The sequence below is a fragment of the Aeromonas sp. 604282 genome (assembly GCF_049170575.1).
Lineage (GTDB): Bacteria > Pseudomonadota > Gammaproteobacteria > Enterobacterales > Aeromonadaceae > Aeromonas > Aeromonas veronii_A.
The window spans coordinates 1-56145 of the sequence record NZ_JAAKMV010000010.1 but is presented as its reverse complement, the minus strand read 5'-3'; the positions used below and the strand labels follow the sequence as shown (position 1 = coordinate 56145).

Sequence of the window (56145 nt, the reverse complement as noted above, 5' to 3'; positions counted from 1 at the left end):
TGAGCTGGTCAAGAAGCTGTCCGAGCGCAACATCAATGTAATGGCGATGGATATGGTGCCGCGGATCTCCCGTGCCCAGTCCCTCGATGCCCTCTCCTCCATGGCCAACATCGGTGGCTATCGCGCCGTGGTTGAAGCTGCGCACCAGTTCGGTCGCTTCTTCACCGGTCAAATCACCGCAGCCGGTAAAGTGCCGCCTGCCAAGGTGCTGGTGATCGGTGCCGGTGTAGCCGGTCTGGCCGCCATCGGTACGGCCGGTTCCCTCGGTGCCATCGTGCGTGCGTTCGATACCCGTCTGGAAGTGGCCGAGCAGATCGAATCCATGGGTGGGGAATTCCTCAAGCTGGACTTCGGTGGCGAAGACGGCGCATCCAGCGATGGTTACGCCAAAGTCATGTCCGATGAGTTCATCAAGGCCGAGATGGAGCTGTTCGCCCAGCAGGCCAAAGAGGTGGATATCATCATCACCACCGCCCTGATCCCGGGCAAGCCGGCTCCCAAGCTGATCACCAAAGAGATGGTCGACAGCATGAAGCCGGGCTCCGTCATCGTGGACATGGCCGCTCAGGCTGGCGGCAACTGTGAATACACAGTGCCGGGTGAACTGCATGTCACCGCCAACGGCGTCAAGGTGATTGGTTACACCGATCTGCCGGGCCGTCTGCCTGCCCAATCCTCCCAGCTCTACGGTACCAACCTGGTCAACCTGATGAAGCTGATGTGCAAGGAGAAGGACGGCAACGTTGCCATCGACTTCGAGGACGTGGTTCAGCGCAACATGACGGTGATCCAGGCCGGTGAAGTGACCTTCCCGCCGCCCGCCATCTCCGTCTCTGCCGCCCCGCAGAAACCGGCCGCCGCCAAACCGACCGCCAAGAAGGAAGAGGCCAAGCCCTCCAACAAGAAGTTCGTGTTCGGTGCTCTCGGCATCGCCGCCTTCGGCTGGATTGCGTCCGTTGCCCCGGCAGCCTTCCTCTCCCACTTCACCGTATTTATCCTGGCCTGTGTGGTCGGTTATTACGTGGTGTGGAACGTCTCTCACGCCCTGCACACGCCGCTGATGTCGGTCACCAATGCCATCTCCGGCATTATCGTGGTCGGTGCCCTGCTGCAGATCGGGCAAGGGTCGACCCTGGTCACCGCGCTGGCGTTCATCGCCGTGCTGATTGCCAGTATCAACATCTTCGGCGGTTTCACCGTCACTCAGCGCATGCTGAAGATGTTCCGTAAGGATTAAGGGGGTTTAACGTGTCTCAAGGACTGGTAACAGCATCCTATATCGTTGCCGCCGTGCTCTTCATCCTCAGTCTCGCGGGACTGTCGAAGCAAGAAACGGCCAAGCATGGCAACCTGTTCGGTATCGCGGGTATGGCTATCGCCCTGCTCGCCACCGTATTCAACCCGGAGACCAGTGGTGTTCACTGGATCATTCTGGCCATGGTGATCGGCGGTGCCATCGGCGTGCGTCTGGCACTCAAGGTCGAAATGACCGAGATGCCCGAGCTGGTGGCCGTGCTGCACAGCTTCGTGGGTATGGCAGCGGTGCTGGTGGGCTTCAACAGCTTCATCGATCTGCACCCCTCTGCACCTGCTGAGGTGGTCGTCTCCGTCGGTTCCAACCTGGATGCCACTCTGGCAGCCGCCCGTGCGGCGTTCGAGCAGGCCAACAGCGTTGCCCAGGTCGAGCACCTGACCGGCGCCATGCTGAACATCCATCTGGTCGAGATCTTCCTGGGCGTCTTCATCGGTGCCGTAACCTTTACCGGTTCCGTGGTTGCCTTCGGCAAACTGCGCGGTCTGATCTCCTCCAAGCCACTGATGCTGCCGCACCGCCACAAGCTGAACCTGCTGGCCGTGGTCGCTTCTCTGGCGCTGATGGTCTACTTCGTCAACGCGGGCGGCTCTACCTTCGCCCTGCTGGTGATGACCCTGATCGCCTTCGCCTTCGGCTGGCATCTGGTTGCCTCCATCGGTGGCGCAGACATGCCGGTGGTAGTCTCCATGCTGAACTCCTACTCCGGTTGGGCGGCGGCGGCGGCGGGCTTCATGCTCTCCAACGACCTGCTGATCGTCACCGGTGCCCTGGTGGGTTCCTCCGGTGCGATCCTCTCTTACATCATGTGCAAGGCGATGAACCGCTCCTTCATCTCCGTGATCGCCGGTGGCTTCGGCTCCGATGGCGTGGCCTCCACGGCTGATCAGGAGATGGGCGAATACCGCGAAACCAGCGCCGAGGAAGTGGCTGACCTGCTGAAAAACTCCAGCTCCGTCATCATCACCCCGGGCTACGGTATGGCGGTGGCGCAGGCACAGTATCCGGTGGCTGAAATCACCCAGAAGCTGCGTGATCGTGGCGTCAAGGTGCGCTTCGGTATCCACCCGGTTGCCGGTCGTCTGCCTGGCCACATGAACGTGCTGCTGGCGGAAGCGAAAGTCCCGTATGACATCGTTCTGGAAATGGACGAGATCAACGACGACTTCGCCGATACCGACACCGTGCTGGTGATTGGTGCCAACGACACCGTCAACCCGGCCGCGATGGAAGATCCGGGCAGCCCGATCGCCGGTATGCCGGTGCTGGAAGTGTGGAAAGCGCAGAACGTCATCGGCTTCAAGCGCTCCATGAACACTGGCTACGCCGGTGTCCAGAACCCGCTGTTCTTCAAAGAGAATACCCAGATGCTGTTTGGCGATGCCAAGGCCAGCGTCGAGGCAATCCTGAAAGCACTGTAAGTGCCATTCAGAGACTGGATATCAAGGAGGCTTCGGCCTCCTTTTTTATTGCTCATCCCTTGTATATCCTCAATCCATACGGACCATGAGGGATCTCCATGATGTGGTGTCAGGGTTGGCGAAGGATCGGGTTGTACGGTTGGCTGCTGGCCTCCCTGTTTGGTGCTGGTTCGGCTGTGGCGACAGACGAGCCGCCGACTCTGACGCTGCTGACCGAGCTGTGGCCCCCTTATGTGATGCGTGGTGACAATGGCGAGCTGGCCGGCGCCGATCTCGATCTGGCCTGTACCGTGTTGCGCCAGATGGGTTATCGCACTGAAATCAGGGTGCTGCCCTGGAAGCGGGTTCTGCAGCAGGCCCGTCTCAAGCAGGGGGATGCGGTAGTCGACGTCTTCTTTGAACCTTCCCGCCAGCACTGGCTTCACTACCCCGAAGAGCCGCTCTCTTACAGCGGCGAAGTGCTCTTCTATCCGGCAGCTCGCCCGGTGGATTTCAGGCAGCTCTCCGATCTCAAAGGTCTGCGGATAGGTATTCAGGAAGACTATGCCTACAGCCCCGATTTTCTGACCGATCCCGAGGTGATACGGGTACCGATGACGGGGGAGGGGAATGCCGTCAAGCAGCTCCACCTGATGATGGCCGGTCGGCTGGACGGGGTAGTGCTCAACGAACGGGTTGGTCACTATCTGCTGCACACTCAGGGGCTGCAGGATCAGGTGGATCATGGCATGCGCCTGCTGACCGACGACAACCGCAATTTCCTCGCGTTTACCCACAAGCCAGGCCACGACCAGCTGGCCATCCGCTTTTCTTCCACCCTCAAGGCATTCAAAAAAACTGCTGCCTACAAGCAACTACTGGCCCGCTACCATCTCTAGGCAGCCCCTCCGTCTGTGCGTTACATCACAATTTGTCGCGCTTTGTTAAAAGATGGGCATAATGGCGCTGAAAAAGCGATGTTGCGCAACTTAATTTGATTTTATTGATATTAAAATCAAATTAAGTTGATTGGTATGGGCTGTCATCAGACGGCCACCTCTCTCGCGACGCCACGGCGACGCGTTCCTGCTTGATGTTGACCCAGTGTCACCCTTTTTTACCATGCTGTTGCCTGTGGCGATGACAGGTATTGCACTACCAAGATGAGAATGCACAGATGAAACCACAATGGACCGACTTTGTTACCCTGCTCAAGCGTGAAGTGGTGCCGGCCCTGGGCTGCACCGAGCCGATGTCGGTGGCGCTGGCGGCAGCCAACTGCCGCAAGCTGCTGGGGGAGACCCCGACCCGCATCAGCGTCTGGGTCAGTGGCAATCTGTTCAAGAACGGCATGGGAGTCGGGGTGCCGGGCACCGGCATGATCGGCCTGCCGGTAGCCGCTGCGGTCGGTATAACAGGGGGCAATCCCGATGCCGGGCTGGAGGTGCTCAAGACCCTCACACCAGAACAGGTGGAAGCGGCCAAGGCGCTGCTGCCCGCCATCAAGGTGGATGTGAAGGATGTACCGGATGTGCTCTACGCCGAGGTGCTGGCCGAAGTTGAAGGCCATAGTGCCCGGGTGGTGATCTGCACCGACCACACCCGTATCATCCTGATGGAGAAGGATGGCGAGGTTCTGATGGAGCAGGCCAGTGCCCCCGGCGTGCAGATCCAGCCAGCCAAATCCGCCAAACCGACCATGACCCTGCGGGAGATCGTCGATTTTGCATTGGAAGTGCCGCTGGCGGAGATCGACTTTATCCGCGAGGCCGCCACCATGAATCAGGCGCTGGCAGATGAAGGGTTGCAGGGTTACGGCCTGAAGATCGGCAAGATCCTCACCGAACAGGTGGAGCGCAAGCTGCTCTCCGATGACCTGATGACCCTGGCGATGCGCCTCTCCTCCGCCGCCTCCGATGCGCGGATGGATGGTGCCATGCTGCCCGCCATGTCCAACTCCGGTTCCGGAAATCAGGGCATTGCCGCCACCATGCCGGTGGTCGCGGCCGCCCGCTTCCTCAAGGCGAGCGACGAGCAGCTGACCCGGGCACTGGTGATGAGCCATCTGGTGGCCATCTACATCAAGACCTATCAGAACAAGCTGTCGGCCCTCTGCGCCGCCAGTACCGCCGCCATGGGTGCCGGTGCCGCCATCACCTGGCTGCTGGGCGGCCAGTATCAGCAGATCAGCCACTGCATCAACAACATGATTGGCGATGTCTCTGGCATCATCTGCGACGGCGCGGGCAGCGCCTGCTCCATGAAGGTCTCCACCTCCACCTCGGCGGCGGTAAAGTCTTCGCTGATGGCCATCAACAACCTGCATGTCCCCCAGAGCGAGGGGATCGTTTCCGATGATGTGGACCAGACCATCGCCAATCTGGGCCGCCTCTCCAAAGAGGGGATGCTGGATACCGACATCGAAATCATCAACATCATGCGAGCGAAACAGCAGAAGCAGTGAATCTGTGACAAGGGGGCGATAGACCCCCTTGTTCTTGTCACGACGGCGCAGACCGTCTGACACGGTTGCCAGGGCAAGCATGGCGCTTGCTCTTGTTTCTCGGGCGCAAGCCCGCTTTTTGGGGAGTCATACCATGACATTTAGCGTTATCGGCAATCTGGCCATCGCCGCCATCTTGCTGTTCTTTCTCTACCGGTTACAGGAAAAACATGTGAGCTTCACCCGCCGGGTATTTGCCGGTCTGGGGCTCGGTATTCTGTTCGGCGCCGCGTTGCAACTGCTTTACGGTGCAGGTTCGCCCGTCATTGTTCAGACCATCGACTATCTGGATATCGTGGGTAGCGGCTATGTGAAGCTGCTGCAGATGATCATCATCCCGCTCATCATGGTCTCCATCATCAGCGCCATCCTCAAGCTCAATGGCGGCACTGCGCTGGGCAAGATCAGCGCCATGACCATAGGCGTGCTGATCTTCACCACCGCCATCGCCGCCGGGGCGGGCATCCTGATGTCCAACCTGTTTGGCCTGACCGCTGAAGGGCTCACCTCCGGTGCCGCCGAGAGCGCCCGGGGCGCCGCGCTGCAGACCACCCTCGGCAGCGTCGAGAGCATGTCTTTCGCCAAGATGATGCTTGAGTTTATTCCGGCCAACCCCTTCCTCGACATGACTGGCGCGCGCAAGACCTCCACCATCGCCGTGGTGATCTTCTCCATCTTCATCGGCCTCTCTGCCACCGGCATCGCCCGCAAGAAGCCGGAGATTTTCGCCAGCTTCAGCCACTTCGTGGCTGTGGCTCATGCCATCGTGATGCGAATGGTGACCCTGGTGCTGCGCTTGACCCCGTTTGGCGTGCTGGCGCTGATGTCCAAGGTGGTCTCCGGTTCCAACTATGCTGACATCCTCAACCTGCTCAGCTTTGTGATGGCCTCTTACGGCGCCATCGCCATCATGTTTGTCGTGCACCTGCTGCTGGTGAGCATGGTCGGCATCAACCCGCTGCGCTTCCTCAAGAAGATCACTCCGGTGCTGGCGTTTGCCTTCACCTCGCGCACCAGTGCGGGCTCCATTCCGATGAACGTGCAGACCCAGACCAAGTCGCTGGGTATTCCGGAGGGGATCGCCAACTTCGCCGCCTCCTTCGGTTCCACCATCGGCCAGAACGGCTGTGCCGGTATCTATCCGGCCATGCTGGCCGTGATGATTGCCCCGACCGTCGGGGTCAACCCGATGGATCCCGGCTTTATCATGACCCTGATCGCCATCATCACCGTCAGCTCCTTCGGGGTGGCCGGCATTGGCGGTGGCGCCACTTTTGCCGCGCTGATCGTGCTCTCCGCGCTGGACTTCCCGGTGGCGCTGGCCGGTCTGCTCATCTCCATCGAGCCGCTGATCGACATGGGCCGTACCGCGCTCAACGTTTCCGGCTCCATCACCGCAGGGACGGTCACCAGCCGCCTGATGGGCGAGACCGACATGCATGTGTTCAACAGCGATCACGAAGTGAGTCTGGACGGCGAAGAGTCCACCGTCTGATTTGCTGTCGGTTGATCTGCCCGTGGAAAGGGGCGACTCTTTCCCGTCATAGACCGCAGGGAGGGCATGCCCTCCCTGCGCCATTGAGAGGAAAAACTATGAGAATTCTGATCATCGGTGGTGAAGCCGCCGGTATGAGTGCGGCGGCCAAGGCGCGCCGTCTGGCCAAAGATGCCGACATCGTGGTGTATGAGGCCTCCGAGGTGATCTCTTTCGGTGCCTGCGGCCTGCCTTACTTCGTCGGTGACGAGTTTCAGGAGCCCGGTTACATGGCCGAGTTCACCCCCGAGCAGTTCGCTGCCAAGGGTATCGAGGTCAAGATTGGCCATCGGGTATTGAGCGTTGACGCAACTGCCCAGACCCTGCAGGTGGAGCACAACGGCGACACCTTCACCGATCGCTACGATCGGCTGATGATCGCCACCGGCGCCCGCGAAGTGATGCCACCCATCCCCGGCTTGCAGCAGGAGGGGGTATTCGGTCTGCGCCGGATGGCCGACGGACTGGCGCTCAAAGCTGCGGTACAAGACAAGAGCAATCGCCGCGCCGTGGTGATCGGTTCCGGCTTTATCGGGTTGGAGGTGGTCGAGGCGCTGGTACATCAGGGCAAGGAGGTGCGTCTTATCGAGCTGGCGGATCGGGTTATTTCCGATGCGTTTGATGGCGAGATCACCCAGCACATCGAAACCGAGCTGCGCGAGCAGGGAGTCTCTCTCCATCTTGGTGAGCGGGTCGAAGCGCTGCTGGGGGATGGCCGGGTGACCGGCGTGCGTACCAGCCAGGGCGAGTACGAGGCCGATATCGTGGTGGTCTGCACCGGGGTCAAGCCCAACACCGAGTTTCTGGCCGATACCGGCATCGAGCGACTCGGCAACGGCGCCATCAAGGTAGATCGGCAGGGGCGCAGCTCGCTGGCCAACGTCTGGTCGGCCGGTGACTGTGCCAGCGTCTGGCACAGCGTGAAGCAGCAGCAGGTCTATGTACCGCTCGCCACCATCGCCAACAAGCTGGGGCGCATGGTGGGCGAGAACCTGGCGGGTGCCGAGCAGGAGTTCCCGGGTACCCTCGGTTCTGCGGCGCTCAAGGTGCTGGGGCTGGAGGCGGGTCGTACCGGCCTCTCCGAGCAGGAAGCCAAGGCGATGGGTATCGACTATCGCACCGTGGTGATCAAGGACAAGTGCCACACCAACTACTGTCCGGGTCAGTCCGACATTCATGTCAAGCTGGTCTATGAGGCGGGCAGCAAGCGGCTGCTGGGTGGTCAGATCCTCGGTCGCAAGGGGGCGGTCCACCGCATCGACGCGCTGGCGGTGGCCATCACCATGGGAGTGACCACCGAGCAGCTCGGCATGCTGGACTTTGCCTATGCGCCGCCCTTCTCCCGCACCTGGGATGCCCTGAACGTGGCGGGTAACGTCGCCAAATAAAGGGGGGCAGGCCAACCTGACAGTGACAAGAGGCGGCACAGGGTGCCGCCTCTTTTTTCGCTTAACCTTGCCCTTTGTCAGGAACCGGCAGGGGGAGTCTGCCGCTCCGGCTTGCTTGCCGCAGGTTTGCTGCCGACCAGCACTGCGCCGAAGAAGATAAGCGCAACGCCTGCCGCCTTGCTCGCCACCAGCGGTTCGGCAAAGGCCGGCATGCTCACCGCCAGCAGATAGACCAGCCCGTAACTGGTGCTGAGCAGCGGGTAGGCGATATTGAGCGGCGTCGAGTGCAGCGCCGCCAGCCAGCAGAGCAGCGACAGCCCGTAGCAGAGGATGCCGATGGCGATGGTGAGGAGCGGCAGGGGGTGAGCCAGCATCACGGCGGGATCGGCTTGCCACTCAGGGAGGCTGATTGCCCCCCACTTCATGCAGAGTTGCGCCACCGTCACCAGCACTATGCTGCCCAGTACGTAGAGATAACCCTTCATAGCAGACCTCCCAACAACAGGGCGCCGACGATGATGGCGGCAGCCCCCAGCCAGTTGCGGCTGCTCACCGGCTCGCGGAAAAAGAGGCGCGAGCCGAGCATCACCAGCACCAGATTGAGGCTGAGCATGGGGTAGGCCATGCTCAGTGGCAGCCGCTGTAGCAGGTAGATCCAGAGCAGCATACCGCTGCCAAGGGCTGCAACGCTCCCCAGAAACCAGGGGGAAGCGAGCTTCTGCCAGTGGTCGTGCGGTGTGCGTTGCCAGCTGATGACCGCCTGCTTTTGCAGCATCTGTCCCGCACTGGTGAGGAGGCTGACCAGCAGGAGGAGCAGGATATCCATCAGCGACTCCCGTGGTAGACGAGCAGAGTGAAGCGGTGACTGCGGATGGTCTGGTCTGCCGGAGGCAGCGCAGCGATCTCCTCGTCATCATTGGTGCGCAGCAACAGGGCTACCTGCCCCTTCTTGCGTGCCTGTGCCAGCCAGTTCGGGAACTCCTCTTGCGTGATGTAGCGCCCCTTGCCATCGGGATAGTCAAGGCCATATCTCAGCTCACCCATGCTATCGAGCAGGTTGACCTCGCTGCGTTTGGTCTCCCAGGCGATGGAGGAGGCGGTACCCACCTCGTTGGCCAGCAGGGTGTGGGACTCCATCAGGATCTCCCGGTTGGCCTTGATGAAGTGCTCGGGCAGTTTGGAGTCCACCAGCGATAACGGCAGCGCCAGCGGCAGGGCGATGGCCAGCACCATGGGACAGAATGCACTCAGCTGCCAGCTACGGGCGGGGGCTACCAGCTGGATAAAGCCAAGCAGCGACCAGCCGACGAAGATGGCCATGGCGATGGCCAGCTTGCCCATCTCGTGGCGGCCGTAGACCGCATGTTGCGGCGAGAAGGCCAGTACCGCCAGCACTCCCACGCAGATCAGGCCAAACAGGCCGTTGATCCAGGCGTTGAGGCGAAATGGCTGATCCCGTCCCTCCTTCAGGGCATTGACCGCGCTGTTGGCGAGCAGGATGGCCAGCGGGGCGAAGCAGGGCAGAATATAGGTGAGCAGCTTGCCCTTGGCGATGCTGAAGAAGATGAAGGGCAGTACCAGCCAGGCCAGCAAATAGAGAGTCTGCGGACCTACCTTGCGCTCCTGCCACCCTTGTCGGAATGCTCCCGGCAGTAGTCCCAGCCAGGGCAGGGTGCCGAGCAGTCCCATCGGCAGGTAGTACCAGAAGGGGGATTTGTGTTGGGCATCTTCCGAGGCGAAACGCTGGATGTGCTCAATCCAGAAGAAGTAGTGCCAGTAGTCCGGCTCCCGCTGATGAATGGCGATGGCCCAGGGGGCGGCCAGCAGGGCGGCGCTCAGGATGGCCAGCGGCCCGAAGCGCACCAGCTCGAGCAGGCGTCCCCGGGTCAGCATATATGGGACCAGCACGATCACCGGTACCGCCAGCGCGATGAACCCCTTGGTGAGAAAGCCCATGCCGCAGGCGAGACCAAATAGCAGATAGCCCGCCATCCTGCGACCGGGTGGCCCCTCCTGCCGGATGAGGTAGAAGCTCACCATGGCGGCGTTGAGCCAGAGGGTCACCATGGCATCCAGCACACTGTAGGTGCCGATGCCGTAGACAATCAGGGTCGAGAGATAGATGAGGCTGGCGAACCACGCCTTGCGCCGGCACTGCCAGAGCTGGAGGGTAAACCAGAAGACCAGCAACGCGCTCAGCCCGGTCGAGGCGGCCGAGGCGAAGCGGACGGCAAAGTTGCTCTCGCCGAACATCAGCTGGCTGAGGCTGTTGAACCAGTAACCGGCGATGGGTTTCTCGAAGTAGCGCAGGCCGAGGAAGTGGGGCACCACCCAGTCACCCGTGGTGACCATCTCCCGGCTGATTTCGGCGTAACGGTTTTCGTCCGGGCTCCACAGCATCCGCTGGTTGAGCGGCAGCAGGTAAAAGAGCAGAAAGAAAAGGGGCAGGGCCCATCGGGTCATCTTCATGAGATCCTCGGTTGCAATCTGGTGAGCGGGTTCATGGGGCTGCCTTGCAGCCGAGCCACCCTTCACGTCCCGGCAGGGTGCCGCGCAGCAGGTGACCGGTCGGTAGTTGAGTCGGGTCGGACGGGAGCAGCTCGCCAAGGGGGACGAAACGGATGCCACGCGCTTTGGCTTCGCCGAGCAGGGCATCGAACTGATCCGCCATGACGATCCCCTCCACCTCGGCGTGGATGGTGTAGACATGGGGGCCCTGTTGCGGTGTGGCGGTCAGCTGCTCCAGCAGGAAGTGGTTGAAACCGTCGACCGTCACCTGATGCCCCACCACCTCGTCGAAGGTGGGCAGGTTGACCGGGATCTGCGGGGTGCCGGGCCGTCCATCCTCCAGAATGGGGCGGAACAGGCCGCAGCCGCGGCAGTCGCTGTTGTAGCGAAAGCCGAACTGCTCCTTGGCCTGGGTGGTGAGCGGATCGGCTCGCCAGCCTGCTGCTGCGGAGCAATCCACTTCGCGCCCCAGGATCTCGCTCAGGGCATCGACTCCGAGCCGGGTCTGGCGGATCAGCTCGGCCTCGTCCCAGCGACCGGTGTTGGCCTGCCAGCCGTGGTGATCCCAGGCGTGCAGCCCCACCTCGTGACGGGCGCTGTCGGTGTCGCGCATCAGGGAGCCCAGCTCTTTGCCGATTGGCTTGCCGGGCCAGGCGGTGCCGGCCAGCAGGATATCGAGCCCATACAGAGATGCTGCGTTGGAACGCAGTATCTTGAGCAGGAAGCGGGGCTTGAGCAGGCGCCACAGGTGGCGCCCCATGTTGTCGGGACCGACCGAAAAGAAGAAACTCCCCTTCACCTGATGCCGGTCGAGCAGCTGCAGCAGGTGGGGAACCCCGTCACGGGTCCCCCTGAAGGTATCGACGTCGATCCGCAGACCCACTTCAGTCATGCTCGACTCCTGTGGTGACCGCCCCTTGCAGGAAGAAGTCCAGCGTCTTGCCGATGGTCTCTTCCATCTCGATGGTCGGTTCCCAGTCGATCAGCTTGCGGGCATTGCGGATGCTCGGACGACGGTGAGAGACATCCTGATAGCCGTCGCCGTAGAAGGACTTGCTCTCCACCAGCTTGAAGCCGGCGAACGGCGGGAAGTGGTCACGCAGCGGGTGGGCATCGAACTTGGCGAGCAGCACCTCCGCCATCTCGCGAATGCTCGCCTCGTTATCCGGGTTGCCGATGTTGATGATCTGGCCGTTGCAGCGATCGCCCTTGTTCTCGACGATGCGGAACAGGGCTTCGATGCCATCCTCGATATCGGTAAAGCAGCGCTTCTGGGCGCCGCCATCCACCAGCTGGATCGGGGTACCGTCCACCAGATTGAGAATGAGCTGGGTAATGGCGCGAGAGCTGCCGATGCGGGCGGAGTCCAGACTGTCGAGGCGCGGCCCCATCCAGTTGAAGGGGCGGAACAGGGTGAAGTTGAGCCCCTCTTTCTTGCCGTAGGCCCAGATGACCCGATCCAGCAGCTGCTTGGAGACGGAGTAGATCCAGCGCTGCTTGTTGATGGGGCCGACGATGAGGCGGGATTCATCCTCGTCGAAGCTGTGATCGTCACACATCCCGTATACCTCGGAGGTGGAGGGGAAGATGATGCGCTTGTTGTACTTGACGCAGTAGCGGACGATCTTGAGGTTCTCCTCGAAATCGAGCTCGAACACCCGCAACGGGTTACGGGTGTACTCGATGGGGGTGGCGATGGCCACCAGTGGCAGGATCACGTCGCACTTCTTGATGTGATACTCGATCCACTCGGTATGAATGCTGATGTCCCCCTCCACGAAGTGGAAGTTGGGGTGGCCGATGAAGCGATCCACGGCGCTGGAGCCGATGTCGAGGCCATACACTTCGTAGCCGCCATCCTTGAGCAGACGCTCGGTGAGGTGGTTGCCGATAAAGCCGTTGACGCCGAGGATCAGCACCCGGGTCAGGCGCGCCTTGCGCAGGGCATTGCTCGCCTTGGCGCCGATCTTCATTCCTTCGACCAGCCCCAGTTCGCGGGCCAGTTGGGCGCCGCGTACATAGAGCCCCCCTTCGGCCTGACCGGCCAGGATCTCCAGCACTCCTTCACCACAGGCCACGCGCAGCGGGTCGTGGGAGAGAATGGTGCCCGGCTGCTGGTTACTCTGGAGCGCCAGCGGCCGCGCCTTCCAGACCGTCAGCTTGCGATCGCCGGCAAAGCTGAAGGCCCCCGGATAGGGCTGGGTGACGGCGCGTACCAGATTGTTGAGCTCGCGGGCCGGGCGGTGCCAGTGCAGTTCGCCATCGGCCGGGGTGCGGCGGCCATAGTAGCTCGCCTTGCTGTCGTCCTGTGGGGTGAAGCGGCTCTCCCCGCGTTTGAGTTTGACCAGTTCACCTTCCAGCAGGGCATGGGCAGCTTGGCGTACCTTGCCATGCAGGGTCAGCGCCGTGTCGTCGTCGGCAATGGCCACCGCCTGCTGGGCGACGATATCGCCGGCATCGGGTTTGGCCGTCATCCGGTGCAGGGTGATGCCGGTCTCGGTCTCGCCGTTGACCAGACACCAGTTGATGGGGGCGCGGCCGCGATAGGCGGGCAGCAGGGAGCCGTGCAGGTTGAAGGCCCCGACGGTCGGGATATCGAGGATCTCCTGCTTGAGCATGTTGCGGTAGTAGAAGGAGAAGATGGCCTCCGGTGCCAGCTCGCGAATGCGCTCAATCCAGAGCGGATGGTTTACGTCTTCGGGGGAGAAGACCGGCAGGTCGTGCTCGGCACAGAGCTGGGCGACCGAGTCGAAGAAGCGGTTCTCGCCCGGATCGTCGGCGTGGGTAAAGACCGCCTGGATCTGATAGCCGGCCTGAAGCAGGGACTCGATACCGGTGCAGCCGATATCGTGATAGGCAAAGACGACAACGTTCATGATTGAGTTTCCTGTTGCGAAGCATCCGGGGTGGAGCGAACGATTTGGTGAATGAAGTAGCGGGGACGGGCGCGCACATCGGTATACATTCGGCCTATGTACTCACCCAGCAGTCCCATCCCGATCAGCTGTACGCCGACAAAGGTGAAGAGAATGGCAAACAGGGTGAAGACGCCATCTGCTGCCCAGTCGGCACCCAGTAACATGCGCAGCAGCAGCAGCAGGATCGAGAAGATGAAGCCGATCCCCGCCACCACGCTGCCAACGATGCTGAGCAGGCGCAGCGGGGCCGTGGTCATGCAGGTGACCAGGTCGTACATCAGGTTGATGAGGTGCATCAGGCCGTATTTGGATTCGCCGTGGGCCCGCTCGGCGTGGCCCACCTCCAGCTCTGTGGTACGGCGGGCAAAGCTGTTGGCCAGGATGGGGATGAAGGTGCTGCGCTCCTGACAGCAGAGCATGGCGTCGATGATGTGGCGGCGATAGGCGCGCAGCATGCAGCCGTAGTCGCTCATCTGGACGCCGGTCGCCTTTTGTACCGACTTGTTGATAAAGCGCGAGGCCGTCTTGCGAAACCATGAATCCTGCCGGTTTCGGCGGATGGTGCCGACCACGTCATACCCTTCCATGGCGGTGGCGACCAGCCGCGGGATCTCTTCCGGCGGGTTCTGCAGATCCGCATCCAGAGTGATCACCAGATCCCCAGTTGCCGTCTCGAAGCCCGCCATGATGGCGGCATGCTGACCATAGTTGCGGTTGAGCAGCACGGCGACCAGCTTGCTCCCTTCGCGATTGGCGGCTTCGCTGATGATGGTGGCGGATCGGTCATTGCTGCCGTCGTCGATCAGGATCACTTCGTAATCCTGGCTCAGCTGCTCGCAGGTGTCGGTCACCCGTTGCAGCAGTTCCGGCAGGCTCGCCTCCTCGTTGTAGATGGGGATGATGACTGAGACCCGTTTGATGTCGTTATGGTTCACGTATTGTTACTCCAGTATGTCGGTCAGGGCTGCCACGACCCGATCCACGTCGGAGAGCGTCATGTCGGGGAAGAGGGGCAGGGTGCAGAGCCGTGACGAGTTCCACTCTGTGTTGGGTAGCGAAAGATCCGGATAGCGCTCCCGGTAGTACTTCTGGGTGTGTGCAGCGCGAAAATGCAGGCCACTGCCGATGCCTCGCTCCTGTAGCGCCTGCATCAGCTGATCGCGATTGAGGCCGCACTGCTCGGGGTTGACCCGCACCATGAAGAGGTGCCAGGCATGCAGATGGGGGTAGGTGGGGATGGCAAGCGGTGCCAGCGGCAGGTTGGCCAGACGTTCATGGTAGCGAGACACCAGCTCGACCCGCTTGGCATTGAGCTCGGGCAGTCGGGCCAGCTGCACCAGAGCGATGGCGGCGTTGATGTCGGCCAGGTTGTATTTGAAGCCCGGCATGAGCACCTCCGCCTGCGGCTTGCGTCCCAGCGTCATGCGGTCGAAGGCATCGACCCCCAGGCCGTGGAATTTCAGCATGCGAGCCTTGTCGGCCAGCACCTGGTCATCGGTCACCAGCATGCCTCCCTCGGCACAGGTAAGATTTTTGATGGCGTGGAAGGAGAAGATGGCGGTGCCGGTTTCCCCGACCCAGCGCGCGCGATAGCGGGTGCCGACTGCATGGGCGGCATCTTCGATAACTGGAATATCGTGCTGGCTACCTAGGGCGAGGATGGGGTCGAGGTCGACCGGTGCCCCTGCGTAGTGGACCGGGATGATGGCCCGGGTGTTGGGGGTGATGAGTGGTTCTATCTGGTCGACGCTGACCATCAGAGTATTCCTGTCCACATCGACAAAGACCGGGGTGGCCCCCAGCAGGGTGATGATGTTGATGGTGGAGACCCAGGTCTGGGAGGGGGTGATCACCTCGTCACCCGGGCCAATCCCCAGCGCCATCAGGGTGACATGCATGCCCGCGGTCGCGGAGCAGAGCGCGACCGCATGCTGGCAGCCAAAGGTCTCGCAGAAACGCTGCTCCAGCTCATGATTTTTCGGACCCGTGGTGATCCATCCCGATTGCAGCACCTCGCTGACGGCACGGATCTCGGCCTCGCCCATGGCAGGCTTTGAGAATGGCAGAAAGTCTTTCATACGACTCCGGTCTTAATGTCGCAAAAAATAAAATGACGATGAAAATCGGCATTACCGATTTTCACTGGAAATATGCCTGGGGAAAGTGTCGAGATTGCTCGATATATTTTGAAAGTAGCTGAATAACGAGTTTTTATTCAAGCGCACAGCAACACTTGGTAACAATTACTGCCGCTTTGGTGATGTAAGTTAATATGGAAATATCTCGTAACAAAAAATTGCTTGGTTTTGTTTTGGGTTGGTGTTTAGCCATTTGCCTGGGTTCACAACCAGAATTATCAGCTGTTGCTGAACGGGTTGGTTGTCGTTCAAATTGACACTGCTTGTTACAAATTGCCCATAGTGCAATTGGGTAAAGGATGTAAAGTTTCCATCATTACGCATTATGGGAAGGTTGTTATGAATATCACAGTATTTGGCAGTGGTTATGTTGGACTGGTACAGGCAATTGTATTGGCTGACGTGGGACATCAAGTTGTCTGTATCGATCTTGATGCAGATAAAATAAATAGATTATCCCATGGCGAATTACCAATATATGAGCCGGGACTGGATGTGTTATTACACCAGACATTGCAAAATGGCTCGCTGACATTCACCACGGATATTCCCATGGCGGTTACCCACGGTGACGTGCAATTTATCGCCGTCGGTACGCCCCCTGATGAGGATGGTTCGGCCGATCTGAGCGCCGTCAGGGCGGTGGCGAGATCGATTGCCCAGCATCGTTCAGATGAGGTGATCATCGTCAACAAATCCACCGTGCCGGTCGGTACGGCAGACAAGGTATTCCACTGGGTCATGGAGCAGCAGGCCGAGCTTGGCAAGCAGTTCGAGTTCGATGTGGTCTCCAATCCCGAGTTTCTCAAAGAGGGGGCGGCCGTCCGTGATTGCCAGCGTCCGGATCGCATCGTCATCGGCACCGGTAAGGAGCGCTCAAGAGCCGTCATGCGTGAGTTGTATGAGCCATTCAATCGCAATCACGACCGCATTCTGTTTATGGATGTTCGCAGTGCCGAGCTGACCAAGTATGCCGCCAACTGCATGCTGGCCACCAAGATCAGCTTTATCAACGAGATGGCTGGACTGGCCGAGCGGGTCGGTGCGGATATCGAGCTGGTGCGGCAGGGGATTGGTGCCGACCAGCGTATCGGCTATCAGTTTATCTATCCCGGTTGTGGTTATGGCGGGTCCTGTTTCCCCAAGGATGTGAGGGCATTTCTGGCGACTGCAGCGGCCCTCGACTACGACACGCCGCTTATTCGTGCGGTGGAGCGGGTCAACGAGCGGCAGAAGTTCAAGCTCTTCGACACCCTGGCCTGCCACTTTCACGAGCAGGGCGAGTCGCTGGTAGGCAAGACCATTGCCATCTGGGGACTCGCCTTCAAGCCCAATACCGATGACATGCGCGAAGCGCCGAGTCGGGTGCTGATGGAGGCGCTGTGGCAGGAGGGGGCGCGGGTGCAGGCCTTCGATCCGGTGGCGATGAAGGAGGCCCAGCGTATCTATGGTTGCCAGCCCGAGCTGTCGCTGATGGGGACCAGGGAGGCGGCGCTGGCGGGGGCGGATGCGTTGGTCATCTGTACCGAGTGGAACGAGTTCAAGGCGCCCGATTTTGCCCAGATCAGGAAGATGCTGGCGCACCCCCTCATCGTCGATGGTCGCAATCTCTACGATCCGCTCAAGATGAAGGGGCTGGGTTTTTCCTACTATGCCATCGGGCGTGGGGAGACCATTGCAGAAGGGATGAGCCATGCAGAGTGCTGATATTTCGCAGCGCACTCTCTGCTGGATGTTGCTGCTGGTTGCACTGGTGCTGCTGTCTGGCCAGTTTGACCATCAGCTCTGGACACCTGATGAACCTCGCGAAGCGGCTATTGCACTCGAGATGTATCGCAGTGGTGACTGGGTGGTACCAACCCTTGGCGGGCGCAGCTTTGTCGAGAAGCCACCACTCTTTTACATGGCCGCTCTGCCGTTTCTTGATGGGTTTGAATCCTGGCTGGGGGTGACCAATAGCCTGCGGTTGGCGGGCGTGGTCTGGGCGGCGGGTATGCTGCTTTTTACCGGCCTGCTGGCCTATCGCCTGCTTGGCAACAGGTCTGCGGCACTCTGGTCGGTCATCGCACTGGGCACCATGGAGGGATTTATTATCAACACGCACTGGATCAGAACGGACAGTGCGCTCGCCTTCTTTGTCATATTTACCCTCTGGGCATTTTCAGAATATTACCTTGCACGCCGTTGGTGGATGGCGATATTGGCTGGAATAGGGCTGGCGGGCTGTTTTATGGCAAAAGGTCCTATCGGGCCGCTGACAGTGTTTTTTGGCTGGCTCCCGCTATTCTTCTTCGCTGCAAGATGTGCCGCCATCGACAAAAAACTGCCCGAATTTATCTGGCAGCATCTGTTGATACTGCTCTGTTTTATATTGCCAGTGGCAGCATGGATCCGTGAATTAATTAATCATGTTGATGGCGATGCCTTATGGGATGAGTGGTTCTGGCAGAATCAGGTTGGCCGCCTGACAGGCACCTCTACCGAACTCGGCCATATCAAGAAAGGGGCCTATCTCTATTATTTATGGGGGATGGCTGAGTATACCATCCCCTGGTTGCCATTCATTTTCTATTGGGGTTGGCAAACCATAAAACAGCGACGCTGGAGTCGTGAGCGAATATTTCTGTTGTGCTGGGCAGTAGGAACACTTGTGCTGTTAACCCTCTCATCCACCAAGCGTACCCTCTACCTTTTTCCGTTGTTGCCGGTATTTGCCATCATGTTGGGTCAGGTCAGCCTGAACTGGCCGGGATGGACGGCTCGCTATGGTCGGGGATGGCTCTGTTTCATGCTGCTGTTTTGTGTCGTGGTTACTGGGACCCCTCTGCTCGGCCCTTCAGTACCAGGTACCAGCCATATTCCGGCAGATGTGCTCCACATCGCCGGCAAGCTGGGGTGGCGTTACATTCCCGCGATTACCCTGTTCGTGATAGCGCTGGAGCTATTGTTGCGGCGCAAGGAAGTACATGGAGCCATTCATGTCGCCAGCTCGGTAGCGATCATCTTTCTGCTCACTTTTACACTGGTTTACCCCTTGATCGATGCCGCCAAGGGGGTATCGGGAAAGATGGCCCTGTTGCTTGATAGGAGCCCGCCCAAGACGCGGGACCGCATTGCTGGCTGGCGATTGGGGGAGACGGAGCTTGGTCTGCTCTCTGCCTATGAAGAGATGCGGGTAGCGAATCTGGACAGGGAGACGGTGAGGAATGTGATTGCCTGTCGTGATACCCGGTTTGATGCCGTGTTGGTCAATGGTACAGCCGGGGAGCGGGGGCAGTTGCTGGAGGGGATTCCCTATCAGTTGCTGGCCCAGACCGCTCTGCGCTCGGACAAGGGGCAACTGCTGACTCTGGTGACAGGATTACAGTGCCATTAAGCCATCTATTCCCATTCAGGGGCACTGTATGAGGCAATATGGCCGTGTGGTGACGGTTCCGCTCTTGCCGGTTTAGTGTCAGGCTGGCAGCGGGTTTGCAGCCTGAGGTGATAAGCAGTACTTCACGATGCTGCCATCACGCAGGTGGCTAATGAATGGGATGGATGGGGTGTGGGGGCTTTTATCGCAGTGGGTTACAGGGCCTTAACCCAGCCAGATTGGTGGATCGTAGAGATAAAAAAACCGATGCCTTGGCATCGGTTTTTTGTTACCGGTTTATCCGTATCACTCAGCTACGGCCGAGGCGGTTCTCCGGGTAGTTCTTGGCCAGCACTTCGCGGGCATGCTTGGCCAACTGCGGCATCTTCAGGGTGTCGTAAGACTCAACCATGATCTCCAGCGCCTTCTCGGTTTCGGCTGTGTCGGGGTAGGTCTCGACGATCAGCTTGGCCCGGTTGGCGGCCGCGACCAGTGCATCACGCTTCACGTAATACTCGGCCACGCTCAGGTCATATCGAGCAAGACGATTCTTCAGGCCAATCATGCGGGCACGGGCATCGGCGGCATAGACGCTATTGGGGTAGTTCTGCAACAGGGTCTTGAAGTCCTGGAATGCCTGGCGGGCATAGGCCGGGTCTTTGTCATCGCGGGAGATGCCAAAGAGGCTCTGGAAGAAGTTGTAATCCGCTGCCATGTTGGTCAGGCCGCGCATGTAGAAGACGTAATCGATGTTCTTGTGCGCCGGATTGAGGCGGATAAAACGGTCGATATTGGCGATCGCCTGAGCGGTATCATCCTGCTTGTAGTAGGCATAGATGAGGTCAAGCTGCACCTGGTTGGAGTAGGCGCCGAACGGGTAGCGAGAGTCCAAAGCCTCAAGCAATTCAGTGGCTTGCACGTAATTGCCAACGTCCAGTTTGAGGCGTGCTTTCTGGTACAGGGTCTCCGGCGGTTCGTCGGGTACCTTGGGTTTGGTGCTGGAACAGCCTGTGATCAAGGTAGCGACCAAGGCGAGCGACATCAGCAGGTGAGACTTCTTTCCCATCAACAACATCCGGTCCATTTCCACGAAATTGGCAAAGTATCCGTTATGCTTGGCTAAAAGAAAAGCTAGAATACCCGGATTATTTCGAATTGATACCCCCCGCTCAAGAGACCATACATGAGCCAGCATATTGAACTGACAGGCGAATTCCAGGATCACCAATTCGGGCAGCGACTCGACCAGGCCCTGGCCGAATTGTTTCCCGACTACTCCCGAACCCGCATCAAGGAGTGGATTTTACAGGACAAAGTGACCCTGGATGGTCAGGTTGCCAACACCCCGCGCGAGAAGGTGATTGCTGGGCAACAGGTGCATGTGGATGTAGAGCTGGAAGATGACACCCGCTTCGATGCGCAGGATATCGAGCTCAACATCGTTTACGAAGATGAACACATTCTGGTGATCGACAAGCCGGCCGGTCTGGTTGTTCACCCAGGCGCCGGTACGCCGGATGGCACCATTCTCAACGCCCTGCTGCACCGCTACCCCGGCATTGCCGAGGTGCCCCGTGCCGGTATCGTGCACCGTCTGGATAAAGACACTACAGGTCTGATGGTGGTTGCCAAGACCGTTCCGGCCCAGACCCATCTGGTAGAGGCGCTGCAGGCGCGCCAGATCACCCGTGAGTACGAAGCGATCGCCATCGGTCACATGACTGCTGGCGGCACCGTTGATGCGCCCATCGGCCGTCACCCGACCCAGCGTACCCACATGGCCGTCGTGCCCAATGGCCGTCCTTCCGTGACCCACTACCGGGTGCACGAGAAGTTCCGTGGCCACACCCGTCTGCGTCTGCGTCTGGAAACCGGTCGTACCCACCAGATCCGTGTCCACATGGCTCACATCAAGCATCCGCTGGTGGGTGACCCTGCCTACGGTGGCCGTCTGCGCCCGCTGCGCAACGCCACGCCGGAACTGACCGAGGCCCTGCGCGGCTTCCGTCGTCAGGCTCTGCACGCCACCATGCTGCAACTGGCTCACCCCATCACGGGTGAAGTGATGCAGTGGCACTCAGCTACACCGCAAGATATGGTGGAGCTGATGGAGGTGTTGCGCGCGGATACCCTCGCCAATCCGGATGAATTAGTCTGGAAATAGTGGTGAATCTGGCAGCGTTGCGACGACTTCTGCCGTAACCCGCCGATATAGCGTGTAGCACAGAGAACTTTGAAACGGGGCGTCTTGACTGGTTGCAGCCAAGGGCCCCGTTTCCATTTGAACGATAGGGCGTGAAGGAGTGAGCAATGAAATGGATTGAACCCGACTGGCCTGCGCCAGCACGCGTCCGGGCTCTTTCGACCACCCGTGATGGTGGTGTCAGCGAAGGGGTCTTTGCCGGTCTCAATCTGGGGGCCCACGTAGGGGACGAACCGGCCAGGGTCGAGGCCAACCGGGCACGGCTGCAGCAGGTGGCCGCCATCCCGGGGCCCCTCAACTGGCTCAATCAGGTGCACGGCACCGTCGTTCATCCGGTCCGCAGCCATTATGAGCTGGCGCCGGATGCCGATGCCGCCTGCGCCCATGAGGTGGATCAGGCCTGCATCGTGATGACCGCCGACTGTCTGCCGGTACTCTTCTGCGATCGGGCCGGTTCTGTGGTGGCTGCCGCTCATGCCGGGTGGCGCGGACTGAAAGAGGGCGTGCTGGAGGCAAGCATCGCCGCCATGGGCTGCGAGCCGGGCGAGATCCTGGCTTGGCTGGGCCCGGCCATTGGCCCCACAGCCTTTGAAGTGGGTGGCGAGGTGCGCGAGGCCTTTATGGCGGAGCAGGCCGAAGCAGAAGCAGCGTTCGTCCCTTCGTCCAATGAGGGGAAATGGCTGGCGGATATCTACCAGCTTGCCCGGCTGCGCCTTGCCCGCGCCGGTGTCACAGCAGTCTATGGTGGCGAATACTGCACCTTCAGCGACAGCGAGCAGTTCTACTCTTATCGTCGCAACGGCCAGACCGGCCGGATGGCCTCCATCATCTGGCTGGCGTCCTGATGAAGCTCCCCGCCCTGCATCTGGCAAGGGCGGGGATCCTGCTCTCGCCCCGTCTTGCAGAAAAAATAACCAGCATCGCCCCTTGAAATAGCCCGTACGGGCCTCATCTTTCATCTCAGAAAGTTATGTTGTTTGCCGCGCAAGCGGCGTCTGCCTGTTTGAAGGGGGAGTGCAATGCGCCTCGATCGCCTTACCAGCAAATTCCAGATTGCTATTTCCGATGCCCAGTCTCTTGCGCTGGGTCGTGACCACCAATTCATCGAACCCGTTCATCTGATGACCGCCCTGGTCAATCAGGATGGCGGCTCCATCCGTCCGTTGCTCACTCTGACCGGGATGGATATCAATGCCCTGCGCTCGCGCCTTGGCGAGGAGCTGGATCGCCTACCGCGCGTCAGCGGTGTGGAAGGGGATGTACAGCTCTCCAACGGCCTCGGCCGCCTGCTCAACGTCTGTGACAAGCTGGCCCAGCAGCGCAAGGATCAGTTCATCTCCTCCGAACTGTTCGTGCTGGCGGCCCTCGACGAGAAGGGCACGCTGGGCGAGCTGCTGCGCGCTCAGGGGCTGACCAAAGAGAAACTCGAAGCGGCCATCGACAAGGTGCGTGGCGGCAAGAAGGTGGAGGATGCCAACGCCGAGGAGAACCGTCAGGCGCTGGAGAAGTACACCATCGATCTGACCGAGCGGGCCGAACTCGGCAAGCTCGACCCGGTTATCGGCCGGGATGACGAGATCCGCCGCACCATTCAGGTGCTGCAACGTCGTACCAAGAACAACCCGGTGCTGATCGGGGCACCCGGTGTCGGTAAAACCGCCATCGTCGAGGGGCTGGCCCAGCGCATCATCAACGGCGAGGTGCCGGAGGGGCTCAAGAACAAGCGGGTGCTGTCGCTGGACATGGGGGCGCTGGTGGCCGGTGCCAAATATCGCGGCGAGTTCGAGGAGCGGCTCAAGGCCGTGCTGAGCGATCTCGCCAAGGAGGAGGGCAACGTCATCCTCTTTATCGACGAGCTGCACACCATGGTCGGCGCCGGCAAGGGCGAGGGGGCCATGGATGCGGGCAACATGCTCAAGCCTGCGCTGGCACGGGGCGAGCTGCACTGCGTCGGTGCCACCACCCTGGACGAGTATCGCCAGTTCATCGAGAAGGATGCTGCGCTGGAGCGCCGTTTCCAGAAGGTGCTGGTGGAGGAGCCGACAGTCGAAGATACCATCGCCATCCTGCGCGGCCTGAAAGAGCGTTACGAGCTGCACCACCATGTGCAGATCACCGACCCCGCCATCGTGGCTGCAGCCCAGCTGTCGCACCGTTACATCGCAGATCGCCAGCTGCCGGACAAGGCCATCGATCTCATCGACGAGGCGGCGGCCAGCATCCGGCTGCAGATCGACTCCAAGCCCGAGGCGCTCGATCGCCTCGAGCGGCGCATCATCCAGCTCAAGCTGGAGCAGCAGGCGCTGATGAAAGAAGACGATGACGCCAGCCGCAAACGGCTGGAGCTGATCAATCAGGAGATTGGCGAAAAAGATCGGGAATACAACGAGCTGGACGAAGTGTGGAAGGCCGAGAAAGCCGCCCTCGCCGGTACCCAGCATATCAAGGCTGCGCTGGAGCAGGCCCGTCAGGATCTCGACGTGGCGCGCCGCGCTGGCGACCTGGGCCGGATGTCCGAGCTGCAGTACGGCCGCATTCCGGAGCTGGAGAAACAGCTGGATCTCGCCACGCAAGCCGAGATGCAGGAGACCAGTCTGCTGCGCAACCGCGTCACTGACGTGGAGATTGCAGACGTCTTGGCCCGCTGGACCGGTATTCCGGTCGCCCGCATGCTGGAAGGGGAGCGCGACAAGCTGCTGCGGATGGAAGATCAGCTGCACAGCCGGGTGATTGGCCAGGAGGAGGCGGTCGAGGCGGTTTCCAACGCCATTCGCCGCTCCCGTGCCGGGCTGTCCGACCCGAACCGCCCCATCGGCTCCTTCCTGTTCCTGGGGCCCACCGGGGTGGGCAAGACCGAGCTGTGCAAGGCGCTGGCCGAGTTCCTGTTCGATACCCAGGACGCCATGGTGCGGATCGACATGTCGGAGTTCATGGAGAAACACAGCGTGGCCCGTCTGGTGGGGGCGCCTCCGGGATACGTGGGTTACGAGGAGGGCGGTTATCTGACCGAGGCGGTACGCCGTCGCCCCTACTCGGTGATCCTGCTGGACGAGGTGGAGAAGGCACACCCGGATGTGTTCAACATCCTGCTGCAGGTGCTGGATGATGGCCGCCTGACCGATGGTCAGGGTCGTACCGTCGATTTTCGCAACTCGGTGGTGATCATGACCTCCAACCTCGGTTCGGATCTGATTCAGGAGCACCACTCTGAGAAGGATTACGACGAGATGAAGGGCATGCTGATGGAGGTGCTGACTCGCAGCTTCCGGCCGGAGTTCATCAACCGGATCGACGAGACGGTGGTGTTCCACCCGCTCGGCGAGGAGCACATCAAGTCCATCGCCCGCATCCAGCTCAAGAGCCTGATGGGCCGTCTCGAGGCTCAGGGTTACGAGGTGGAGGTGAGCGAAGCGCTGCTCAACAAGCTGGTCCATGCCGGGTTCGATCCCGTCTACGGGGCACGTCCCCTCAAGCGGGCGATCCAGCAGAAGGTGGAGAACCCGCTGGCGCAGGCGCTGCTCTCCGGCCGCATCGTGCCGGGCAACAAGCTGGTGCTAGGGGCCGACAGCAATGGCCTCACCATGACCCAGTAACCGATCCGTGTCGATGTTTGCAACGCCAGCCCTCGGGCTGGCGTTGCTATATCTGGGCGATGGAAAATAAAAAAACGGCAATCCGAAGATTGCCGGGAGGAATGTAGTGAAGCGACCTGACGTGGGTTGAGCGGGTCGCAGGGGCAAGCCCCCGATTGCGAAGCGTGGCCACAGCTGGCCTCTCTTCTTACAGCCTGCCGGGGATGCGCTCGCTCAACCCCGATGGCCACCTGCCTGTTGCCATGCCGGCTGCGATGGCGCCGGCATGGCCTTCATTCGTTACAGCATGCCTTGCACGGCAGCTTTCATCTCGGCTGGCCAGACGCCGACCTGGACCTGGCCGATGTGCTCTTTTTGCAGCAACAGCATGGCCAGACGGGATTGGCCGATGCCGCCGCCGATGGTCTGCGGCATCCGTTCGGCCAGCAGATCCTGATGCCAGTCGTACTGCAGGCGATCCTCGTCGCCGGTGATGGCCAGCTGGCGGCGCAGTGCCTCGGCATCGACCCGGATCCCCATGGAGGAGATCTCGAAGCTGTCTTGCAGCACCGGGTTCCACACCAGAATGTCGCCGTTCAGACCCGCCAGACCCAGCTCGCTGTGGCTGCTCCAGTCGTCGTAATCCGGGGCGCGCACATCGTGGCGCTCACCGTGGGAGAGCGCACCGCCGATACCGATCAGGAACACGGCCCCCAGCTCTTTGGCGATGGCGCGCTCGCGCCCCTTGGCATCGAGATCCGGGTAGCGGGCCAGCAACTCTTCGCTGTGCAGGAACTGGATCTCGGCTGGCAGGAAGGGGGTCAGCTCATGCTCGGCACAGACCGCGCGCTCGGTGGCCTTGATGGCGGCCCAGATGCCGCGCACTGTCTCCTGCAGGTAGGCCAGATCGCGGCGCTCGCTCGGCATCACCTTCTCCCAGTCCCACTGATCCACGTAGACCGAGTGAATGGGGGTGAGGCGATCCTCGTCCGGACGCAGTGCCTTCATGTGGGTGTAGATCCCTTCGCCCGGACCGAAGCCGAAGCGACCGAGAGTCTGGCGCTTCCATTTGGCCAGTGAATGGACCACTTCGTAGCTGTGCTCCGGCAGGGTCTTCACTTTGACCTGCACTGCATTCTCGTGGCCAGAGAGGTTGTCTTGAGTGCCATCACCGACCCGGCTCAGAATGGGGGCTTGTACCTCCATCAGACCCAGTTGCTGGGCTAGTTGGCGGGAGAACATCTCTTTGACGAAGCTGATCTGCTGTTGGCTGCGAATGTAGTGCTGTTTCATGCTGAATTCCTGTTTCAAACTCCGTTGGATATGGTGATTCTTCAACAGATCGCCAACTAAATTCAATATTCGATAATAGAAATAGGCTTTGCATGTTTTTTTCTTCAAAATAAATCGTTATTTAATGAGGTTTCGTCAACGGGAGTGCAAAAAAATGCCGGAAAATTACCGAATCGATAATCTCGATCAGGCCATCCTCACCGCCCTGATGGAGAATGCGCGGATCCCTTACGCCGAACTTGCGAAACAACTGGCGGTCAGCCCGGGCACCATCCATGTGCGGGTGGAGAAGATGAAACAGGCGGGGATCATCGAGGGGACACGGGTGCAGGTTAACCCCAAGAAGCTGGGCTATGACGTCTGCTGCTTTATCGGGATCAATCTGAAGAGTGCCAAGGATTACCCCTCGGCATTGGCCAAGCTGCAGGCGCTGGACGAGGTGGTGGAGGCCTACTACACCACCGGCCACTACAGCATCTTCATGAAGGTGATGACCCGCTCCATCGACGAGCTGCAGATAGTGCTGATCAACAAGATCCAGACCATCGACGAGATCCAGTCCACCGAGACGTTAATCTCGCTGCAAAACCCGATCTTGCGGGATGTGAAACCCTGACCTGTTGATCAGGGTTCGATATAGGGGATGCCGTACTTGTCGTAGAGGGCTTTGAGGCTGCCGTTGCGCTTCATGCGCAGCAGCTCGGCATCGTAGGCGGCCATCTGGGCGGGCGTGTTCGCGTCGGCCCGTGCGCGGGTCCAGGTGTTGAAGTAGGGGCTGCTTTTGAGTGGCTTGGGCAGGTAATCGACTTTGCCCGTCAGCCCCTCCTCCTTGATCTGGGCGAAGGCGGTGACCAGCGGCATGGGCACGGTATCGATCCGCCCGGCCAGCAGTTTGCGCAGTTGCAGCTGGTTCATGGTGATCTCCTGAAACTGATAGGCCGGGTCGGTCATCGCCGCCGCCAGTTCTGGGGTATAGGAGAAATCCTTGGTCACGCCGATGCGCCAGGGTTTGAGATCGGCCAGCGTCTCGTAGCGGATCTTCAGCAGGTCGGCCTTGCGCACGAAGAAGTGCCAGCTGTGGCGTAGATGGGCCTGTTGGGGATAGATGAGATAACTCTCCCGCTCCGCCTTGTAGGAGTGGGTCATCACCAGGTCGCAGGCGCCGGTTCCGGCATTGCGGGTGAGGCGGGCTCCCGAATCGGCCAGTTCAATCCGGAAGGGCATCTCCAGCTTGTCGAAGATGGCGGTGACGATATCGATATCGAGCCCACGGGGTTTCTGATCGGCATCGAGAAACTTGAGCGGGGGCTCCATGGTGCCGCAGATCACCAGCTCCTTGGCCGGCAATCCGAGTGGAAACAGCAACCAAAACAGGGGGATCACACGCAAACTACGTCTCCTGAGCCCGTTTGAAGATATTCCAGAACCTGATTCCAGTATATTGGATGGCACCTGATCCGTTAGAAGCGACTGTTTATGGCAAACCCTGAAATCGAAAGTACGCTGGACGGGATCGACAAGTTGACCGTCTCGATCTACCGTCTGGGCCTGAGTGTGGCAGCCCTGTTGCTGCTTTGCCGTGGTGCGGCGCTGCTGAGCGGGTTGGCACTGCTCCCGTCGGCACAATGGTTGATGTCGCTGGCAGTGGCAAGCGCAATCTGCGGCTTCTCGCTGCATATCTACGACAAGCGGATTCGCCTGATTCTGCAGGGGTTTGGTTGGGGCTCGCTGGCGCTGGCTGCGGTGGGGGCACCGGATGCACTGGTGCTGGGAGCCGCGTTGGCAACCCTCTCCGGGCTGGCGTTTAAGGAGCAGTTTTGCTTCGCCATTCCCGGCATCAAGCTGGTGCCCATTTTGCTGCCGGTGTTATGGCTGCTGGAGTGGTTGCGGGTGGAGTGGGCCGCCGCACTGGTGGCGCTGGTCTGCGGGGCCCTGTTGACCTTGCTGGCGCTGGCCAAGTGGCGGATGCCCCTGCACTTCGATATCGGTGACAAGGGGCGTTACCAGATCTAGGTCTGCTGGCACACCTTCATCTGCTGGTTGAGGGCCTGCATCACCTGACGGCGGCTGATGATGCCGATCACCTTGCCCTGTTGCAGCACCGGGTAGATCTTGGGCTTGGCATCGGCCATCTGGCGGGCCAGCTCCAGAATACAGTCATCCGGCCCGACCGAGAGGGGCGAGCGGTTCATCAGATCCTCCACCCGGGTGCGGGTATCGCAGTAGTAGCTGCCAGTTAGCAGGCTGGGAATGCAATCTTGTTCGGAGAGAAAGCCGATCAGCCGTTTCTGCTCATCCAGCACCGGCAAGCCGCCAAGGCCCGATTGATGCAGGCGATCCAGCGCCTCGGCCAGGCCAAGGCCGGCTGTGAGGGAGTGGGTCAGACGACCCATGTGATGGTGTACTTTCAGCATGGTGGTGACTCCGCAAGAGGGGGATGTCGCCACTATGAGGCGGGTGGGTGGTCCGCGACCAATGGCTTGTGCCGCAGAGATTGATAGGCACCGGCCATCGGCGGTGATCCGCTGGCAGGCGGGCTTCGTTCATGCAAGACCATGAAAGGGAAAGGAGATCGTATGCGTGCATTGGTAACGGGCTGTGGCCGTCGACTCGGATTTTATCTCTGTGAACAGCTGGTGGCAGCGGGTTGGCAGGTGACGGGCAGCTATCGCAGCGAGCGGCCGGAGCTGGCCACGTTGGCTGCATTGGGGGTCGAACTGGTGCAGGCGGATTTTGGCCGGGAAGAGGACGTTGGCAAGCTGATCGATGTGCTGGCTGCCCATCAGGATCTGGCGCTGGTGATTCACAACGCTTCGGCCTTCGAGCCGCAGGCAACTGATCCGGCGGCGCAACTGGCCCAGTTCGAGCAGTTCTACCGGGTACACATGGCGGCCCCCTTCCAGCTAAACCGGGCGCTGGCCCCCCAGCTGGCCAGCAATCCCAACGCCAGCATCATTCACATCACCGATATCTATATCCATGCCCCAGCCCCCCGTTTTGCCAGCTATGTGGCGACCAAGGCGGGAGCCCATTCGCTGGCCATGAGCTTTGCCCGGGAGCTGGCGCCTGCGGTTCGGGTCAACACCATAGAGCCGGGTCCCATCCTGTTTCTCGACGAGCATGACGAAAGCTGGCGCCAGCAGGTGTTGGCGAAAACACCGCTGGCGCGGGAGGGGGGGCTTGAGCCCATCTGGCAGGCGGTGCAGTTACTGATGGGGAACAGTTATATGACGGGGGCCAGCATCAAGGTGGATGGCGGGCGCGCGCTGGCCACTCTCTGAGGGGCTGCCGAGCACCAGCGGCTCCAGACCGACCTGTCGGGTCAGCAAGCCCTTGCCAGACAGACCTGGCAGTTCCACCAGCAGCGCGACCTTGGGGTCATGCACTTCGCCATGGCCGTAGAGTTCCGCCAGCAGCTCCGCCAGATAGGAATCGACCTCTGCCGTGGCAAAATCACCGTGCGTGTTGCTGGCCAGAATATCGATGTCGAGCGGCCGATCGTGCACCTTGCAGAGCGGGTCGCTGCGATCCCGGCCGTGAGCCACTTCGAGGGCGACAAAGCGCTGCTTGAGGCGGACGGCATCGAGCGGGCTCTCCACTACCAGCAGGCAGTTGAGAAAGTCGTGGCTGGAGTGCATTCCCACCGGCTTGGTGCGGATCACCGAACTCAGTTGCAGGGGGCCGACGTGCGCAAGCAGCTCGGCCAGCGCACGGCTGACATGGATATGCGGATCAAGATTGGAACCAATGCTACACAGATAGAACATGCTCACCTTCCCGGGGTTGGGCTCATCTGAAATGTATACGCAGCTCACGGTTATCGGATTAACTATGGCTTAACATTGTCTTATCTATTGTGATCTGGCACTGATTGGCAGAAAGGAGGTTTGCATGAGTGTGGAGCTGAAATGGGCGCTGTTGACCGCTTCGGGTGCATTGGCGATGATCCTGACCATCTGTCTGGCCTCTGTCGCGTTAGCGTGAATCATCACAATCCAGATAATCCAAACCGGCCCGTTGGCCGGTTTTGTTTTTCGGGGCGCTGCGGCTATGCTGGCGCACCGGTGAGAAAGCAAGAGAAGAGATGATGACCAAGGTTCGCCCACGCTCCCTGCTGCAAGTGGTATTGATGGGATTCGTGCTGGTGCTGATGCCGCTGGGCGGGATGATCTGGCACAACAGTACTGCCCTTGCCCACCTCAGCCAGCTCACCAGTGACGAGATGGAACGGGCGGTCAAGGATACCCGTCGCGCCACCCTGCTGACGGCGCAGGTTATCGACATTGAACGTACCTTGCGCCGTTTCGCGGTGCTGGGGGATCGCCGCAGCCTCACCAGCTATCAGCAGCAACTCGACGGGTATCGGGTATTGCTGGCAGAGCATCGCAACTCCATCTCCGACGGCCAGCTCTATAGCGGGCTCGACCAGGGGCTGGCCTGGCTCGACAGCTTGCAGGATGCCGCGTTGGCACGAGCGGCAGTGGCTGGCGACAAGCTAGAGCTGTTTAACGATGCCAACAAGCAGCTCGAAATGGTTACCCGCAGCCGGGTTGATGAGCACATGGATCGGGTACGTCTCACCATCGCCGGATTGACCAGGGAGCTCTGGTGGGTGAGCGGTGCCGTGGCAGCCATCAGCTTGCTGCTGGTCTTTATCTTCACTTACCTCATCATCCACCCGGTACGACAGATTGAGTCGCGCATCTTGAGTCTGGGGGCGGGGGTGGAGCCCGATCCTCATCCGGTCGATGGCCCTGCCGAGCTGGTGTTGCTGGGGGAGAGGATCCTCTGGTTGCACGACAAACTCAAGGAGCTGGAGCAGCAGAAATACCAGTTCCTGCGCCATGTCTCCCACGAGCTCAAGACCCCGTTGGCAGTGCTGCGGGAAGGCTCGGATCTGCTCTGCGAGCAGTTGGTCGGGCCGTTGACGCCGGATCAGCTGGAGATCTGTCAGATGCTTGACGAGAGTAGCCGTCGTCTGCAGACCCTGATCGAGCGGTTGCTCGACTTTAATCGCCTCAGCCAGCAGGAAGCCTTCGAGCTGGAGTCCGTTCCCCTGCAGCCCATGCTGTCAGAACTCATCGTGGAATATCGGCTTGCATTGGAGTCCAAGCAGATCCGTGTACACTTGCCGACCGTGCCGGTTACCCTGTGGGCGGAGCCTTACCGGCTGCGACTGATCCTCGATAACCTCTTCTCCAATGCCGTCAGTTACGGCGCCAGCGGGGGCAATATCTGGATCAGGGCAGGACAGGACAAACAGATAAGCTGGCTGGAGGTAGCCAACGAGGGGCCAGAGATCCCCGCTGCCGATCAGCAACGTATTTTTGAACCCTTCGAACAGGGCAGTACAGTGCGGCAAGGTGTATTGAAAGGCTCTGGTATGGGCCTCTCTATCGCCCGTGAGTCTGCCCATAGCCTCGGAGGTGAGTTGGTTCTGGTAAGAGATGAACAGGCAGATGTCTGCTTCAGGTTGACGTTGAAAAGAGAACTATGAAGATACAGCGCGTATTTCCAGCTCTGATGGCAGGGCTGCTCGCGGGTTGCTCCTTGCTGCCGCAACAGGCACAGCGGGACTCCTCCGATATCGCTTTTGCCAAGCGGATGGAGTTTGCCAACAAGGAGATGCAGGTGCGTCTGCAATACTCCGACTGGCTGCTGGCCAGTCACCCCCAGCAACGGGTGCAGGAGCGTCAGCGTCTGAAAGGGGCCGACGATCTGGAGAGCCGGGTCAGTCTGGCCATGGTGGACTCCCACCCCGCCGAATCGGTGGCCAATCGCACCGCCGGTCTGGCGCGCCTGAAGCAGATGCTGCCCGAGCTGGGGCTCGATGCGCAGGCCTTTTTACGTAGCTGGATCGCCCTCGGCGAACAGCTGCTGGCCCGCGACAGCCGTCGCGATGACCAGAGTCAGGAGATCCAGCGGCTGCGCCGCCAGATCGAGCAGCTGACTGCCATTGACGACCAGCTCAACCAGCGCAAGCTGAATGAACATCGCGAGGTAGTACCATGAGCCGGATCCTGTTGGTGGATGACGACGTCAGCCTGCTCAAACTGATGAGCATGCGGCTGCGCAGTCAGGGTTATGAGGTGGATACCGCCGACAGTGCGGAGGGAGCCCTTGATCGGCTTCGTCAGCAGCGGGCCGATCTGGTGTTGAGCGATTTGCGGATGGGGGGGATGGATGGCCTTGCTCTATTCGAGCGGATCCAGGCCCAGTGGTTGGGGCTGCCAGTCATCATCATGACTGCCCACGGCACCATACCGGACGCTATTCAGGCCACCCGCTCCGGCGTCTTCAGCTTTCTGACCAAACCCATCAACAAGGACGAACTACTGGCCACCATCGAACATGCTCTCAGCTTGACCCGGCCGAAACAGCAGCAGGAGTGGCAGTCGTTGATCCTGACCCGCAACCCCCAGCTGGAACAGTTGCTGATTCAGGCCCACAGCATCGCCACTATGGAGGTCCCTGTGCTGATCATGGGGCCATCCGGTTCCGGCAAGGGGGCAATGGCGCAGGCGTTGCACCAGGCCAGCCAGCGGCGCGACAAGCCGCTCTATACCATCAACTGCGCCGCCATTCCCTGGGCTTCCCTCGATCTGCAACTGTTTGGTGAAGATGGCCAATCCGGTCTGTTCGAGCAGGCCAAGGGGGCGACCCTGTTTCTTGACGAGATTGGCAGCTTATCTGAATCCTTGCAGGCCAAGCTGCTGCAGGTGATGGAAGAGTATGGCCAGGGCACGCCTGAGGTACGGGTGCTCAGCTCCAGCCATCAGGATCTGGTCAAGGCGATGGAGGAGGGGCGCTTTCGGGACGATCTCTTTTACCGTCTTAACGTTGCCAACATCACTTTGCCCTCTCTCAGTGCCCGTAGTGAGGACATTCCGCTGCTTGCCAGACAGGCGCTGGATGATTATCGCTACCGCCATAGCGACTGTGCGGCTATGGGCTTCTCACCGGAGGCGCTGGCGATGTTGGCCGCAGCCGCCTGGCCGGGTAATGTGCGTCAACTCTGCAACCTGGTGGAGCAGCTGGCCAGCCTCTGCTGCAGCCCGGTGATCGGGGTATCCATGGTGGAGTCTGCCCTGAGCGGTGGTGGCGGCGGCATCCCCTCGTTCAACGAGGCGCGGGCAGAATTCGAGAAGGAGTATCTGATCCGTTTGCTGCGCACCACAGAGGGCAATGTGACCCTGGCGGCCAACATGGCGGGAAGAAACCGTACCGATTTCTACAAGTTATTGAATCGGCACGGTATTGAAGCAGCAAACTTCAAATCGAAGGGATAAATCAGGCGGGATCAATCGCTGCCGGAGCAGCATCGGCTTTTTGGGTTTTATGGGAGAGCCATAAGCCGCTCGCCTTCATCAGGTAACCGAACAAGGCGCCGATGATGAGGGAGGGGAGGATCAACCGCCACTCGCCAGCCGCCCCGAAGGTGGCACAGCAACCGGCAAAGGTGCCTGGAATGTAGCCGAGCCACTGCTGCTTGGCCTGCACGCACATCAGGGTTGCGACTACCCCCGTCATCACATAACCCGCCACACCCGCCCCCCACAGACTGTCGCCATGGATCAGTAGCAGTGCCCACAGCATGCCGCTGGTGTTGCAGAAAATGGTTTGCAGCAGCGCCTTGTAGCCACCGCTTGACGCGAAATAGCTGGTGCAGCCGAGAAAGCCGACCCAGGAGATAAGGCCGAACGCGACGGCAATCCAGCCCCAGACGGCGGAGAGAATTCCAGTGGTGATGGCGATGGCGATCAGTGGGCTCATTGGGCGACTCTTCAGTTGGCTTCGCAAAAGGGGCAGCCTACCCCCGGCAATCGGGGCGGCAAGCGGGGGCCGAATTGTGTGTGATCTTCATCACCCTTTTCAACTCAGGAATACGCTTGCGCTCGCGAAAAAAATTCATTGGTGACCGGCCTGACACTCGACCATAGTTAGAGGCCCTGTCCTGCTCATGGAGTGAGTCTGATGGCGCCCAATGTGATCGTTCCCCTACTGGTGTTCGTAGTGCTGTTTCTGGTCGGAAATATGGCCAAGGCGCTGCCTCTGCACCACATAATGTAATCTTGTGTGAAATAAAAATCTGCCGGGGCGGGTCTTATCCATAGTGCCTCACTCAGCCCCGGGAGTTTTTCATGTTGATCAAGCGTCGTACCGCCCACCCCCTCACCGAACAGGATGTCACCCCGGAAGCCGTCTATCAGGACCGCCGCCTCATTCTCAAGGGGCTGGGTCTGGGGGCGGCCACCCTGGTGTTTCCCACTCAGGCCGGAGTACTCGATCTGCTGCGCGGTAAAGAGGATGCTCCCCAATTAGCCACCCAGCCGCTCAACTGCAAGCCTGCGGAGCGCCCGGCCAATCTGGTGCTGACACCGGAAGAGAAGGCAACCAGTTACAACAACTTCTATGAGCTCGGCACCGACAAGTCCGACCCGGCTCGCAACGCACATTACCTCAAGCCCGAACCCTGGACCCTCAAGGTGGAGGGGGAGGTGGCCAAGCCCTTTACCCTCGATGTGTGGGATCTCATCAACAAGAGCGAGCTGGAGGAGCGGATCTACCGGCTGCGCTGTGTTGAAGCCTGGTCCATGGTACTGCCCTGGAATGGCATCTCGCTGGCAGAGATCATCCGCCGCGCTGAGCCCACCAGTCGCGCCAAGTTTGTCGCCTTCGAGACCCTGTTTGACCCGAAACAGCTGCCGGGGCAGGACTCCAGTCTGGGGGGCGGCATCGAGTACCCCTATGTGGAGGGGCTGCGTATCGACGAGGCGATGCACCCTCTTTCTTTCCTGGCTATGGGGCTCTATGGCAAGACCCTGCCCGCCCAGAATGGCGCGCCGATCCGGTTGGTGGTGCCGTGGAAGTACGGCTTCAAGAGCATCAAGAGCATCGTCTCGATCCGGCTGGTAGAGGAGATGCCTCCGACCACCTGGAACCTGCTGGCTCCTAACGAATATGGCTTCTACGCCAACGTCAACCCGCAGGTGGATCACCCGCGCTGGAGTCAGGCCAGCGAGCGCTTTATCGGCGAGGGTGGAGTGTTTGGCGCCAAGCGTCAGCCGACCCTGATGTTCAACGGCTATGGTGACGAAGTCGCCTCGCTCTATCAGGGGATGGATCTGCGCCAATGGTACTGAGATTGAAACCGGCCCATGTCAGCGGCTTGCGGGCGCTGGTGCATCTGGGCTCCCTCGGCTTCCTGCTCTGGCTGGTTTTTGCCATTCCGGCAGGTCTGCTGGGGGGCGATCCGGTGCCCGAGCTTATCCACTACCTCGGCAAGGGGGCGCTCAACCTGCTGCTGCTCACCCTGCTGGTGTCACCGCTGGCCAAGCGCTGGCGGCAGGGGCCGCTCATCAAGCTGCGCCGCCCCCTCGGGCTCTGGTGTTTTGCTTGGGCGTTGCTCCACTTCATGGCGTGGCTGGGGCTGGATCTGCAGTTTGACTGGGGCTTGATTGGCGGCGAGCTGGTCAAGCGCAGCTACATAGTGGTGGGGATGGTGGCCCTGCTGCTGCTGGCCGCCCTCAGCATCACCTCGCTGCCCGCATTGCAGCGCAGAATGGGCGCAGCATGGCAGAAGCTACACAACTGGGTCTATGCCATCGCCCTGCTGGTGCCGGTGCACTACTGGTGGTCGCTCAAGAGCGGTTGGGGGGAGCCCCTCATCTACCTGCTGCTGGCCTGCGCTCTGCTCTGGCCGAGGCGGGAGAAGCTGCTGCGCCCCATGCGGGGATGCTGGAACGCAAAAGAGGCTTAATTGGCCTCTTGTTGTTTGATCTCGCCTGTGTAGGCATCAATGATGAGATATACCGTCTGATCCTGGCGATTGAGGGTTTTGACCTCGAATTTGTCCCCTTCCAGCTCCACTTCCCGAATGTCGTGATACCCTTGTGCCAGCAGGAGTTTGACCAGCCCGGCCATGTCGAGACGGCTCTGTGCCGCCCAGCTTGTGGCACTCAACAGGCAAAGGATCAGCAGGAAACTGCGCGGGATCATATTCATTCCGGATTCATGGCTGGCAGACTATAAACGCCATTATGTTAGGTTTTTGGAGATGAATCATCCATGAATAGAGCGCTCCCTCTGCTCGGGTTATTGCTGCCGGTGCTGGCACAGGCGGTCACGCCTGATGAAGCCCAGCTGCAGCAAGCTGTCCATGAGGGACGGGTTCGGCCCTTCCATGAAATGATGGAGGTGGCGGCCAGGTTGCCGGTACGGGTGTTGCGGGTGGATCTGGGAGAAGAGGATGGTACCTGGCTCTATGAACTGCGCGTCATCGATCGGGAAAACAGCGTGATCAAGGTAGCCTATCGGGCCGACAACCTTGAGCTGGTGTGGGCCAAGGGCCACCACCTGGAGCGGCTGTTCGAACCGCCTGTCTCTCCGATCGAGGATGATGAATAACCCCAGAGTGGAAATCTGTTCATGCGAATTCTGATTGTTGAAGATGAAAAAATCCTGGCCGGCCAGCTGGCTGAGCAGTTGCGCCTCTCCGGCTTTGTCACCGACCTCTGCCATGATGGCAACGAGGCCGGTTTTCTCGGCGAGACCGAACCCTACGATGCCATCATTCTCGACCTCGGCCTGCCTGGACGCGATGGCCTGAGCGTGTTGAAGGAGTGGCGCAGCAAGGGGATCGATACGCCGGTGCTGGTGCTGACCGCCCGTGGCCAACTGCACGAGAAGATTGAGGGGCTAAACGCCGGTGCCGATGACTACCTCACCAAGCCGTTCCAGGTGGCCGAGTTGGTGGCGCGGGTCCATGCGCTGGTGCGACGGGCGGCCGGCAATGCCAGCTCCGTTCTGGAGATTGGCGGGGTGCGGCTCGATATGGCGGCCTCCCAGGTGTGGTACGAAGGGACCCCCATCAAGCTGACCGCCCACGAGTTCCGGGTGCTGGGTTATCTGATGCAGCACAGGGGCAAGGTGGTATCGCGCAGCGAGCTGATCGACCACATCTATGCCCAGGATTTCGATCGTGACTCCAACACCGTGGAGGTGTTCATCGGCCGGATCCGCAAGAAGACCCATCCAGACTTGATTGAGACAGTGCGTGGTCTCGGATACCGGATCAACGAATGAGGCTGGTCCGAACCCTGCGGGGGCGGCTGCTTGCCATTGCACTGGTGTGGTGCGGGCTGTTTCTGTTTGCTACAGGTTTCAGCCTGCAGACCATGATGCGCAACTACTGGCAGGAGGCAGAGGCTGACGGCTTGCGCCTGCAACTCTATGATCTGCTCTCCCGGTTGGAGGTGGAGAAGAGTGGTCTGCCTGTGGTGATCGAACCGATGGCCGATCCCCGTTTCAGCCAACCTTACTCCGGCTACTACTGGCAGCTGGAACTGGGGGAAAATGTGGTGGGCCGCTCCCGCTCCCTCTGGGACACCCATCTGGTGAGCCATGGCCTCAAGTCTGCCTTTGGCGATCCTGACCTCTTTTTTGGCAAGGGACCCAACAAGGAGCCGCTGCTGATCATGACCCGTACCGTGCTGTTGCCCGGTTCGGATCGGGTCTTTACCCTGGTGATGGCCAAGGACAGCAGCACCCTGATCCAGACCCTGAAGAAAACCCGCATCAGCCTATTCCTCGGTCTCGGTTTTGCCGCCGCCGGTCTGGTGCTCGGCTTCATGTTCCAGATCGTCTACGGTTTGCGGCCGCTGCACCTGCTGCGCCGTGAACTGGGGCGGGTTCACGAGGGTCATCAGGAGGGATTCCGGCTGCGCTATCCGCTGGAGATCCAGCCGCTGGTGGAGGATATCAACCGGCTGCTGCACCACTACGGCGAGCTGCTGCAGCGGGCCCGTGCCCACACCGGCAATCTTGCTCACGCCCTCAAGACGCCGCTCAGCATCATGCGCAATCAGGTGACACAGTTGCCGCCGGAGGATCAGGCCGCCATCGGCGAGCAACTCGACCAGATCCAGCGCCATATCGACTATCACCTCGGCAAGGCGCGGGTGACCGGCGCCGCCAAGATCCTCGGGGTCTCGACCCCGGTGCGGGCGCGGGTGGAGTATATCTGCCGCGCCTTCTCCCGCCTCTATCCGGGCAAGACGGTGGATCTGCAGGTGCCCGCCAATCTGGCGGTCGGGGTGGAGGAGCAGGATTTCGACGAGATGGTGGGCAATTTGCTGGAGAACGCCTTCAAGTGGTCAGCCAGCGAGCTGCGTATCTCCAGCGCCGAGCTGGGGGGCTGGATCACCCTGCGTATCGAGGATGACGGCCCCGGCATGAGCGAGGATCAGATCGCCAAGGCGGTGCTGCGCGGGGTGCGGCTCGACGAGAAGGTGCCGGGTTCCGGTCTCGGTCTCAACATCGTATCCGATCTGGCGGAAGCCTATCGAGGCAGCTTTATTATGGGCCGCGCCGAACTGGGCGGGCTGGCCGCCTCCCTCTCGTTGCCCAAGGTGGCAAGGGTCGAGAGCTAGGCATAAGATATGGCATTTGTTTTAGCCTGAGGAAGAGAACCATGACCGACGATCCGTGGGCCCTGTGCCATCTTGACGATTCATTCGATGCCTCTGTACTGGGGGTCAAGGGCGCCCAGATCCAGTGGTTTGAAGATCGGGATGGCCTGATTGCCTATCTGCTGGAAGATTATGTCGATCTGCTGGCCGATGTGGGCGAGCTGGACGAGGAGCAGACTGAACAGGCGCGTGAGCGCTTCACCCTGCTGGTGGAGCAGAGCTTTGACGATCGCACCCTGATGGATGCTATCAACGATCTCGCCTCCGGCTTGCGCCGCATCGCCTGGTTGGGGCCACTCTCGGAGCTGGCGGAGATCAGCGACGACTTTGCTTCCGGTCTGCGCCGTTACTTCTGGAGTCAGTACGATGGCGATGAAGATGACCCGGACGCCTGGGTGCCGGAAGAGCTGTGGCCGCAGCTGGTGGAGTGCGCGCAGGAGTATATGGAAGAGGGGGATTTTTAAATCTGTCCGGACTATGTGTGCTCTTTGGCAGACAGATAAAGAAACGGCGCCTTGATGGCGCCGTTTTTATTGGGTGGCAATCGCCTTAGCCGTTGGCCGGTACCGCGTGGGCGGTGTTGGCCAGCACAGGTCCTGTGTACTTCTCGATCTGCAACTGGGCCATGTGGCCGCAGTTGCCCTGTGCCAGACTGGACGAGCCTTCGTCGAAGGTGAGGCAGTTGACGTTGCCGTTTTTGCAGATGCTGCCCGCTTCGCCCGGCTTGGCCGGGTCGTACCAGGCCCCTTCGCAGATCCGCACCACCCCTTGGCGCACATCTTCGGAGAGCAGGGCGCCCACCAGGATCTGGCCGCGCTCGTTGAAGGCACGCACCAGATCCCCCTGGGCGATACCACGAGCCTTGGCATCCAGCGGATGGATCATGATCGCCTCGCGGTCGGCGATGGCGAACTTGTCCCGCAGCGGAGTGTTGTCGAGCTGGGAGTGCAGCCGCTGGGTCGGGTGGGAGGTGTTGAGCGACAGCGGATAGCGCGCCGCCACCTCGCTCTTCACCCACTCTTTGGGCTCATACCACTTGGGATGGCCGGCGCAGTCGGCATAACCCATCCCGGCTACCGTGTTGGAGAAGATCTCGATCTTGCCGGATGGGGTACCGAGCGGGTTGAGCAGCGGGTTCTCGCGAAAATCGGCGTGACGGATCCACTGGCGGTTGGCCTCCGGGATCGGTAAGCGGATGTAGTTGTTGGACTCCCAGAACATGTTGAACGGCGGCAGCGCTACCCGGGCACCACGGGCCTGCGCCGCCATGCCGTCGTACATCTGCTTGAGCCACAGCATCTCGTCCTTCCCTTCGGTGTACTGCTCCTGCACACCCAGCTTGGCGGCGATGGCGCTGAAGATGTCGAAGTCGTTGCGGGACTCGTGCTGGGGCGGCACGCACTGGTGCATCGGGAACACATAGCGCTGGGAGTAGTCGCCCCCCATCTCCAGATCATTGCGCTCGTAGCTGGTGGTGACCGGCAGCACGATATCGGCGTGCTTGGCGGTAGCGGTCCAGTAAGGCTCGTGAACGATCACGGTCTGCGGTTTGCGCCACGCCAGCAGCAGGTTGTTGGTGTCCTGATGGTGGTGGAAGGGGTTGCCGCCCGCCACGTAGACCAGCTTGATGTCCGGATAGGTCACCTTGCGGCCGTTGAAGTCGATGGTCTTGCCCGGATTGGCGAGACAGTCGGCGATGCGGGCCACCGGGATCGGTGCCGGGCTATTCTTCGGTGCGTTGCCGGCGGAGATACCGGCCAGAATGCCGCCTTTGGCGGTGGGGCTGCCACCGGAGGAGTAGTGGTAGCTGAAGCCGTAGCCGCCGCCCGGCAGGCCGATCTGGCCCAGCATGGAAGCCAGGGTCACCAGCATCCAGTTCGGCTGTTCGCCGTGCTGCTGACGCTGCATGCCCCAACCGGCCATGATCATGGTGCGCTTGGCGGCCATGTCGAGGGCCAGCTGGCGAATCACCTTGGCATCGACGCCGCAGACAGTGCTCGCCCACTCGGCACTCTTCGGCTGACCGTCATCCTTGCCGAGCAGGTATGCGAGGAACTTGTCGAAGCCGACGGTGTAGCGATCGAGGAAGGCCTGATCGTGCTTCTTCTCGCTGTAGAGGGTGTGAGCGACACCCAGCATCATGGCCACGTCGGTGTAGGCGTTCGGGGCAATCCACTCGGCGCCGACCAACTTGGCGGTCTCGTTGTAGACGGGATCGATGCTGATGACGCGGGTGCCTTTCTCTTTCAGCGCCATGAAACCGGCCTGACCTTCGTGATCCGGCATGTTCCAGCTGTTCTTCAGGGTCACCTGAGCGTTGACCCCCCACAGAACGACCAGTTCGGCGTTCTCGACCACGTTGGGCCAGGCGGTCTGCTGCTCGTACACCTCGATGGAGCCCATCACGTGGGACATGATCACCTGAGCCGCGCCGGTGGAGTAGTCACCGGCATAACCGGTGAAGCCGCCGGAGAGGTTCATCAGGCGGTGCAGCAGGGTGCGGCTGTTGTGGAACATGCCGACACTCTTCCAGCCGTAGGAACCGGCGTGGATCGCCTGTGGGCCGAAGTCACTCTGCACGCGCTGGATTTCACCGGCCACCAGTTCGATCGCTTTGTCCCAGCTCACTCGCACCCACTCGTCGGCGCCGCGCAGCTCCGGCTTGGCGCCCGGACCATGCTCCAGCCAGCTCTTGCGCACCATGGGGTACTTGATGCGGTTTTTGGCGTGCACCTGGAACGGCGCCATGTCGATGAGATCGTTCGGCGCCGGATCATCGGCCACCGGCTGGACGCGCACCATGCGGCCATCTTCGACGATCGCCTCGAACGCACCCCAGTGGGCACCAGTCAGAATGCCCTTCTGGGCGGGCACCAGAGTCGGGAACTGGCTCAATGCGGTGCTGATGGCTTGCGCCAGCGCACTCTTGGGAAAAATGCCGCCGAGCAGGGGCAGGGCTGCGCAGGCGCCGAGCCCTTTGAGCAGGTTGCGGCGGGACAGATTGGTCTTCTTGTCATTGAAAAAAGTCATAACGGTTTTCCTCTGTGCCAGCCTTAGTGGGCCGCGCTCATGTCACTGGCGTGTTTCTGGACATACTGGGTCAACATGCGAGCCTGTTCCGGGGTCAGGGAGGTACGAGACTCCATCCCCTTGATGACGCCGATCCACTGGTTGGCATTGAAGTGATCCAGCGCGGTGAGGCCGTGGCAGCCGGTACAGTTGTTGGACATCAGGGTGGAGGCGTATTGCCACAGCTTACCCTGATCGCCGATAAGCTGGCTCTGGTCGACCCAGGCGGTCAGCTTGACCTGATGCCAGGTGAGGTTGGTGGCGCTGTCGGTTTCGCTCTGGCCGGTGACCAGCGCTTTCTTGGCGGCATCGCCGACCAGTACGCTGAGGATCCGTTTGCCCGGTGCGGCGTAGAACACTTCGCTCACACCATCCTGTTGCCAGCCTTCGATCTGCACCTTGGCGCGGCCGTTTTCGTTGGCCAGCACTTCCACCTTGGTGGAGGGCATCAGGGTGCCTTCGTCGGTCTTGGCTGCGGCATCGAGGAACAGCGGGGTGGTAGCGATGGCGTAACGGGTGGTGATGTTGGCCGGGGTCTGGGCCGCAGCCTGCGCCAGCTCACTGGCACCGGCGGCAGCCAGGCCGCTCATGTCTGGCATGATGTGGGCGACACCGCGGTGGCAGTCGATACAGGTCTGGCCCTCCTTGATGGCGACCGGGTGTTCGGCACGGGCATTGGGGCGCTGGGCCAGAATGTCCATCGCCTCGTAGCTGTGGCAGCTGCGGCAGGTGGCGGAGTCGTTGGCTTTCAGCTCGTCCCAGACCGACTGGGCCATACGCAACTTGTGGGCCTCGTATTTCTCAGGGGTGTCGAGGGTGCCGATCGCCTCGTGATAGATATCCTTCACTGCACGGATCTTGGTCCACAGGTAGGAGGCTGGCTCATTGGGAATGTGGCAGTCGGCGCACTCGGCACGGATCCCCTTGGTGTTCTGGAAGTGGACACTGCCCTGATACTCGGCCAGCGGTGTCTGCATGGAGTGGCAGGAGACGCAGAATTCGGTGGAGCTGGTCTTGTGCAGCACGGTCACGGTGACACCCAGTGCCGCGACACCCAGCAGGGCCCCGAGCAGCAGGAGCCAGAACCAGGTTTTTCTTATCAGTTTTCCAATCATGGCGGCGTTTTCCTACGGTCAATAATTACCTACATAGTACTAGTCCAATAGTAGTAGTAATGATAGGGATAAGGCGTTGACCTCCATCATGGTTTATATTTTTTGATGGAAGTCACACTCAATTCATAGTTCTGTTATTGACAATAATATCGAATTAAATTCTGTTTTATTGTATTTATCCGCTTTTGATACTTTCCTTGGCAGCTGTTAGCCCCCTCGCAAAACCCCACAAGATTCGTTGATATAGTGAACAGTGAGCCACAACGGAGTGTCGCCGATGAGCCCTTTCTCACTGCTGTGTGTCGCCGCCAACGTGCAGCTGCTGACCGAATTCGAACAGGAGCTGGACCCGCTGCTCGGCCATTTTGCGCTGGTGGTGGTGGTCGGGCAGGAGTCGGCGGAGCTGGCCCTCGACGAGCTGGACCGCAAGGGGCAGCCGCCCGCCGTGGTGGTGTGTGACAGCGAGCTGGGGGATGGGCGAGGGGCCGATTTTCTAATCCGCCTCGGCAGCCGCCACGAGGCGTGCCGCAAGATCCTGTTGGGCAGCCAGCCGGAGATGAAATCGATCATCGAGGCGGTCAACCTCGGTCGTCTCGACTACTACCTGCAACGCCCCTGGCGCGATGGCAGCCTGCGCCGGGCGGTGATCGAGCAGGCCAGCCACTTTGTATTGCAGCGTCCCGAGGCTGACCTGCTGAGCTATGCCGCCGTGCTCGACAACCAGAAGTTGCTGCGGGTCCACGTCGATCGCCAGTTGGCGGCCTATCGGCAGGGTTTTATGGATTACACCCACTGCAGTGATGAAGAGCTGTCGCGGGTGGTGATCGACGGCCTCTACCAGTTTTTCGAGGGCAATGACGAGGAGCGGGTCTGCCGCCACTACAGTCCGGGCCATGTGCTGACCCGCGAGGGGGAGCCCAACAGCTTTCTCTGGTTTATCGCCAAGGGGGAGGTGGTGCTGCGCAAGCGGGACGAGCAGGGGATCGATCAGGAGGTGGTGCACTACCGTACCGGCTCGCTGGTGGGGGGCATGTCCTTTGTGACTGGCGAACCCGCCTTCACCACCGGCGTGACTCTGACCGGTGCCGAGGTGATCAAGCTCGACAAGCTGCAATTCTCCCGGGTGATGCAGGCGCGCAGCGAACTGCTCCCCTCCTTTACCAACCTGCTGCTGCGCCACTTCAACCGCCGTCTGCAAAACAGCATCCGCACCGAGATGCGGCTGCAACAGACCCTCAACTCCCTCGATGCCGCTCACGCCCAGCTAGTGGAGAGCGAAAAAATGGCGATGCTGGGTCAGTTGGTAGCCGGTGTCGCCCACGAGCTGAACAATCCGGTGGCGGCCATTATCCGTGGCAGCGAGACCCTGCGGGCCGCCATCCCCGATCTGGTCAATCTCGAGCTGCCAGCACCCATCAAGGGGCTGGGCAACCAGACCCTCTGTCAGGCGCTCTCCTCCCAGCCGCTCTCGACCAGCGAGATCCGTGACAAGACCCGGCAGGCGGAGGGGCGCTTTGGCGATCGTCAGCAGGCACGACTGGCGGTGCAGATGAATCTGGATGACGAGCTGAACTGGCAGCGCTGGTTTGCCAGCCGCACCGCCGCTGAGCGGGAGGCGCTGCTCTCCCGGCTGGAGCTGTTCCAGCAGACCGGTAGCTTCCTGCGCAATATAGAGGTGTGCGCCCGTCGCATCGGCGATCTGGTCAAAAGCCTCAAGCAGTATGCGCGGCAGGATCGGGCCGAACCCTCGCTGGTAGATCTGCACGAGGGGCTGGAAGATACCCTGATGATTTTCGAAAACCGCCTCAAGCATCATGAGCTCTGCAAGGAGTACCAGCCGCTGCCGCTGGTACGCTGTCACCCTATCGCCCTGCAACAGGTGTGGACCAACCTGATCGCCAACAGTCTGGATGCCATGAGCGGCCCGGGGCGACTCACCATCCGCACCGGGTTGCTGGATCCCGAGTGGATCATGGTAGAGATCGAGGATAACGGCTGCGGCATCGAGCCCGAGCTGTGGGAGCGGATCTTCGATCTCAACTTCACCACCAAGCGGGAGGGGCACTTCGGTCTCGGCATTGGCCTGAGCGTCTCGCTGCAGATAGTGCAGCAGCACCACGGCCGGATTGAGGTGGCCTCCGAACCGGGCCATTACACCCGGATGCGGGTCTGTCTGCCGCTGGATGGCATGGGGCAGGCCGGTTACGGGGGCGAACCTCATCACAACAAGGAGCATGCGGCCTGAGCCGTCGCCAGCATCAATCGCGCGGCGTGCCAAACCATGTCGCCAAGGAGGAGCAATGAACAAACACTATCTGATCCTGTGTGTGGACGATGAGCGGGAGGTGCTGGATGCGGTGATCCACGATCTCGCCCCGTTCCGTTCCCACTTCGAACTGGAAGCCGCCGAGAGCGTCGATGAGGCGCGAGCGGTGGTGGAGGAGTGGGAGCGCGACGGCAACAAGCTGGCGCTGATCCTCTGTGACCACATCATGCCGGGAACCCTGGGGGTCGATTTTCTGGTGGAGCTGAACCGGCGTGCCACCACCCGTGCCAGCCGCAAATTGCTGCTGACCGGACAAGCGGGGCTGGAGGCCACCGTCGAAGCGGTCAATCGCGGCGGGTTGCACTACTACCTCGCCAAGCCGTGGAAGCTGGAGACCCTGCAAGAGGCGGTGCGCGAACAGTTGACCGACTACCTGCTGGCGGAAGATGGCGAGAATGCCTTCCACTATGCACCGCTGCTCAATCAGGCGCGGCTGTTTGCCGCCATCCACGATCATCCGTTCGACGAGTAGGGGCAGTTGGGCTTTCGCAGTGGCGGTTGTATACTGTCTGCATATACAGTATTGCAGGTAGCCACCGATGCGACTCTTTATCGCCGAGAAGCCCACGCTGGGCCGCGCCATTGCCGATGCCCTGCCCAAGCCCCACAAGAAGGGCGACGGTTTTATCGAAACAGCCCAGGGGGATGTGGTCACCTGGTGCATCGGCCATCTGCTGGAGCAGGCCGAGCCCGATGCCTATGACGCCGCCTTCAAGCAGTGGCGGATGGAGCATCTCCCCATCGTCCCCGCCCAGTGGCAGCTGGTGGCCAAGCCCAAGACCAAAACCCAGCTCACCGTCATCAAGCGGCTGATCAAACAGGCGGATTGCGTGGTCAACGCCGGTGACCCGGACCGGGAAGGGCAGTTGCTGGTGGATGAGGTGATCGACTTTCTCGGCTACCCGAAGACCAAGCCGGTGCAGCGCTGCCTCATCAGCGATCTCAACCCGCCCGCGGTGCGCCGCGCCCTCGAGAAGCTGAGGGATAACAAGGAGTTCGTGCCGCTGGCGGTCTCGGCGCTGGCCCGCAGTCGGGCCGACTGGCTCTATGGCATCAACATGACCCGCGCCTACACCCTGCTCGGGCGCAAGGCCGGTTGCAGCGAGCTGCTCTCGGTCGGTCGGGTGCAGACCCCGCTGCTGGGGCTGGTGGTGCGGCGGGATCTCGAGATCGAGGCCTTCGTGCCCAAACCCTTCTACGAGGTGCTGGCCCATCTGCTGACCGACGGCAACGAGCTCTTCACCGCCAAGTGGCTGCCATCGGAAGCCTGTCTGCCATGGCAAGATGAGGAGGGGCGGGTGCTCAACTGGGCGCTGGCCGGCAAGGTGGTGAGCCGGATCAACGGCCAGCCCGCTCAGGTCGAATCGGTGGAGGAGCAGGCCCGCAAGCAGGCGGCGCCGCTGCCCTACAACCTCTCCAGCCTGCAGATCGATGCCGCCAAGCGCTTCGGCATGGATGCCAAGCGAGTGCTCGACATCTGCCAGAGCCTCTACGAGCGCCACAAGCTCATCACCTACCCGCGCTCCGACAGCCGCTATCTGCCGACCGACCATTTCAAGCGGGCCGAGCAGGTGCGCGGTGCCATCGCCGCCACAGCGCCTACGCTGGCCAAGGCGGTGAGCGAGGCAGACGGCAAGATCCGCAGCAAGGCGTGGAACGACAGCAAGGTGGATGCCCACCACGCCATCATCCCCACCGAGAAGCAGGGCAACCCCGGTACGCTGGGGGCCGACGAGGCGAAGCTCTATGGCCTGATTGCCCGCCAGTACTTGCTGCAGTTTTATCCTCCGTTCGAATACAACGACAGCAAGGTGCTGCTGCGCATCGCCGGTGGTCTGTTTCAGGCCAAGGCACGGCGCATTCTCAAAGCGGGCTGGAAGGCGCTGCTCGGGGTGGAGGAGGATGACGACGAAGAGAAGGCGGGCACGCTACCCGCGCTGAAGGAGGGAGAGCAACTGCTCTGTGAGCGGGGCGAACTGCAAGAGAAGATGACCCAGCCGCCCAAGTCGTTCACCGATGCCACCCTGCTGGCGGCCATGACCGGCATCGCCCGCTATGTGCAGGATCCCGAGATCCGCAAGACCCTGCGCGACACCGATGGCCTCGGCACCGAAGCGACCCGAGCAGGCATTATCGACCTGTTGTTCAAGCGCCGCTTTCTGGTGCGTCAGGGCAAGAGCATCAAGGCGACCCCGACCGGGCGGGCGCTGGTTCAGGCGTTGCCTTCCACCGCCACCACGCCGGATATGACTGCGCTGTGGGAGCAGAGCCTAGGCCAGATCGCCGAGCGTCACGGCAGCTACCAGCAGTTTATGGGGCCGCTCACCGAGCAGCTCAACGGCCTGATCGAGGGGGCGCGGCAGGACTCCGGCGCCAGCTTCAGCGCCCTGCCCAAGGAGGCGCCGGGTGCCGGCAAGCGGCGTTTTACCAGGCGCAAGAGTCCGGCGGCCAGCACGACTGGCGGGCCCCGACCGCGCAAGACGGCCAGCAAGCGCCAGACCAGGGCGGCATAACGAAAAAAGGCGCCCATCCTGGGCGCCAAAGGCATTGTTGTCAGGCTGCCTGAGTGGACAAGCTGGCACGGATCCTGTGCTGGTAGTGCAGAACCACACCGAGAAACACCAGATCCTTGAACAGGAAGAACTCGGTGACTGGCACGCCATCAACCACTTTCCAGACACCTGTCAGGGTCAGCAGGAAGCTCAGCGTCGCCAGGAAGGTGACGATAGCCCCCATGCTGCACCAGTAACCGATGCGAGGTTGCCACAGACCCACGACCAGCCCGATGGCGATCACTATCTCGACCACCCCGATCAGGTTCGATGCGCTCTGTTCCGACAGGGGGCCATAGAGCCAGCTCATCAAGGGGTGGCTGGCTACCAGTGGTTTGATGGCGGCTGCCTCGGTCGGGGTAAACTTGAAGACGCCGATCCAGAGCAGGGTCAATACCACGCCCGCCAGGGCGACCAGAAAGCCTTTGTCATGTTGCTGCATGGGGGGGCTCCTTGTTTAAGGGGTCAGAGTGACGGGCGGGAAGTCGATCTCGGTCGCTGCCAGGTGGTTGCCATAGTTGGTCAGGGTATTGACCACCACCTGGCCGAGCACCTCCAGCAGCAGCTCGTCATCTACGCCTGCGGCCCGGGCGCTAGCAAGCTGCTCGTCACTGATGACCCCGCGTTGGTTGACCAGTGCCGTTGCCAGTTGCAGCAGGGCGTGATCAAGGGGAGCTGAGGCCTGGCCGAGTCGGGCTGCCCGGATCTCCTGGGCCGAGAATCCGGCCTTGCCCGCCAGTAGTGTGTGGGCAGACAAACAGTATTGGCAGGCGTTGGCTTGACCTATGGCCAGTGCCAGCAACTCCCGTTGTGAGGCAGTGAGGCGCCCTTTGCCAAGCGCCTCGGCAAAGCCCAGGAAGCCATTGAGCAGGGCTGGCGAGTGGGCCAGGGTAGCGTAGAGGTTGGGCACCATGCCCAGATTGCGTTGCAGGGTGACCAGGGTCTGGGCGGCTGCGGGTTGCGGCTGGGATACGGGTTGGATACGGCTCATGATCTTCTCCTGTGGTAGTGAAGGTAAGGGAGACAGTGTGCCGTCATTCGTGATACGGTTTATCACTCATCGTCTGCAAATAAATACTATTCGTCTCAAATATGGATCCGCTCTCTGCCTTGTTGGTTCATGCCTCCCCCGAAGCCAAGATCTTCTTCGCCGGCAACCTGTGCCAGAACTCCTCCAGTGATGATTACCCGAGCGGCGGACATCTTCATCTGCTGCGTAGCGGCGCCGTCATGCTGCGTGAAGAGGGGGGCGCCAGCTTGCTGCTCGAGGAGCCGACTCTGATCCTGTTCCCTCGGGGACGTCCTCACAAGCTTGAACCCAGAACGTTGGGGGGTTGTGATTTGGTGTGTGCCAATGTCGCATTCGGCAAGGGGGGCGCATCGCCGTTGCAGCTGGCATTACCGGGCTCGCTGGTGCTGCCGCTACGTGAGTTGCCTGCCCTGACGCCGGTGCTGAGTCAGCTGTTTGACGAGGCGTTTCACCCCCGCTACGGGCAGGATCCGCTGATCTCCCGCTTGCTGGAGGTACTGTTGATCCTGCTGCTGCGTCATCTGGTCGAGCAAGGGGTGTGTCAGCAGGGGATGCTGGCAGGTATTTCCGATCCCCAGTTGGCCAAGGCGATCTCGGTGATGCATCAGCGTGGGGATGAACCCTGGACGGTGGCCACGCTGGCGCGGGAGGCCGGCATGTCGCGGGCCCGCTTTGCCGCGAAGTTTCAGGAGCGGGTCGGTCAAGCGCCGCTTGGTTATCTGACCCACTGGCGCATGGCGCGCGCCTGCCAGCAACTGTTGACGGGGGAGCCCATGGTGCAGGTGGCGCTGGGGGCGGGGTACAGCAGCAGTGTTGCCTTTGGTCGGGCATTCGAGCGGGAGCTGGGGGTGAGCCCGGGGCGCTGGCTCAAGGCGCAGCAACAAGCCGAATAAAAAACGGGGCAGCCAGTGGCTGCCCCGTTTTCATAACCGGTCAGCCGGTATAGACGTTCTCTTCCGGATAACGGATGCGGGTCTCGACCGGGCGGGCCAGCATAAAGGCCAGGGTCAGGGGGCCGAGACGGCCGCAGATCATCACCAGCACCAGGATCAGCTTGCCCGGCTCGCTCAGGGAGGCGGTGATGCCGGTGGAGAGGCCGACAGTGGCAAATGCCGAGATGGTCTCGAACATGATTTTGTCGAACGGCAGATCCTCGGTCACCATCAGCAGGAACATCGCCAGCATCAGCACCATGGTGCTGACGATGATGATGGCCAGCGAGCGGGTCACGATCTGGGGCGACAGGGTGCGGCCAAAAGCTGTGACATGGGGCCGTTTGGTCAGAAATGCTTTGGTCGCCAGCAGCACGACTGCGAAGGTGGTGACTTTGATACCACCACCGGTGGAGGTGGCACCGGCACCGATAAACATCAGCATCATCAGGAACAGCAGCGCCGCCGGGGTCATCAGCCCGATATCTATGGTATTGAAACCGGCGGTACGGGCGCTGGCAGACTGGAAGAAGGCAGCCAGCAGCTGGCCACCGACACCGGCCTTGCCGAGGGTGCCGGGGTTGTTGTGTTCCAGCAGCCAGAACATCAGGGTACCGGCCAGCAGCAGCGCCGGGGTCATCAGCAGCATCAACTTGCTGTGCAGCTTCAGCTTGCGCCAGCGGCGGTTGCGCACCAGATCGACGATGACGGTAAAGCCGATCCCCCCCAGGATCAGCAGACCGGCGATGGTCAGGCTGATGATGGGGTCGTCTCTATAGTCCATGAGATTGTTGGCAAACAGCGAAAACCCGGCGTTGTTGAAGGCCGATACTGCGTGGAAGAAGCTGACATAGAGGCCGTGCACCCACCCCATCTCGGGCACCCAGCGGATCGCCATGATGCCGGTACCGATCAGTTGGGCGATAAAGGCGAACAGCACGATACGTTTGACCAGTTGAATGATGTTGACCGAGCCCTCCTGTCCCAGCGCCTCCTTGGCCAGTACCTGCTGGCGCAGACCGACCCGCTTGCTGAAGATGGCGATCAGCAGCAGGGTCATGGTCATCTGGCCCAGACCGCCGATCTCCATCAGCATCAACAGAAAAATCTGCCCCTGCAGGGTGAAGGCGGTGCCTGTATCCACCACGCCAAGACCTGTCACGCTGATGGCCGAGGTGGCGGTAAACAGGGCGTTGACGAAGGTAACCTCGCCATTGTGGCTGGAGGGTTGCACCAGAAAGATGGTGCCAATCAGCAGAATGATCAGAAAGCTGCCGAGGATCAGCCGGGCTTCGCTCCAGCGAGAGTCCTGCTCCCGATGGAGGGCGAAGGCGTAGCTGCTGCGCCAGTTGATCATAGGGTTTCGAGCCAGTGGTCGATGGCGTGCTTGTTGCCCGCCAGGATCAGGATGTCGCCCAGTTGCAGCTCCATCTTGCCGGTCAGCACGTTGTGCAGCACGTCACCACGCTTGATGGCGAGCAGCTGGAAATCGCTCTGTTGCAGCAGATGGAAGTCGCCTAGTTCCCGGCCGTTCTGTTGCAGGCCAATCACGAACTCGGTCAGCACCATGTCGTGGCCCAGCTCCAGATAGTCGAACAGCCGGTTGTCCAGCATGCTCTGGGCGACCCGGCGGCCCATGTCCCACTCCGGGTTGATCACCTTGTCGGCGCCCACTTTCTGCAGGATCTTGGCGTGGAACTTGTCGCGCGCCTTGACCCACACCTTCTTCACGCCCGCCTCTTTCAAGACGAGGGTGGTGAGGATGCTGGTCTCCAGGTTGTCACCGATGGCAACGAAGACGATATCGAAATTGGCCAGTCCCAGTTCGGCCACGGTGGCCTCGTCGGTGGCGTCGGCCACGATGACGTGATTGCAGAGGGCGGCGATTTGCCGGGTCTTGCTCTCGTCGATATCGATGGCCAGTACTTCGGCATCTTGCCGTTGCAGCTCTTCGCACAGCGCGCTGCCAAACAGGCCCAGGCCGATGACGGCAAACTGGTTGTTCATGAGTTATTCCTCAGCAGTTGAAGTCGCCTACTCTAAACCACTGCTATTCCCCCGAAAAGGGCTCGGGTTTTTCGTCATGGGGTAACTTGAGGTAGACTGCGCCCTTGCACCAAGCCGGGATAGACCGATGAAACTGAATGCCAACGCCTCCTTGTTGAAGCTCAACACCCTTGCCCTCGATGCGTACTGCCTCTGGCTGGCCGAGGTGGAGCAGGTTGCCGATCTGGCGACCCTGCGTGCCGATCCGCAGCTCAACCAGCTGCCGCGCCTCAATCTGGGCGGCGGCAGCAACATGCTCTTCACCACCGATTTTCTCGGTCTGGTGGTGCTCAACCGGCTCAAGGGGATTACCGCTGAAGATGGTGGCGATCACTGGTTGCTCCATGTGGCGGCCGGTGAAGATTGGCATCAGCTGGTGCGCCATACCTTGCAACAGGGCTGGTTCGGGCTGGAGAATCTGGCGCTCATTCCCGGTACGGTCGGTGCAGCGCCGGTGCAGAACATCGGTGCGTATGGCGTTGAGCTGGCCGACTTCTGCGCCTATGTCGAGGCGTTCAACTGGCAGAGTGGCGAGATTGAACGGATCGCGGCGGCAGAGTGCCGTTTCGGTTATCGCGACAGCATCTTCAAGCACGAGTATCAGGATTCCCACCTGATCACCGCCGTCGGGCTCAAACTGCCCAAGGCGTGGCAGCCGGTGCTGGGCTATGGCCCGCTGGCAGCGCTCGGTGACACACCTTCTGCGCAGGCCATCTTCGATACCGTCTGTGCCACCCGCATGGCCAAACTGCCGGATCCCGCCGTGCTCGGCAATGCGGGCAGTTTCTTCAAAAATCCGGTGGTGCCTGCGGCGCTGGCGGAGTCGCTCAAGGAGCGCTATCCGCAGATGCCCTGCTATCCGGCTGGAGAAGGGCAGGCCAAGCTGGCGGCGGGCTGGCTCATCGATCAGTGCGGTTTGAAAGGTTTCGCCATTGGCCGTGCCGCTGTTCATCAGGAGCAGGCGCTGGTGCTGGTCAATCTGGGGGGCGCCAGTGCCATGGAGCTGATCGCGCTGGCGGCTCATGTCCGCGACAGCGTGGAGCAGACGTTTGGCGTGGTGCTGGAGCACGAGGTGCGCTTTATGGGGGCGCATGGTGAAACCTGGCTCGACGAGGTGCTCTCATGACGTTGACTCCCATCAGACAGACCCTGATCACCCTGCTTAGCGACGGCCAGTTTCACTCCGGCGAACAGCTGGGTGAGCAGCTCGGCATCAGCCGGGCGGCGGTGAGCAAACACATGGCGGCGCTCAAGGAGCTGGGGTTGGATCTCTTTAGCCTGACCGGCAAGGGCTACCGGTTGGCGGTGCCGATGGCGCTCTATGATCAGGCTACCTTGCAGGCACTGGCCCCGATGGCACCGGTGCACTGTTTTCCGGTCATTGGCTCGACCAATCAACACCTGCTGGATCGGGTCAATGAGCTGCGCTCTGGCGAGAGCTGTCTGGCCGAGTGTCAGACAGCCGGGCGCGGTCGTCGTGGCAAACCCTGGATTTCGCCGTTTGGTTGCCAGCTGATCCTCAGCATGTACTGGCGACTCGAACAAGGCATGGCGGCGGCCATGGGGCTGAGTCTGGCGGTCGGCGTGGCAGTGGTTGAAGCGCTGGAGTCCCTTGGTTATCAGGGGGTCGAGCTCAAGTGGCCGAATGACCTCTACTATCAGGGCCGCAAGCTGGCGGGCATTCTGGTAGAGATGAGTGGTAGCGCCGGGGCCAGCTGTCATCTGGTGATCGGCATCGGTCTCAATCTGGCGATGCCTGCCCGCGAAGGTGAGAAGATCGATCAGGCCTGGGCCGAGTTGCGCCACATCAATCCCGAGCTAGTCGATCGCAATCAGTTGGCGGCCCGGATGATCGTCCATCTGCAGCGGGCGCTGCACACCTTTGAGCAACAGGGGTTGGCAAGCTTTGTCGATGAGTGGAATCGGCTCGATCACTTTGCCGGTCGCCCGGTGCGCCTGCTGATGGGAGATCAGGAGATCCGCGGCATCGCCCGTGGCATCGACGATCGCGGCGCCCTGCGACTGGAGACAGCTGAAGGGATCAAATTCTATCTCGGGGGCGAACTCTCCCTGCGCCGGGGCGACTGAGGGTCAGCAAGGCCGCTCATGATGCCAAACAAGAAGAGGGGGCCCGCGGGCCCCCTCTTCGTTATCCGGCAACTGCAGTCATCATTTACGCAGCTTGATCTGTTCGATGGCGTGCTCATGGCCCTTGGTCATGATCAGGTTGGCACGCTCACGCGTTGGCAGGATATTTTCTTGCAAATTCAGATAGTTGATATCTTGCCAGATGTTGTTGGCGATCTGGGTCGCCTCACTCTCCGCCAGCTTGGCGTAGTTATGGAAGTAGGAGTCGGGATCCGAGAAGGCGCCGCTGCGGAATTTCAGGAAGCGTTCGATATACCAGGTACGCAGCAGTTCGGCATCGGCATCCACATAGATGGAGAAGTCGACGAAGTCCGACACGAAGACCCGATGGGGCTCCTGAGGGTAGTCCATGCCGCTTTGCAGCACATTGAGCCCTTCCAGGATCAGGATGTCCGGCTGCTCCACCACCTTCTTCTCATCGGGAATGATGTCGTAGATAAGGTGGGAGTAAACCGGCGCTTCGACCTTCTCGTGACCGGCGCGGATATTGGCGACAAACTCCACCAGATGGCGGATGTCGTAGGATTCCGGGAACCCCTTGCGGCGCATCAGGCCGCGCTCTTCCAGTACCTTGTTGGGATAGAGGAAGCCGTCGGTGGTGACCAGCTCCACCCGCGGATGTTCCGGCCAGCGCTCCAGCAAGGCCTGCAGAATACGGGCCGTGGTACTTTTGCCCCCCGCCACGCTGCCGGCAATGCTGATGATATAAGTGCCCTTGCCGCGGGACTGGCCGAGGAACTGCTCCAGCACCCGGCTGCGACGCTGTTTGGCTTTGACATAGAGATTGAGCAGGCGGGAGAGAGGCAGATAGATCTCTTCCACTTCCCGCAATGACACCTTCTCGTTGATCCCGCGCAGGGTCTGCAGATCGTGTTCGGTCAGGGTCAGGGGGACCGAATCGCGCAATAACGCCCATTGTTCGCGGGTGAATTGCAGATAGGGGTTATGCTCTGTCGTCATGGTGTCATCACTGTTTCTTGGGCACGGCGACCATACACCAAGGGTGGGGGAGCGACAAGGGACGCAGCAGGATTGGCTGATTTCCAGCCGCTTTTTTTGCAAACTTCCCAGCAATAAAGCGTATTTTGCCAGGTTCAATGGTTGCATCCCCCAAATCCTTACAATAAAATGCGCGACGCTTGGATGTCTGTCGTCTATTTGCCGTGCAAAAGCGATAAAAACAGTGGGTGCAAGCAGAATTACCGCTGTGACAATCTGGCATCTGGAGGGGTTCCCGAGCGGCCAAAGGGATCAGACTGTAAATCTGACGGCTCTGCCTTCGAAGGTTCGAATCCTTCTCCCTCCACCATATTTCTCTGCGGTTTGAGTTCTTTGGGTTAGAGAAATGCGGGCATCGTATAATGGCTATTACCTCAGCCTTCCAAGCTGATGATGCGGGTTCGATTCCCGCTGCCCGCTCCAAGATGCTGATATGGCTCAGGCGTTAGCAGAGCCGCACCCTAGGGTGAGTTCGGCAAGCGAACCAGCCATCAGTACCTCTCTCTTTCCCACCAGATTCAAATCCATCATATAAACTGTTCTGTGGTTAGCTTGCCACCGCGTACTCAGCGTTAGTTTAGAGGGACGATCATGTCTAAAGAAAAATTTGAGCGTAATAAACCGCACGTTAACGTGGGTACCATCGGCCACGTTGACCACGGTAAAACCACCCTGACTGCAGCTATCACCAACGTGCTGGCCAAGCACTTCGGTGGTAAAGCTTTCGCCTTCGACCAGATCGACAAGGCACCGGAAGAGCGTGAGCGTGGTATCACCATCAACACCTCCCACGTAGAATACGACACCGCTACCCGTCACTACGCACACGTAGACTGCCCGGGTCACGCCGACTACGTTAAAAACATGATCACCGGTGCTGCCCAGATGGACGGCGCGATCCTGGTGGTAGCAGCGACTGACGGCCCGATGCCGCAGACTCGTGAGCACATCCTGCTGGGTCGTCAGGTAGGCGTTCCGTACATCATCGTGTTCATGAACAAGTGTGACATGGTAGATGACGAAGAGCTGCTGGAACTGGTCGAGATGGAAGTTCGTGAACTGCTGTCCGAGTACGACTTCCCGGGTGATGACCTGCCGGTAGTCCGTGGTTCTGCACTGAAAGCGCTGGAAGGCGAAGCTCAGTGGGAAGAGAAGATCCTGGAACTGGCTGGCCACCTGGACAGCTACATTCCGGAGCCGGAGCGTGCGATTGACCAGCCGTTCCTGATGCCTATCGAAGACGTATTCTCTATCGCTGGCCGTGGTACTGTAGTAACCGGTCGTGTAGAGCGCGGTATCGTTAAAGTTGGTGAAGAAGTGGAAATCGTTGGTAT

Annotated in this window: 52 protein-coding genes and 2 tRNA genes (1 of these 54 only partly in view); 33 read left to right on the top strand and 21 right to left on the bottom strand. The window is 60.6% G+C overall.

The features are described from left to right. The 6 genes from pntA to G5367_RS13015 form a co-directional block, all read left to right on the top strand. Positions 1-1237: the 3' portion of a Re/Si-specific NAD(P)(+) transhydrogenase subunit alpha gene (gene pntA / locus G5367_RS13040; protein WP_421245073.1), read on the top strand. It extends 290 nt beyond the left edge of the window; the window shows 1237 of its 1527 coding nt (coding positions 291-1527); its start codon lies off the left edge, out of view; its stop codon occupies positions 1235-1237. 11 nt (positions 1238-1248) lie between these two features. Next, positions 1249-2733, top strand: coding sequence for a Re/Si-specific NAD(P)(+) transhydrogenase subunit beta (gene pntB / locus G5367_RS13035; RefSeq protein ID WP_005339759.1), 1485 nt, complete (start codon positions 1249-1251; stop codon positions 2731-2733). A 98-nt stretch (positions 2734-2831) separates the two neighbouring features. Further along, on the top strand, positions 2832-3611 hold the full coding sequence (locus tag G5367_RS13030; protein WP_421245074.1) for a substrate-binding periplasmic protein: 780 nt from the start codon (positions 2832-2834) through the stop codon (positions 3609-3611). A 278-nt stretch (positions 3612-3889) separates the two neighbouring features. Beyond that, positions 3890-5176 (top strand): serine dehydratase subunit alpha family protein, encoded by a 1287-nt coding sequence (locus G5367_RS13025; protein ID WP_421245075.1) that lies wholly within the window; start codon positions 3890-3892, stop codon positions 5174-5176. Positions 5177-5309: 133 nt separating this feature from the next. After that, entirely contained in the window at positions 5310-6710 is a 1401-nt protein-coding gene (locus G5367_RS13020) for an L-cystine transporter (protein WP_421294456.1), read from the top strand. 98 nt (positions 6711-6808) lie between these two features. Next, complete coding sequence (locus G5367_RS13015; protein WP_421294454.1) at positions 6809-8137, top strand: CoA-disulfide reductase; 1329 nt, start codon at positions 6809-6811, stop codon at positions 8135-8137. Between the two features lie 77 nt (positions 8138-8214). On the opposite strand, the gene arnF is transcribed toward G5367_RS13015, so the two are convergent. The 7 genes from arnF to arnB are packed head-to-tail and all read right to left on the bottom strand — an operon-like array spanning position 8215 to position 15641. Then, positions 8215-8622, bottom strand: coding sequence for a 4-amino-4-deoxy-L-arabinose-phosphoundecaprenol flippase subunit ArnF (gene arnF / locus G5367_RS13010; RefSeq protein ID WP_337073285.1), 408 nt, complete (start codon positions 8620-8622; stop codon positions 8215-8217). Beyond that, positions 8619-8963, bottom strand: a complete 345-nt coding sequence (locus G5367_RS13005) for an EamA family transporter (protein ID WP_421245077.1) — start codon at positions 8961-8963, stop codon at positions 8619-8621. The genes arnF and G5367_RS13005 overlap by 4 nt, the downstream gene beginning before the upstream one ends. Beyond that, on the bottom strand, positions 8963-10606 hold the full coding sequence (gene arnT / locus G5367_RS13000; RefSeq protein ID WP_041234025.1) for a lipid IV(A) 4-amino-4-deoxy-L-arabinosyltransferase: 1644 nt from the start codon (positions 10604-10606) through the stop codon (positions 8963-8965). Before arnT ends, G5367_RS13005 begins: the two co-directional genes overlap by 1 nt. 31 nt (positions 10607-10637) lie before the next feature. Further along, complete coding sequence (gene arnD, locus G5367_RS12995) at positions 10638-11537, bottom strand: 4-deoxy-4-formamido-L-arabinose-phosphoundecaprenol deformylase (protein WP_421245078.1); 900 nt, start codon at positions 11535-11537, stop codon at positions 10638-10640. Then, the gene (gene arnA / locus G5367_RS12990; protein WP_421245079.1) at positions 11530-13521 is read right to left on the bottom strand and encodes a bifunctional UDP-4-amino-4-deoxy-L-arabinose formyltransferase/UDP-glucuronic acid oxidase ArnA; all 1992 of its coding nucleotides are present in this window, start codon (positions 13519-13521) and stop codon (positions 11530-11532) included. The genes arnD and arnA overlap by 8 nt, the downstream gene beginning before the upstream one ends. Then, positions 13518-14498 carry an undecaprenyl-phosphate 4-deoxy-4-formamido-L-arabinose transferase gene (gene arnC, locus G5367_RS12985; RefSeq protein ID WP_421245080.1) on the bottom strand — a complete coding sequence of 327 codons (981 nt, stop codon included), beginning with the start codon at positions 14496-14498 and terminating at the stop codon, positions 13518-13520. The genes arnA and arnC overlap by 4 nt, the downstream gene beginning before the upstream one ends. Before the next feature lie 6 nt (positions 14499-14504). Then, entirely contained in the window at positions 14505-15641 is a 1137-nt protein-coding gene (arnB, locus tag G5367_RS12980) for a UDP-4-amino-4-deoxy-L-arabinose aminotransferase (RefSeq protein ID WP_421245081.1), read from the bottom strand. A 399-nt stretch (positions 15642-16040) separates the two neighbouring features. On the opposite strand from arnB, the gene G5367_RS12975 reads away from it, so the two are divergent. Together G5367_RS12975 and G5367_RS12970 are read left to right on the top strand one after the other, a co-directional pair. After that, positions 16041-17408: a UDP-glucose dehydrogenase family protein gene (locus G5367_RS12975; RefSeq protein ID WP_421245082.1), complete on the top strand. Its 1368-nt coding sequence runs from the start codon at positions 16041-16043 to the stop codon at positions 17406-17408. Continuing rightward, on the top strand, positions 17395-19077 hold the full coding sequence (locus tag G5367_RS12970) for an ArnT family glycosyltransferase (protein WP_421245083.1): 1683 nt from the start codon (positions 17395-17397) through the stop codon (positions 19075-19077). The genes G5367_RS12975 and G5367_RS12970 overlap by 14 nt, the downstream gene beginning before the upstream one ends. A gap of 289 nt (positions 19078-19366) precedes the next feature. On the opposite strand, the gene G5367_RS12965 is transcribed toward G5367_RS12970, so the two are convergent. After that, positions 19367-20122, bottom strand: coding sequence for an outer membrane protein assembly factor BamD (locus tag G5367_RS12965; protein ID WP_421245084.1), 756 nt, complete (start codon positions 20120-20122; stop codon positions 19367-19369). A gap of 117 nt (positions 20123-20239) precedes the next feature. Here G5367_RS12965 and rluD point away from each other — a divergent pair, with 117 nt between their 5' ends. From rluD to clpB, 3 genes are all read left to right on the top strand, one after another. Next, positions 20240-21220: a 23S rRNA pseudouridine(1911/1915/1917) synthase RluD gene (gene rluD, locus G5367_RS12960; RefSeq protein ID WP_421245085.1), complete on the top strand. Its 981-nt coding sequence runs from the start codon at positions 20240-20242 to the stop codon at positions 21218-21220. A 146-nt stretch (positions 21221-21366) separates the two neighbouring features. Beyond that, positions 21367-22104 carry a peptidoglycan editing factor PgeF gene (gene pgeF, locus G5367_RS12955; RefSeq protein WP_421245086.1) on the top strand — a complete coding sequence of 246 codons (738 nt, stop codon included), beginning with the start codon at positions 21367-21369 and terminating at the stop codon, positions 22102-22104. A gap of 174 nt (positions 22105-22278) precedes the next feature. Beyond that, entirely contained in the window at positions 22279-24852 is a 2574-nt protein-coding gene (gene clpB / locus G5367_RS12950) for an ATP-dependent chaperone ClpB (protein ID WP_421245087.1), read from the top strand. 279 nt (positions 24853-25131) lie between these two features. Here the strand turns inward: clpB and asnA are convergent, their stop codons facing one another. Next, positions 25132-26124, bottom strand: coding sequence for an aspartate--ammonia ligase (asnA, locus tag G5367_RS12945; RefSeq protein ID WP_421245088.1), 993 nt, complete (start codon positions 26122-26124; stop codon positions 25132-25134). A 154-nt stretch (positions 26125-26278) separates the two neighbouring features. On the opposite strand from asnA, the gene asnC reads away from it, so the two are divergent. Continuing rightward, positions 26279-26740 (top strand): transcriptional regulator AsnC, encoded by a 462-nt coding sequence (gene asnC / locus G5367_RS12940; RefSeq protein ID WP_005339783.1) that lies wholly within the window; start codon positions 26279-26281, stop codon positions 26738-26740. An 8-nt stretch (positions 26741-26748) separates the two neighbouring features. Here asnC and G5367_RS12935 read toward each other — a convergent pair whose 3' ends face one another. Next, positions 26749-27513, bottom strand: coding sequence for a substrate-binding periplasmic protein (locus tag G5367_RS12935; protein WP_421245089.1), 765 nt, complete (start codon positions 27511-27513; stop codon positions 26749-26751). 87 nt (positions 27514-27600) lie between these two features. On the opposite strand from G5367_RS12935, the gene G5367_RS12930 reads away from it, so the two are divergent. Next, on the top strand, positions 27601-28137 hold the full coding sequence (locus G5367_RS12930) for a DUF2301 domain-containing membrane protein (RefSeq protein ID WP_421212398.1): 537 nt from the start codon (positions 27601-27603) through the stop codon (positions 28135-28137). Here the strand turns inward: G5367_RS12930 and G5367_RS12925 are convergent. After that, complete coding sequence (locus tag G5367_RS12925) at positions 28134-28538, bottom strand: CBS domain-containing protein (protein ID WP_337073297.1); 405 nt, start codon at positions 28536-28538, stop codon at positions 28134-28136. The genes G5367_RS12930 and G5367_RS12925 overlap by 4 nt on opposite strands. A gap of 162 nt (positions 28539-28700) precedes the next feature. On the opposite strand from G5367_RS12925, the gene G5367_RS12920 reads away from it, so the two are divergent. Further along, positions 28701-29405, top strand: a complete 705-nt coding sequence (locus G5367_RS12920) for an SDR family oxidoreductase (protein ID WP_421260355.1) — start codon at positions 28701-28703, stop codon at positions 29403-29405. Here the strand turns inward: G5367_RS12920 and G5367_RS12915 are convergent. Then, complete coding sequence (locus G5367_RS12915) at positions 29331-29891, bottom strand: 2-amino-4-hydroxy-6-hydroxymethyldihydropteridine diphosphokinase (protein WP_421212395.1); 561 nt, start codon at positions 29889-29891, stop codon at positions 29331-29333. The two genes, G5367_RS12920 and G5367_RS12915, sit on opposite strands and share 75 nt — an antisense overlap. A 124-nt stretch (positions 29892-30015) precedes the next feature. On the opposite strand from G5367_RS12915, the gene G5367_RS12910 reads away from it, so the two are divergent. The 4 genes from G5367_RS12910 (at position 30016) to G5367_RS12895 (ending at position 33413) form a co-directional block, all read left to right on the top strand. Further along, a complete protein-coding gene (locus G5367_RS12910) occupies positions 30016-30108 on the top strand; it encodes a YnhF family membrane protein (protein WP_005341891.1) in 93 nt (30 codons plus the stop codon). A gap of 103 nt (positions 30109-30211) precedes the next feature. After that, positions 30212-31621, top strand: coding sequence for a sensor histidine kinase (locus G5367_RS12905; RefSeq protein WP_421294488.1), 1410 nt, complete (start codon positions 30212-30214; stop codon positions 31619-31621). Beyond that, the gene (locus tag G5367_RS12900) at positions 31618-32136 is read left to right on the top strand and encodes a hypothetical protein (RefSeq protein WP_421294449.1); all 519 of its coding nucleotides are present in this window, start codon (positions 31618-31620) and stop codon (positions 32134-32136) included. Before G5367_RS12905 ends, G5367_RS12900 begins: the two co-directional genes overlap by 4 nt. Next, on the top strand, positions 32133-33413 hold the full coding sequence (locus G5367_RS12895; RefSeq protein ID WP_421245092.1) for a sigma 54-interacting transcriptional regulator: 1281 nt from the start codon (positions 32133-32135) through the stop codon (positions 33411-33413). Before G5367_RS12900 ends, G5367_RS12895 begins: the two co-directional genes overlap by 4 nt. A gap of 1 nt (position 33414) precedes the next feature. Here the strand turns inward: G5367_RS12895 and G5367_RS12890 are convergent, their stop codons facing one another. Further along, the gene (locus G5367_RS12890; protein WP_005341883.1) at positions 33415-33897 is read right to left on the bottom strand and encodes a DUF1097 domain-containing protein; all 483 of its coding nucleotides are present in this window, start codon (positions 33895-33897) and stop codon (positions 33415-33417) included. 368 nt (positions 33898-34265) lie between these two features. Here G5367_RS12890 and msrP point away from each other — a divergent pair, with 368 nt between their 5' ends. Together msrP and msrQ are read left to right on the top strand one after the other, a co-directional pair. Continuing rightward, a complete protein-coding gene (gene msrP / locus G5367_RS12885) occupies positions 34266-35267 on the top strand; it encodes a protein-methionine-sulfoxide reductase catalytic subunit MsrP (RefSeq protein ID WP_421245093.1) in 1002 nt (333 codons plus the stop codon). After that, entirely contained in the window at positions 35258-35884 is a 627-nt protein-coding gene (gene msrQ, locus G5367_RS12880) for a protein-methionine-sulfoxide reductase heme-binding subunit MsrQ (protein WP_005341878.1), read from the top strand. Before msrP ends, msrQ begins: the two co-directional genes overlap by 10 nt. Here the strand turns inward: msrQ and G5367_RS12875 are convergent. Then, complete coding sequence (locus tag G5367_RS12875; RefSeq protein WP_421245094.1) at positions 35881-36129, bottom strand: PepSY domain-containing protein; 249 nt, start codon at positions 36127-36129, stop codon at positions 35881-35883. The two genes, msrQ and G5367_RS12875, sit on opposite strands and share 4 nt — an antisense overlap. 63 nt (positions 36130-36192) lie before the next feature. Here G5367_RS12875 and G5367_RS12870 point away from each other — a divergent pair, with 63 nt between their 5' ends. Genes G5367_RS12870 through G5367_RS12855 form a run of 4 tightly spaced genes read left to right on the top strand, consistent with a single transcriptional unit; the run spans position 36193 to position 39058 of the window. After that, positions 36193-36531, top strand: coding sequence for a PepSY domain-containing protein (locus tag G5367_RS12870; protein WP_421245095.1), 339 nt, complete (start codon positions 36193-36195; stop codon positions 36529-36531). Positions 36532-36552: 21 nt separating this feature from the next. Further along, positions 36553-37209 carry a response regulator transcription factor gene (locus G5367_RS12865; protein WP_005341873.1) on the top strand — a complete coding sequence of 219 codons (657 nt, stop codon included), beginning with the start codon at positions 36553-36555 and terminating at the stop codon, positions 37207-37209. Beyond that, positions 37206-38555, top strand: a complete 1350-nt coding sequence (locus tag G5367_RS12860; protein ID WP_421245167.1) for a sensor histidine kinase — start codon at positions 37206-37208, stop codon at positions 38553-38555. The genes G5367_RS12865 and G5367_RS12860 overlap by 4 nt, the downstream gene beginning before the upstream one ends. A gap of 41 nt (positions 38556-38596) precedes the next feature. Further along, entirely contained in the window at positions 38597-39058 is a 462-nt protein-coding gene (locus G5367_RS12855) for a hypothetical protein (RefSeq protein WP_005341871.1), read from the top strand. Positions 39059-39143: 85 nt separating this feature from the next. Here the strand turns inward: G5367_RS12855 and torA are convergent, their stop codons facing one another. Both torA and G5367_RS12845 read right to left on the bottom strand, forming a co-directional pair. After that, positions 39144-41624 carry a trimethylamine-N-oxide reductase TorA gene (torA, locus tag G5367_RS12850; RefSeq protein ID WP_337073303.1) on the bottom strand — a complete coding sequence of 827 codons (2481 nt, stop codon included), beginning with the start codon at positions 41622-41624 and terminating at the stop codon, positions 39144-39146. 23 nt (positions 41625-41647) lie between these two features. Continuing rightward, positions 41648-42778, bottom strand: coding sequence for a NapC/NirT family cytochrome c (locus G5367_RS12845; protein WP_421245168.1), 1131 nt, complete (start codon positions 42776-42778; stop codon positions 41648-41650). A gap of 277 nt (positions 42779-43055) precedes the next feature. Here G5367_RS12845 and G5367_RS12840 point away from each other — a divergent pair, with 277 nt between their 5' ends. From G5367_RS12840 to G5367_RS12830, 3 genes are all read left to right on the top strand, one after another. Next, on the top strand, positions 43056-45023 hold the full coding sequence (locus G5367_RS12840; protein WP_421245169.1) for an ATP-binding protein: 1968 nt from the start codon (positions 43056-43058) through the stop codon (positions 45021-45023). Positions 45024-45078: 55 nt separating this feature from the next. Next, a complete protein-coding gene (locus tag G5367_RS12835) occupies positions 45079-45576 on the top strand; it encodes a response regulator (RefSeq protein WP_042054822.1) in 498 nt (165 codons plus the stop codon). Positions 45577-45643: 67 nt separating this feature from the next. After that, positions 45644-47617 (top strand): DNA topoisomerase III, encoded by a 1974-nt coding sequence (locus tag G5367_RS12830; protein WP_421245170.1) that lies wholly within the window; start codon positions 45644-45646, stop codon positions 47615-47617. Positions 47618-47657: 40 nt separating this feature from the next. Here G5367_RS12830 and G5367_RS12825 read toward each other — a convergent pair whose 3' ends face one another. Together G5367_RS12825 and G5367_RS12820 are read right to left on the bottom strand one after the other, a co-directional pair. Further along, positions 47658-48098 carry a DUF417 family protein gene (locus tag G5367_RS12825; RefSeq protein ID WP_421245171.1) on the bottom strand — a complete coding sequence of 147 codons (441 nt, stop codon included), beginning with the start codon at positions 48096-48098 and terminating at the stop codon, positions 47658-47660. A 15-nt stretch (positions 48099-48113) separates the two neighbouring features. Then, a complete protein-coding gene (locus G5367_RS12820) occupies positions 48114-48647 on the bottom strand; it encodes a carboxymuconolactone decarboxylase family protein (RefSeq protein WP_421245172.1) in 534 nt (177 codons plus the stop codon). A 101-nt stretch (positions 48648-48748) separates the two neighbouring features. On the opposite strand from G5367_RS12820, the gene G5367_RS12815 reads away from it, so the two are divergent. Beyond that, entirely contained in the window at positions 48749-49579 is an 831-nt protein-coding gene (locus G5367_RS12815; RefSeq protein WP_421245173.1) for a cupin domain-containing protein, read from the top strand. Between the two features lie 40 nt (positions 49580-49619). Here G5367_RS12815 and G5367_RS12810 read toward each other — a convergent pair whose 3' ends face one another. Both G5367_RS12810 and G5367_RS12805 read right to left on the bottom strand, forming a co-directional pair. After that, complete coding sequence (locus G5367_RS12810; protein ID WP_042082855.1) at positions 49620-50975, bottom strand: TrkH family potassium uptake protein; 1356 nt, start codon at positions 50973-50975, stop codon at positions 49620-49622. Beyond that, on the bottom strand, positions 50972-51625 hold the full coding sequence (locus G5367_RS12805) for a potassium channel family protein (protein WP_005339863.1): 654 nt from the start codon (positions 51623-51625) through the stop codon (positions 50972-50974). The genes G5367_RS12810 and G5367_RS12805 overlap by 4 nt, the downstream gene beginning before the upstream one ends. A gap of 127 nt (positions 51626-51752) precedes the next feature. Here G5367_RS12805 and murB point away from each other — a divergent pair, with 127 nt between their 5' ends. Together murB and birA are read left to right on the top strand one after the other, a co-directional pair. Next, on the top strand, positions 51753-52790 hold the full coding sequence (gene murB, locus G5367_RS12800; protein ID WP_421245174.1) for a UDP-N-acetylmuramate dehydrogenase: 1038 nt from the start codon (positions 51753-51755) through the stop codon (positions 52788-52790). Further along, on the top strand, positions 52787-53752 hold the full coding sequence (gene birA / locus G5367_RS12795; protein WP_100647047.1) for a bifunctional biotin--[acetyl-CoA-carboxylase] ligase/biotin operon repressor BirA: 966 nt from the start codon (positions 52787-52789) through the stop codon (positions 53750-53752). The genes murB and birA overlap by 4 nt, the downstream gene beginning before the upstream one ends. 81 nt (positions 53753-53833) lie before the next feature. Here birA and coaA read toward each other — a convergent pair whose 3' ends face one another. Further along, positions 53834-54772 carry a type I pantothenate kinase gene (gene coaA / locus G5367_RS12790; protein ID WP_362786036.1) on the bottom strand — a complete coding sequence of 313 codons (939 nt, stop codon included), beginning with the start codon at positions 54770-54772 and terminating at the stop codon, positions 53834-53836. Between the two features lie 264 nt (positions 54773-55036). On the opposite strand from coaA, the gene G5367_RS12785 reads away from it, so the two are divergent. The 3 genes from G5367_RS12785 to G5367_RS12775 all read left to right on the top strand — a co-directional run. Next, positions 55037-55121: transfer RNA gene (locus G5367_RS12785), tRNA-Tyr, on the top strand. 38 nt (positions 55122-55159) lie between these two features. Further along, a tRNA-Gly gene (locus G5367_RS12780) sits at positions 55160-55234 on the top strand. Between the two features lie 168 nt (positions 55235-55402). After that, positions 55403-56145, top strand: a 743-nt coding sequence (locus tag G5367_RS12775; protein WP_421245175.1) for an elongation factor Tu, incomplete at its 3' end; no start/stop codon positions are given.

Bases quoted from the DNA above. Each gene is read 5' to 3' on its own strand.
- G5367_RS12865 (WP_005341873.1), top strand. From the start codon at position 36,553: ATGCGAATTCTGATTGTTGAAGATGAAAAAATCCTGGCCGGCCAGCTG.
- G5367_RS12825 (WP_421245171.1), bottom strand. From the start codon at position 48,098: ATGCAGCAACATGACAAAGGCTTTCTGGTCGCCCTGGCGGGCGTGGTA.
- msrP (WP_421245093.1), top strand. From the start codon at position 34,266: ATGTTGATCAAGCGTCGTACCGCCCACCCCCTCACCGAACAGGATGTC.
- G5367_RS12815 (WP_421245173.1), top strand. From the start codon at position 48,749: ATGGATCCGCTCTCTGCCTTGTTGGTTCATGCCTCCCCCGAAGCCAAG.
- coaA (WP_362786036.1), bottom strand. From the start codon at position 54,772: ATGACGACAGAGCATAACCCCTATCTGCAATTCACCCGCGAACAATGG.
- G5367_RS12830 (WP_421245170.1), top strand. From the start codon at position 45,644: ATGCGACTCTTTATCGCCGAGAAGCCCACGCTGGGCCGCGCCATTGCC.
- G5367_RS12870 (WP_421245095.1), top strand. From the start codon at position 36,193: ATGAATAGAGCGCTCCCTCTGCTCGGGTTATTGCTGCCGGTGCTGGCA.
- birA (WP_100647047.1), top strand. From the start codon at position 52,787: ATGACGTTGACTCCCATCAGACAGACCCTGATCACCCTGCTTAGCGAC.
- G5367_RS12890 (WP_005341883.1), bottom strand. From the start codon at position 33,897: ATGAGCCCACTGATCGCCATCGCCATCACCACTGGAATTCTCTCCGCC.
- arnB (WP_421245081.1), bottom strand. From the start codon at position 15,641: ATGAAAGACTTTCTGCCATTCTCAAAGCCTGCCATGGGCGAGGCCGAG.
- G5367_RS12895 (WP_421245092.1), top strand. From the start codon at position 32,133: ATGAGCCGGATCCTGTTGGTGGATGACGACGTCAGCCTGCTCAAACTG.
- G5367_RS12845 (WP_421245168.1), bottom strand. From the start codon at position 42,778: ATGATTGGAAAACTGATAAGAAAAACCTGGTTCTGGCTCCTGCTGCTC.
- G5367_RS12915 (WP_421212395.1), bottom strand. From the start codon at position 29,891: ATGTTCTATCTGTGTAGCATTGGTTCCAATCTTGATCCGCATATCCAT.
- asnC (WP_005339783.1), top strand. From the start codon at position 26,279: ATGCCGGAAAATTACCGAATCGATAATCTCGATCAGGCCATCCTCACC.
- G5367_RS12905 (WP_421294488.1), top strand. From the start codon at position 30,212: ATGACCAAGGTTCGCCCACGCTCCCTGCTGCAAGTGGTATTGATGGGA.
- msrQ (WP_005341878.1), top strand. From the start codon at position 35,258: ATGGTACTGAGATTGAAACCGGCCCATGTCAGCGGCTTGCGGGCGCTG.
- G5367_RS12930 (WP_421212398.1), top strand. From the start codon at position 27,601: ATGGCAAACCCTGAAATCGAAAGTACGCTGGACGGGATCGACAAGTTG.
- G5367_RS12875 (WP_421245094.1), bottom strand. From the start codon at position 36,129: ATGAATATGATCCCGCGCAGTTTCCTGCTGATCCTTTGCCTGTTGAGT.
- G5367_RS12970 (WP_421245083.1), top strand. From the start codon at position 17,395: ATGCAGAGTGCTGATATTTCGCAGCGCACTCTCTGCTGGATGTTGCTG.
- G5367_RS12820 (WP_421245172.1), bottom strand. From the start codon at position 48,647: ATGAGCCGTATCCAACCCGTATCCCAGCCGCAACCCGCAGCCGCCCAG.
- asnA (WP_421245088.1), bottom strand. From the start codon at position 26,124: ATGAAACAGCACTACATTCGCAGCCAACAGCAGATCAGCTTCGTCAAA.
- rluD (WP_421245085.1), top strand. From the start codon at position 20,240: ATGAGCCAGCATATTGAACTGACAGGCGAATTCCAGGATCACCAATTC.
- G5367_RS13005 (WP_421245077.1), bottom strand. From the start codon at position 8,963: ATGGATATCCTGCTCCTCCTGCTGGTCAGCCTCCTCACCAGTGCGGGA.
- arnF (WP_337073285.1), bottom strand. From the start codon at position 8,622: ATGAAGGGTTATCTCTACGTACTGGGCAGCATAGTGCTGGTGACGGTG.
- G5367_RS12860 (WP_421245167.1), top strand. From the start codon at position 37,206: ATGAGGCTGGTCCGAACCCTGCGGGGGCGGCTGCTTGCCATTGCACTG.
- G5367_RS12965 (WP_421245084.1), bottom strand. From the start codon at position 20,122: ATGGGAAAGAAGTCTCACCTGCTGATGTCGCTCGCCTTGGTCGCTACC.
- torA (WP_337073303.1), bottom strand. From the start codon at position 41,624: ATGACTTTTTTCAATGACAAGAAGACCAATCTGTCCCGCCGCAACCTG.
- arnT (WP_041234025.1), bottom strand. From the start codon at position 10,606: ATGAAGATGACCCGATGGGCCCTGCCCCTTTTCTTTCTGCTCTTTTAC.
- G5367_RS12805 (WP_005339863.1), bottom strand. From the start codon at position 51,625: ATGAACAACCAGTTTGCCGTCATCGGCCTGGGCCTGTTTGGCAGCGCG.
- murB (WP_421245174.1), top strand. From the start codon at position 51,753: ATGAAACTGAATGCCAACGCCTCCTTGTTGAAGCTCAACACCCTTGCC.
- G5367_RS13025 (WP_421245075.1), top strand. From the start codon at position 3,890: ATGAAACCACAATGGACCGACTTTGTTACCCTGCTCAAGCGTGAAGTG.
- G5367_RS12810 (WP_042082855.1), bottom strand. From the start codon at position 50,975: ATGATCAACTGGCGCAGCAGCTACGCCTTCGCCCTCCATCGGGAGCAG.
- arnD (WP_421245078.1), bottom strand. From the start codon at position 11,537: ATGACTGAAGTGGGTCTGCGGATCGACGTCGATACCTTCAGGGGGACC.
- G5367_RS12910 (WP_005341891.1), top strand. From the start codon at position 30,016: ATGAGTGTGGAGCTGAAATGGGCGCTGTTGACCGCTTCGGGTGCATTG.
- G5367_RS12835 (WP_042054822.1), top strand. From the start codon at position 45,079: ATGAACAAACACTATCTGATCCTGTGTGTGGACGATGAGCGGGAGGTG.
- G5367_RS13015 (WP_421294454.1), top strand. From the start codon at position 6,809: ATGAGAATTCTGATCATCGGTGGTGAAGCCGCCGGTATGAGTGCGGCG.
- G5367_RS12855 (WP_005341871.1), top strand. From the start codon at position 38,597: ATGACCGACGATCCGTGGGCCCTGTGCCATCTTGACGATTCATTCGAT.
- G5367_RS12925 (WP_337073297.1), bottom strand. From the start codon at position 28,538: ATGCTGAAAGTACACCATCACATGGGTCGTCTGACCCACTCCCTCACA.
- clpB (WP_421245087.1), top strand. From the start codon at position 22,279: ATGCGCCTCGATCGCCTTACCAGCAAATTCCAGATTGCTATTTCCGAT.
- G5367_RS12975 (WP_421245082.1), top strand. From the start codon at position 16,041: ATGAATATCACAGTATTTGGCAGTGGTTATGTTGGACTGGTACAGGCA.
- G5367_RS13030 (WP_421245074.1), top strand. From the start codon at position 2,832: ATGATGTGGTGTCAGGGTTGGCGAAGGATCGGGTTGTACGGTTGGCTG.
- G5367_RS13020 (WP_421294456.1), top strand. From the start codon at position 5,310: ATGACATTTAGCGTTATCGGCAATCTGGCCATCGCCGCCATCTTGCTG.
- pgeF (WP_421245086.1), top strand. From the start codon at position 21,367: ATGAAATGGATTGAACCCGACTGGCCTGCGCCAGCACGCGTCCGGGCT.
- G5367_RS12900 (WP_421294449.1), top strand. From the start codon at position 31,618: ATGAAGATACAGCGCGTATTTCCAGCTCTGATGGCAGGGCTGCTCGCG.
- G5367_RS12840 (WP_421245169.1), top strand. From the start codon at position 43,056: ATGAGCCCTTTCTCACTGCTGTGTGTCGCCGCCAACGTGCAGCTGCTG.
- arnA (WP_421245079.1), bottom strand. From the start codon at position 13,521: ATGAACGTTGTCGTCTTTGCCTATCACGATATCGGCTGCACCGGTATC.
- G5367_RS12920 (WP_421260355.1), top strand. From the start codon at position 28,701: ATGCGTGCATTGGTAACGGGCTGTGGCCGTCGACTCGGATTTTATCTC.